Genomic DNA, 54493 nt, shown 5'->3' with positions numbered 1-54493 from the left:
AGGTATCGCGGGAGGGGGATGGCGTCAAGATGTGCTGCGCGCCCACGCTCACGTCGCCCGGTAGGGCTCCGATAAGCTATTGATATTGCTGTACCCGTCTACTGTGCATGGGGTTGTTTTCGCGGAAAAGCCTCCGCCTCAGCCCTCCAGCACCTCCACCTCCAGCGCGGCGATCCCTTCCGCATCGGCCAGCGCCTCGATCCCGGCAATGCGCTCGTCCTTGAACGTCACACGCAGCGCGATGCGCAGCCGTCCGCCGAGGATGACGGCAACGCCGATCTCGCCGTCAACCAGTGCCGTCCGCGCGGCCTGGGCGCGGCCCTTGTAGAGCTGTGCGACCGCATCCGCGCCCCGGATCTCTGGTAGCGTGCCGAGCCGCACCGCGGCCTGATCGGCGCGGAATACGACGTCTGGATCGAGCACGGCGAGCAGCCCCTCGAAATTGCCCTCGCGCGACGCCTTGAGGAAAGCATCGACGATTCCGCGCTGGCGCGACAGGTCGGTCTCGGGCACCGGTGCCCCCTGCACGCGCCGCCGGGCTCGGCTCGCAAGCTGTCGCGACGCGTCGACCGAGCGGCCGACGATCGGCGCGATCTCCTCGAAGGGCACCGCGAACATATCGTGCAGCACGAAGGCGAGCCGCTCCGCCGGCTGCAAAGTCTCGAGCACGACGAGCAGCGCCGCGCCGACGGAATCGGCCATCTCCACCTCGCGCTCCCGCGTTTCGTCGACCGGCTCCGGCACATGCGGGCCCATCGGCTCTTCCTTGCGCGACTTCCGCGCGCGCAGCATGTCGAGGCAGATGCGCGCGACCACGGTCGTCAGCCAGCCGCGCAAATTCGCGAGGTCGGACATGTCGTAGCGGCTGGCCCGCAGCCAGGCTTCCTGCACGGCATCGTCGACCTCTGCGCCGGAGCCCAGCATCCGGTAGGCGACCGTGCGCAGATGGTCCCTGCTGGCCTCGAACTGGTGGCTGAGAAAATCGTCTTCGAAGTTTTTTTCGGTCATCGGTCACATTCCCTCGTCGCGATCCGTCATGCCCATGACGAAGCCAATCCGGCCGATGTGACCGGAACCTTCGAAATTCGAGCGATGGAGACGAAAAAGATGCACGCCCGCATGAATCACCCTGTCATGGTCCTCCCCGAGGCCCCGAATGTCCTGCAGTCCCTCGGTAATCTGACCAAGCAGGGTTTGCCGGAAAAGCTCCTGGAACTGGTGCACCTGCGCGCCAGCCAGATCAACGGTTGCAGCGTCTGCGTCGACATGCATCCCAAGATCGCCCGCAAGCTCGGTGAGACCGACGAGCGTCTGTTCGCCGTGTCCGCCTGGCGCGATGCGCCCTATTTCACTGACGCCGAGCGCGCCGCGCTGGCGCTGACCGAGGCCGTCACGCGCCTCGCCGATCGCGAGGACCCGGTGCCGGATGCGATCTGGAACGAGGCCGCCAAGCATTTCGACGAGCGCGAGCTCGCAACGCTGATCCTCTCGATTGCCACCATCAATGTCTGGAACCGGCTGAATGCAACGATCAAGATGCCGGTGGGTGTTTGGAAGGTGTGAGGTCTCCATCTCTCCCCGCTTGCGGGGAGAGGGGGCACTTACTCCGCCAGGAACTTGCTCACCACCTCGCCGAACTCCAGTGGGGCCTGCTCGAACATCCAGTGGCCGGCGTTCGGAATCACTGCCGTCCGGCTGCCCGTGATGTGCTCGGCCAGCACGCGCCACATCACGGAGAGGCTGCCCGTGGTGGCTCCGCCGCCGATCAGCAGCGTCGGCGTCCGGATCGCCTGCGCATCGCTGAGCGTGTAGGGCTTGCGCTGCTCGTTGATCTGGCCGAGGAACGTCAGCGCATTGTCGCGCAGCTGCTGCTTTGCCGCTGCCGGCACGCGCCGCCACGAGCCGTCACCCTCGATGCCCTCGTAGAAATTCTGCAGCGCGCTCTCGATATCGCCGGCACGGATCATCTCGACCGAGCGCGCCGTGCGCGCGGCCAGCGGCGGATGCGCGGGCGTGCCTTCCGGCAACGGTAGGGATGCGTCGAGATCGCCGCCCGGCTCGGCCAGCACCAATTTTCGCAGCAGATCAGGCCGCGCCTGCGCCACGCGAAAGGCGATGTGTCCGCCGCGCGAATGGCCCATGAGATCGACGGGGCCGGGCTGCACCTGCTCGATGAAGGCAATCGTGTCGGCAACGTGCTGCGCCATCTTGTAGTCGTCTCCGGCCGCGTCCCAATGCTCGGGGAAGAAATACCGCAGGCTGACTGAGATCACCCGATGCGCCTTCGACAGCGGGCCGAGCACCGAATACCAGGTGCGGAAGTCGCCGAGCGTGCCGTGCACGCAGACCAGCGGATGGCCCTCTCCGACTTCGAGATAGGCCATGTCGTAACCGTTGACGCGAAATGTCTGCATGATCAGCTCGCCAGGAAGTCGAGAACCACTTCGGAGTATTTTTGCGGCGCCTGCTCGAACATCGGATGCGTCGCGTTCGGGATGATCGCGGTCTTGGAACAGGGCACATGCGCGGCGAGCGCATGCAGCACCTTCGGCAGCAGGCCCTTGGTCCGTGCGCCCAGGATGAACAGCGTCGGCATCTTGATCGCCTCCGCATCCGCCTTGGAGAACGGCGGACGGTTGTCGCGGACCTGGCCGATCAGCGTATAGGCATTATCGCGCAAATTCTGCTTCACCAGGGCCGGCAGCCGCGGCCAGGTGCCGGCGCCTTCCAGCGTGTCGACGAACACGGCGAGGCCGCCATCGACATCGCCCGCGGCGATCTTTTCGGCCGAGGCCATGAAGCGCGCCAGCAGCGGCGAGGGCCCGCCGGCATAATTGGGGTCGAGGCTCGCATCGAGTTCGCCGCCGGGCTCGGCCAGGATCAGCCGCCGCAGCAGATCCGGCCGCCGCTGCGCCACGCGGAAACAGATGTGCCCGCCGCGGGAATGGCCCATCAAGTCGACCGGGCCGAGATCGAGCTTCTCGATGAAGGCGATGACATCGTCGACATGCTGGGCGATCGAGTAGGTGTCGCCGATGCCGTCCCATCGCGCCGGGAAGAAGTGCCGCAGGCTGACAGCGATCACCCGGTGCCGCTGGGTCAGCGGGCCGAGCACGCAGCCCCAGACCCGGAAATCGTTGAGCGAACCGTGCACGCAGACCAGCGGCGTCCGGCCGCTGTCCTCGCCCACGTCGAGATAGGGCATGTTGTATCCGTTGACGTGGAGGCTTTGCATTCAGGGCTCGCGAAGGGATTGGAACTCCTGTGCAAGATTCCCGGAAACCGGGTGGATCGCAACTATTTCCAAGCCTAGATTTGGCCCGAGATCACATTGGGGGCATGCGACGGCAACGCAAGCCAGGAACCAAGCCATGACCGACCAGCATTTCGCCCTGTTCGACACCAGGATCGGCCTCTGCGCCATCGCCTGGGGCGCGCGCGGCATCAATGGCACGCAATTGCCGATGGGCGGCGAGCAGAAGATCCGCACCCGCATCAGCCAGCGCCACGGTGATGCCGTTGAGGCCGAGCCGACCGCCGAGGTGCAACAGGCGATCGACCGCATCGTCAAGCTGCTCGCGGGCGAGCCTGACGACCTCACCGATATCGAGCTCGATCTCGACGGCGTGCCCGACTTCAACCGCGGCGTCTACGAGATCGCCCGTGCCATCCCGCCCGGCAAGACCCTCACCTATGGCGACATCGCCAAGCAGCTCGGCGGCGTCCAGCTCTCGCGCGACGTCGGCCAGGCGCTCGGCCACAATCCGTGCCCGATCGTGGTGCCATGCCACCGCGTGCTGGCTGCCGGCAACAGGCCCGGCGGTTTCTCGGCCAACGGGGGCGTCGTGACGAAGCTGAAGATGCTCGAGATCGAAGGCGCGCTGGTGAACCACACGCCGAGTTTGTTTGATTGAGGCGGCTTGCGCTGACTTCGTAGGATGGGCAAAGCGGAAGCGTGCCCACCATCTCGTCGTAACATGGAAAGGTCGTGGGCACGGCGCTTCGCGCCTTTGCCCACCCTACGAGACCTCCGCTAAATCTTCGCCGCCGTCTTCGGCCAATACTTATCGCGCAGGTGCCGCTTCACCAGTTTGCCTGTGGGCGTACGCGGCAGCTCGGGCTCGAAATCGATCGAGCGCGGGCACTTGAGGGCGGAGAGGCGGCCCTTGCAGTAGGCGATCAAATCGGCCTCGAGCGCCTTGCCGGCACGCTTCATGTCGTGCGGCTGCACCACCGCCTTCACCTCTTCGCCCATCTCCTCGTTCGGCACGCCGAACACCGCAACGTCGGCGACGTCGGGGTGGGTGATCAGCACGTCCTCGGTCTCCTGCGGGTAGATGTTCACGCCGCCCGAGATGATCATGTAGGACTTGCGGTCGGTGAGATAGAGGAAGCCCTCCTTGTCGAGATAGCCGACATCGCCGAGCGTCGACCATCCTTTCGCGTTGTAGGCCTTCTTCGTCTTCTCGGGGTCGTTGTGATAGGTGAACGCGGGCGCGTCGGCGAAATAGACCGTGCCGATCTCGCCGAGCGGTTGCTCCTCGTCGTTCTCGTCGAGGATCTTGATCTTGCCGACCACGGCGCGGCCAACGCTGCCGCGATGCTCCAGCCATTCTTTCGAGCTGCAGACGGTGACGCCATTGCCTTCCGAGCCAGCGTAGTATTCGATCAGGATCGGCCCCCACCATTCGATCATCTTCGCTTTCACGTCGACGGGGCAGGGGGCAGCGGCGTGGATCGCACCCTTGAGCGTGGCGACGTTGTACTTCGCGCGGACCTCGTCCGGCAGCTTCAGCATGCGCACGAACATGGTCGGCACCAGCTGCGACTGCGTCACCTTGTATGTCTCGACCAGCTTCAGGAATTCCTCGGCATCGAAATGCTCCATGATGATGGAGGTGCCGCCGAGTACGATCGCCATCATGTTGAAGCGCAACGGAGCTGCGTGATAGAGCGGCGCCGGTGACAGGTAAGTGCTTTCGGTGTTCATGCCGCACATGTCGGCGCAGAGCACCTTCAGAAGCGGATTCGGCATATCGATGGTCTTGCCTTCAAACGCCTTCTTGACGCCCTTGGGCCGGCCGGTGGTGCCGGACGAATAGAGCATGTCGTAGCCGGCGACCTCGTCGGCGATCGGCGTGATCGGCTGCGCGGCGGCCCCCTTGTCGTAGGAGCGGAAGCCGGGCAGCGGGTTGTCCATCATGTAGAAGATCGGCTCGCCGGCGGCGCCCTTGATCAGGCCCTTGATCTGGTCGGCGCATTTCGGCGTCGTGATCACGACCTTGGCGCCGCAATCGGCGATAATGTAGTCGATCTCGTCCTGCTTCAAATAGCGGCTGATCGCTGTGTAATAGAGCCCGCTCCGCTGCGCGGCCCAGCAGAGCTCCATGAAGGCGAGGCGGTTCTCCATGAGAAGCGCGATGTGGTCGCCGGCCTTGAGGCCGAGCGAGCGGAACAAATGCGCGCCCTGGTTCGAAAGCTCGTCGAGCTCGCGATAGGTGATCGCCTTGCCGGTCCCGGCCATCTGGTAGGCGATCTTGTCGGGCGTGGTGCGGGCGTGGACGGAGGGGTGGGTCATGGCGTTTCCTCAAGACGCGAATGGCGAGTAGCGAGTGGCGAATAGGGGAGAAGGGTAACCGCTCTTCGCCTACTCACCATTCGCTACTCGCCACTCACTACTCCCTTTTGTTCTTCTTACAGCCGCTCCACGATCGTCACGTTGGCCATGCCGCCGCCTTCGCACATGGTCTGCAGGCCGTAGCGCTTGCCGCGTTGATGCAGAGCGTGAACCAGCGTCGTCATCAGCTTGGTGCCGGAGCCGCCGAGCGGATGGCCGAGCGCGATGGCGCCGCCGTTGACGTTGAGGCGGTCAGGATCGGCCCCGGTGGTCTTGAGCCAGCCGGTCGGCACCGAGGCAAAGGCCTCGTTGACCTCGAACAGGTCGATGTCGCCGATCTTCATGCCGGCCTTCTCCAGCGCGCGCTTGGTGGCGTGCAGCGGTGCGTCCAGCATGATCACGGGATCGCCGCCCGTCATGGTCATGTGATGGATGCGCGCCAGCGGTGTGACGCCGAGCTGCTTGAGGCCACGCTCGTTCACCACCATGACGCCGGAGGCGCCGTCGCAGATCTGGCTGGCGCTGGCCGCGGTCAGCTTGCCATTCTCGGCGATCAGCTTGACGCCCTTGATACCCTCGAGCGTCGCATCGAAGCGGATGCCTTCGTCGATGTGGTGGGTGTCCTTGCTGCCGTCGGCGCGGGTGATCTCGAGCGGCACGATCTCCTTCTTAAAGTGGCCGGCTTGAGTTGCAGCGATCGCGCGCTGATGGCTGTTGAAGGAGTATTCGTCGAGATCATTCTTCGACAGGCCGTACTTCTCGGCCATCATCTCGGCGCCGGTGAACTGGCTGAACACGATGTTCGGATAGCGCTGCTCGATGCCCGGGCTCTTGTAATTGCCAAAGCCATTCTTGGCGGGAAGCTGCGAGGACAGCCCCATCGGCACGCGCGTCATCGATTCCACGCCGGCGGCAATCACGACGTCCATGGTGCCGGACATCACCGCTTGCGCGGCAAAGTGCAGCGCCTGCTGCGAGGAGCCGCACTGGCGGTCGATCGAGGTGCCCGGCACGCTCTCCGGCAGCTTCGAGGCCATGATCGCGTTGCGCGCGACATTGTTGGACTGCTCGCCGACCTGCATCACGCAGCCCATGATCACGTCCTCGACCAGCGCAGGATCGACCTTGGTGCGGTCGACCAGCTCGTCCAGCACCTTTGCGGCGAGGTCGGCCGGATGCCAGCCGGCGAGACGGCCCCCCTTGCGCCCGCCCGCGGTACGCGCAGCGGCGACGATGTAAGCCTCGGCCATGTCGGTTTCTCCCTGAATTTCTTGATTGGGTCGGTTGTCGGGGCGGATTTAAGGGACGCAAGATGAATTAGTCAATCGATCAATTAATTCTTGTGATGAGCCGCTGCTTGGGCTTATCTGCGCCCCGTCTCGACGCGCATTCAGGGAACTCCGTGACTACCAGCGTACCGAACAGGCTCCCCAGCGGAAAAAATTCCACGGCAGAGAAATTGCTCGTGGCCGCGAGCGAGCTGATGATCGAACGCTCCTCGATCGAGATTTCGCTCAGCGACATCGCCCAGAAGTCGGGCGCCAACGCCGCGTTGGTCAAATATCACTTCGGCAACAAGGACGGCCTGTTGCTGGCACTGCTCGCGCGGGATGCCGCGACCGAGATGTCCAATCTCGAATATCTGCTGGCACAGCCGATTACGGCAACCGCGAAGCTCAAGCTGCATATCGGCGGCATCATCCGCGCCTACTACCGGTTCCCCTATATGAACCGGCTGATCCACTATCTCCTGCACGAGACCAACACGGCCTCCGCTGACGAAGTGTCGAAATTCTTCGTGGCGCCGCTGCTCGACTTTCACCGCCGCCTGCTCGCCGAAGGCGTCAGCCAGGGCGAGTTCCGCGCCACCGATCCGGTGCTGTTCTACACCAGCCTGATCGGAGCCTGCGATCATCTGTTCTTTGGCCGGCACGCGATGTCTCGCGCGACCGGCGTCGGCCCGGTCACCGACGACGTCTGCCGGCAATATATCAAGCACATGGAAACGCTGATCTGCGGGGGCATCCTCACGCAAGTCGAGGAAGCTGCCGCGGCCGGATGATCCGGCCGCAACTCTCGAGTCTAGAGAAGAAACGTCCAAGGAAAGGTAGCCTGTCATGGAATTGAAAGACGTAGCCGTTCTCATCACCGGCGGTGGTTCGGGCCTCGGCGAGGCGACCGCCCGCGCTATGGCGGCCAAGGGCGCCAAGGTCGGCGTGATCGACCAGAACAAAGAGAATGCCGAGAAGGTCGCGGCCGAGGTGAAGGGCGTCGCGCTCCATGCCGACGTCACCAGCGAAGAGCAGATCAAGGCCGCGATCGCCAAGGCGGAAGCCGCGCATGGCGTTGCCCGCGTGCTGATGAACTGCGCCGGCATCGGCGGCTCGCAGCGCATCGTCGGCCGCGACGGCGTCTATCCGCTGGAAAAGTTCGCGCGCATCATCAACGTCAATCTGATCGGCACCTTCAACTGCCTGCGGCTGTTCGCCGAGCGCCTTGTCACGATCGAGCCAGTCGGTGAAGAGCGCGGCGTCATCATCAATACGGCCTCGGTTGCCGCTTACGAAGGCCAGATCGGCCAGATCGCCTATTCGGCCTCGAAGGGCGGCGTCGTCGGTTTGACTTTGCCGGCCGCGCGCGATCTCGCCAGCCAGAAGATCCGCGTCAACACCATCGCGCCCGGCCTGTTCTTCACGCCGCTGCTGATGGGGCTGAACGAGGAGGCTCGCAAGAGCCTGGGCGCGCAGGTGCCGCATCCCTCTCGTCTCGGCGATGCCAAGGAATACGGCTCGCTCGCCGTGCACATCGTCGAGAATCCGATGCTCAACGGCGAGACCATCCGCCTCGACGGTGCCATCCGCATGGCGCCGAGGTAGCTCTCTTCCCTTCTCCCCTTGCGGGAGAAGGTGGCGCGAAGCGCCGGATGAGGGGTCTCTATTCGCGGAGACAGACCCCTCACCCAAACGAATTCCGGGCTAGCGACGTACATGCCCTCTCCCACAAGGGGAGAGGGCGCAATAACCGCCACTCAAAGAGCGGATCCAGGAGCGCCCCCATGTCCCAACCGCTGCTGATCGAGCATGACGACGGCGTCGACCGGGTGACGCTCAATCGGCCCGAGCACCTCAACGCGCTCGATCCCGCGCTGATCGATGCGCTCAACGTTTATTTCCAGGGCCTCCAGCGTAACCGCGACACGCGCGTCGTCGTGCTCCGGGGCGCTGGTAAGAATTTTTGTGCGGGCCTTGATCTCAAGGCTGCGATGGCCCGCCGTGCCGGCCAGCAGGAGCCGCCTGGCGTCACGGAGTCGCTGGACTCGCAGCGGCGTATCGCCGACATCGTGATGCTGATGCGGCGTTGCCCGCAACCGATCCTGTCGCTGGTGCAGGGCGCGGCGGCCGGCGGCGGCTTTGCGCTGGCGCTCGCCTCCGACATTCGCATCGCGACGAAGTCGGCGCGGATGAACTGCGCCTTCATCAAGCTCGGCCTCGGCGGCTGTGACATCGGCACCAGCTATTTCCTGCCGCGGCTGGTCGGCGTGTCCGTGGCGTCGGAGCTGATCCTCACCGGCCGGTTCATCGGCGCCGAGCGCGCGCTGGCGGTCGGGCTGGTCTCGGAGGTCGTCGACGAGGACAAGCTCGACGCCGCGGCTGAGCCTTATGTCGACGCAATGATGACGGCTTCGCCCGTCGGCCTGCGTCTGTCCAAGGAATGCCTCAACATGAGTGTCGACGCGGGATCGCTGGAGGCCGTTATCGCCATGGAAGATCGCAACCAGGTCCTGTGCAGCCGTTCCGAGGAATTTTCGGAAGGCATCAGGGCCTTCCTTGAGAAGCGAAAGCCTGTCTATATCAAGCGCTGAACGAGAACGATCCGCAAAGGACGATAATTCCGGGAGACGCAAAATGAGTGGAAGCGCGGCGGCTGTGATGACGAAGCCCGCCTTTCGCAAGATCGAGTGGCTCGCGCGCGACATCGACGTCGAGCGCCGCGACGACGGCACGGTAGTGCTGAAGTCGCGCATTCCGCTGCAAGCTTACGAGACGCACATCCCGGCGTCGCTGGCCAAATGGGCGAAGGAAGCGCCCGAGCGCATCTGGCTCGCCCAGCGCGGTGGCGCGAACCGCGCATGGCGCAAGGTATCCTATGGCGAAGCCAAGCGCACCGTGGATGCGCTGACCCAAGGCCTGCTCAATCTCGGACTCGATGGTCGCCCCGTTGCGATCCTCTCCGGCAATTCGATCGAGCATGCGCTGATGACGCAGGCCGCGATGCAGGCGCGTGCGCCCGCGGCGCCGGTGTCGCCGGCCTACTCGCTGATGAGCCACGATCACGTCAAGCTGAAGTACCTATTCGACCTGATCAAGCCGGCCGTGGTGATGGTGCAGGACGGGCCGACGTTCGAGAAGGCGCTCAAGGCGATCGATCTCACCGGCGTCACGGTGGTTCACGTCGCGCGTCCCTGTGACGGCATCAAGAGCGTCAGCTTTGCCGAGCTTGCGGCAACGCCGGTAACCGCCGATGTCGATGCGTCGATCGCGAAGATCACGCCGCAGACGGTCGGAAAACTGCTTTTCACCTCCGGCTCGACCGGCATGCCCAAGGCCGTCATCAATACGCAGGAGATGATGTGCGCCAATGCGGCGATGATGATGCAGGTGCGGCCGCGCTCGGCTGATGGCCCTGTTGCGACCATGCTGGACTGGATGCCGTGGAATCACACCATGGGCGGCAACGCGGCGTTCCACCCGATCCTGGTCGATGGCGGCACGCTCTATATCGACGACGGCCGGCCGATGCCGGGCCAATTCGAGGAGACGCTGCGAAACCTGCGCGAGATTTCGCCGACCTATTACGCCAACGTGCCGGCCGGCTATGCGGCGCTCGCCGCCGCCATGGAGAAGGACGATGCGCTCTGTCGCTCCTTCTTCAAGAACCTCTCGATCATGGCCTATGGCGGCGCGCGCCTGCCCGACGATCTCTACGACCGCATGCAGGCCCTCGCGGTGAAGACCACCGGCGAGCGCATCGTGTTCTACACCGGCTGGGGTTCGACCGAGACCGCGCCGACCTCGACCGGCACCTATTGGGACACCGAGCGCGTCGGCCTGATCGGCCTGCCATTCCCCGGTGTCGAGCTGAAGATGGTGCCGTGCGGTTCGAAATACGAATTACGCCTGCGCGGCGTCAACGTCACGCCGGGCTATTTCGGCCAGCCTGATCTCACCAAGAAGATGTTCGACGAGGAGGGCTATTACTGCATCGGCGATGCCGGCGTTTTCGTCGACGATGCCGATCCGGTGAAGGGCATCATCTTTGCCGGCCGTGTGGTCGAGGATTTCAAGCTCACCACCGGCACCTTCGTGCATGTCGGCTCACTCCGCACCGATGCCATCGCCGCAGCGACGCCTGTCGTGCACGACGCGCTGGTCGCGGGGCAGGACCGGGCCTTCATCGGCCTGCTCGCCTGGCCAAACCTGCACGCCTGCCGGCAACTTGTCGGCAACGCCGATCTCAGCTTCGAGGACGCAGTGAAGCATCCCGAGGTGATCGCCTGCTTCAGGCGTGGGTTGGAGGCTCACAACCGGGACTGTGAAGGCGCCAGCAGCCGCATCATCGCGCGGGCCATGTTGATGGTCGAGCCGCCCTCGATCGACGGCAACGAGCTCACCGACAAGGGTTACATCAACCAGCGCGCCGGCCTCGAACGCCGCGCCGCGCTGGTCGAGCGGCTCTATGCCGAGAAGCCGGATGAAGGTGTGATCGTGTTGCGATGAAGACGGTAGGATGGGTCGAGCGCAGCGAAACCCATCATTCTTGCTCAGACAATCGATGGGTATCGCTTCGCTCCACCCATCCTACAAAACAGCAATAATAGGGTAGCCCGCCATGAACTTCGACTTCTCCGACGACCAGAAGCAGCTCCGCGATCAGGCGCGCAAATTCCTCACCGAAAAATGCTCGCCGAAGGCGGTGCGTGTGGTGCTCGACGGCAAGGCTCCCTACGACAAGGAGCTGTGGAAGGGCCTCGCCGAGATGGGTTTCCTCGGCGTCGCGATCCCCGAGGAGTTCGGCGGTGCCGGCGCCGGCGCCGGCCATCTCGAACTCTGCGTGATCGCGGAGGAGATGGGCCGCGCGAACGCGCCGGTGCCGTTCTCCTCCACCGTCTATCTTGCCGCCGAAGCGCTGCTGATCGCCGGCAGCGACGCGCAGAAGAAGAAATGGCTGCCAGCGATTGCCTCGGGCGAGGCGATCGGCACGCTGGCGCTGTTCGAGGGCAAGGGCAATCCGGCGCCGAAGAACATCAAGCTGACGGTCACCAATGGCGTGCTCAACGGCGTCAAGAAGCCGGTTGCCGACGGCGCGATCGCCGATTTCGCGGTGGTCGCCGCGCGGACGGGAACGAGCGGACGTGATGGTGACATCTCGCTGTTCCTGGTCGATCTCAAGGCCGGTGGTATCGAGGTCAAGAGCCTCACCAATCTCGATCCGACCCGCGGGCAGGCCGAGATCTCGTTCAAAGACTGCAAGGCCGAGCCGCTTGGCGCGGCTGGCGAAGGCTGGAGCATTTTAACCCAGGTGCTCGATCGCGCCGCGGTGCTCTGTGCGTTCGAGCAGGTCGGCGGCTCCGACCGCGCGCTGGAGATGGGCCGCGACTACGCGCTCGACCGTATCGCCTTCGGCCGCCAGATCGGTTCGTTCCAGGCGGTCAAGCACATGCTCGCCGACATGTATGTGTCGGCGACTCTGGCGCGCTCCAACAGCTATTACGGCGCCTGGGCACTCTCGACCAACGCGGCTGAATTGCCGGAAGCCGCTGCTGCCGCGCGCATCAGCGCGACGCAGGCGTTCCAGCACTGTGCCAAGAACAACATCCAGGTTCACGGCGGCATGGGCTTCACCTGGGAGTTCGACTGCCACATGTACTACCGCCGCGCCAACGCGATGGCGCTCGGGCTCGGCAGCCTCAGCTATTGGGAAGACCAGTTGATCGACCGCATGCGGAAGAAGAATGCGGCGTGATGATGGATGCGTAGGATGGGTAGAGCGCAGCGAAACCCATCACCATACGAAGATTGAAAGAGATGGGTTTCGCTGCGCTCTACCCACCCTACGAGATGAACGGCGCGGCCGAGGACTGAGACCATGAACTTCGACGACACCCCGCAGGAAGCCGAATTTCGCGCCACCGCCCGTGCCTGGATCGGTGCCAACGCGCCAAAGCAATACGAGGACGAGCTGCGCAAATCCTCGCTCGGCCGCACTGCGCTCAAGAGCGCTGACATTCTCGAGGTCGCGAAAGCCTGGCAGAAAAAGAAGGCGGATGCCGGCTGGGCCTGCCTGCACTGGCCGAAGGAGTATGGCGGGCGCGGCTCATCGCCGATCGAGCGCGTGATCTGGCAGCAGGAAGAAGGGCCCTTTGGCCAACTCTCCCGCATGTTCATCATCGGCCACGGCATGTGCGGGCCGACCATGATGGCATTCGCGCGCGAGGAGCATAAGCGCACTTATCTGCCGCCGCTGGCCTCGGGCGAAAAGGTCTGGTGTCAGCTGTTCTCCGAGCCCGCCGGCGGTTCCGATGTCGCAGGCCTGCGCACGCGCGCCGAGAAGGACGGCGACGACTGGGTCATCAACGGCCAGAAGATTTGGACCTCGGGCGCGCATTATTCCGACTACGGCATCTTGCTGACCCGTACCGATCCCACCGTGCCCAAGCACAAGGGCCTCACCATGTTCTTCCTGGACATGAAGAGCCCCGGCGTCGAGGTGCGGCCGATCAAGCAGGCCAGCGGCGCCTCCGACTTCAACGAGGTCTATTTCACTAATGTCCGCATTCCCGATCATCAGCGCCTCGGCGAGGTCGGCGATGGCTGGAACGTTTCGCTGACCACGCTGATGAATGAGCGCAGCGCGATCGGCGCGGCCGTCTCGACCGGTTTCCCGGAGCTGTTCGAGTATTGCTCCAGCTTGATGCTCGACGACGGCCCCGCGATTGAGGATCGCGCGGTGCGCTCGAAATTGGCGAACTGGGCGGTGAAGGCGAGCGGGCTGAAATACACCAGCATGCGCGCGATCTCGGCGCTGTCGAAAGGCGAGCGGCCGGGGCCGGAGAATTCCATCGGCAAGCTGGTGGCGGGCTCGATGATCCAGGACGTCGCGACCTACGCGCTCGATTTGCAAGGCGCGAGCGGGGTGATCAGCGGCGAGGATGCCGAGCTCGCCGGCCGTTTCCAGGCGATGCTGCTGCGTGCGCCCGGCACCCGCGTCGAAGGCGGCACCGACGAGATCATGCGCAACATCATCGCGGAGCGGGTGCTGGGCCTGCCCGGCGATATCAGGGTCGACAAGGACGTGCCGTTCAACAAGATCCCGACGAAGGGAAGAGGCTGATCGTGTCCCGGACGCGGTGCGGCACGAAGGGCCGCTCCGCAGAGCCGGGACCCAGAAGGCTACAATGGGCCCCGGCTCTGCAGCGCACCGCTTCGCGCTGCGCCGCGTCCGGGGCACGAGAGAGGAGAGCTCGAAGATGAATTTCGATGACACCCCGCAGGAAGCCGCATTCCGCGCTACCGCGCGCCAATGGGTCGACGCCAATGCGCCGAAAGAGCTGCACGTCGAGCTGTCAAAATCCTCGCTCGGCCGCATTCGGCTTGCCAAGCAAGATATCGTCGAGGTCGGCAAGGCCTGGCAGAAGAAGAAGTTCGAAGGCAATTGGGCCTGCCTGCACTGGCCGAAGGAATATGGCGGCCGTGGCGCGACGCCGATCGAGAAGGTGATCTGGCAGCAGGAAGAGGGCGTCTACGGCAAGCTGACGCAGCCGTTCCAGATCGGCGAGGGCATGTGCGGTCCGACCGTGATGGCCTTCGGCAGCGAGGATGCCAAGCGCCGCTATTTGCCGAAGCTGGCCTCGGGCGAGGAGATCTGGTGCCAGCTGTTCTCCGAGCCGTCGGCAGGTTCGGACGTCGCAGGCTTGCGCACCCGCGCGGAGAAGAAAGGCGACAATTGGGTCGTCAACGGCCAGAAGATCTGGACCTCGGGCGCGCATTACTCCGACTACGGTCTCCTGATCGCGCGGACCGATCCGAACGTGCCGAAGCACAAGGGCCTCACCATGTTCTTCCTGGACATGAAGAGCCCCGGCGTCGAGGTGCGTCCGATCAGGCAGGCCAATGGCATGCAGGAGTTCAACGAGGTCTATTTCACCGACGTCGTGATCCCAGACAGCCAGCGGCTAGGGGCCGTCGGCGAAGGCTGGAGCGTGTCGCTGACCACGCTGATGAACGAGCGCATGTCGATCGGCTCGCGCCTTGCGACCGGCGTGCCTGAGATGTTCGAGTTTTGCTCCAATCTGATGCTGGAGGATGGCCTCGCGATCGACGATCCCGCGGTGCGTTCCAGGCTCGCGAGCTGGGCGGCGAAGTCGAGCGGGCTGAAATACACCAGCTATCGCACGATCTCGGCGCTGTCGAAGGGCGAGCGGCCGGGTCCGGAGAATTCGATCGGCAAGCTGGTGTCGGGCATGATGCTGCAGGACATCGCGACCTATGCCATGGACCTGCAAGGCGCGGCCGGTGCTCTCACGGGCAGCGACGAGGAGACGGTGCAGGGCCAGTTCCAGCAGATGCTGCTATCCTCGCCCTCGATGCGCATCGCCGGCGGCACCGACGAGATCCTGCGCAACATCATCGCCGAGCGCGTGCTGGGACTGCCCGGCGACATCCGCGTCGACAAGGACGTGCCGTACAACAAGATTCCGACCAAGGGGCGGTAGACGTGACTTGTAGGGTGGATTAGCGGAGCGTAATCCACCACGTCTGTAGACGCGGAAACAAGAGAGGTGGGTTGCGCCGGGCGGTTTGCGCTTCGCGCAATCCGCGAGGCTAACCCACCCTACGAAGAAAGCGACGCGAGCTGAATCATGGACGCTACCGTCAAACAAAACGACCGCATCGGCGTGCTCGAAGAGCTGCTCAACGAGCGCTACTCCGTCCGCGCCTTCCATCCCAAAGAGGTCGACCGCGCGACGATCGAGCATGTGCTGACCACCGCGCAGCGCACTGCGTCCTGGTGCAACAGTCAGCCCTGGCAGGTCATCATCGCCAGCGGCGAGGCCAAGGAGCGCTTCCGCCAGCTGATCTACACGGAGGCTTCCGGCGGTCTCGGCGACGATTACGATTTCACGCCGCCGCGCGAATATGTCGGTGTCTATCTGGAACGCCGCCGCGAGAGCGGCTTTCAGCTCTACAACACGCTCGGCATCGCCCGCGGCGACAGAAGCGCCTACGCCAGGCAGGCGCTGGAGAACTACAATTTCTTCGGCGCGCCACATGTCGCCATCATTCACACCAACGAGCCGCTCGGCGTCTACGGTGCGATCGATTGCGGCGCCTATGTCTCCAATTTCATGCTGGCCGCGCAGGCGCTCGGGCTCGGCACGATTCCGCAGGCGGCACTCGCGCGGCATTCCGGACTGATCCGCCGTCACTTCAATCTGCTCGACGATCGCCGCGTCGTCTGCGGCATTTCGTTCGGCTATGCCGACGACGCTCACAAGGTCAACAGCTACCGCACCTCGCGCGCCAGCGTGGCCGAGACAGTGACCTTCGCGGACGAGTGATCAAGCGGCGTAGCTCTGCGCCATCGTTATCGGACGCGCGCGAAGGCGGCCGCGGAAGCGGCCGCCTTCATCTTCATCTTCATCTAAGTCCTTGAGGACGCCGGCCGTCAGCCGCCGCTGCCGCCGATCACGGCCCGCACGGTCTCGTCCGGGCCAAAATCCTCGGCGCCATCGACATAGAGCAGCGCGGCGAGCTTCGAGCGCGCGCGGTTGACGCGGCTCTTGATCGTGCCGACTGCACAGCCGCAGATCGAGGCCGCGTCTTCGTAGGAGAAGCCGGAGGCGCCGACCAGAATCAGCGCTTCACGCTGGTCCTGCGGAAGCTTGTCGAGCGCCGTGCGAAACTCCTCGAACTCGAGATGCGCGTTCTGCGACGGCTGTGTCTTCAGCGTCTTGGCGTAGTTGCCTTCAGCATCCTCGACCTCGCGCCGCCGCTTGCGATAGTCGGAGCGGAAAAGGTTGCGCAGGATCGTGAACAGCCATGCCGGCAGATTGGAGCCAGGCTGGAACGAGTCGATGTTGGCCAGCGCGCGGAGCAGCGTCTCCTGGACCAAATCATCGGCGCGGTCCGCATTGCCGCTGAGCGAAATGGCGAACGCGCGCAGACTGGGCACGGCCGCCAGGATGTCGTTACGCAGGGAGTCCGTGAGAGGCATTAATCCCTCCCATTGTTGTCGTTGGATCCGCCTTCATGTCCCACGTGGGGTGTCGCTCCTGGCGCATCAAGCTTCTTGATCAGTTCTGCGAACCGATCTGGAACCCCTTGTCGCACCACATCATCATACATGGCGCGCAACTGGTGCCCGATCCGGGATTGTATCTCCGGAGTGAGGCCTCCCTTGCCGGGGGTCGTGCTTCTGCTGGCTTGAGACTTGAGATCTTTCATGACCTGTTCCACGTTTCCCCGAGTTAAGTGACTGTAAAATCGAGAGGTTTTCTCAACCGGGAGCCGTTCCCTGGATAGGCTCAATTCCAGGTTCGAGAAAAAGTTCCCGCTCGGACGGAACTTTTCTTGGCCTGAGGCGTAATCAGCCGAGCAGGGGAACCCGGGCCCCCCTCGGATTGCCTGGACGTCAAGGTTGGCCCGAAGATGAATGGAGTGGGGATGTCCCGTTCACAGCTTGTTGCTGAACACTTGCCCTTATTGCGCCGGTACGCACGCGCCCTGACGGGCAGCCAGGCCTCCGGTGACGCCTATGTCGCAGCCATGTTGGAAGCCATGCTGGGGGATCCCTCGGTGCTCGACGAGAGCCATGGGCCGCGCGCGGGCCTGTTCCGGCTGTTCACCCAGATCTGGAATTCGGTCTCCGTCAATGATGATTCCGAGGTGACGACCTTGCCGATGCCGCCCGAGCGTCGGTTGTCGAACATCACGCCGCTGCCGCGCCAGGCCTTCCTGCTGCTCTCGCTGGAGGGATTCTCGGAAGAGGAAGTCGGCTACATCCTTGGCACCGACGTCGCCGAGACGCGGCGGCTTGCGGATGCCGCCGGACGCGAGATGGCCGCCGAGATCGCCACCGATGTGCTGATCATCGAGGACGAGACCTTCATCGCCATGGACCTCGAGAGCCTGGTGAAGAATCTCGGCCACAACGTCGTCGGCGTTGCCCGCACGCATGCCGATGCGGTGGCGCTGGCCAAGAACAGGCGGCCCGGCCTGATCCTCGCCGACATCCAGCTTGCCGATGGCTCGTCGGGCCTCGACGCCGTCAACGAGCTGCTGCGCACCTTCGAGGTGCCGGTGGTGTTCATCACCGCGTATCCGGAGCGCTTCCTCACCGGCGAGCGGCCCGAGCCGGCGTTCCTGATCTCAAAACCGTTCCAGCCCGCGATGGTGTCGGCGGTGGCGAGCCAGGCGCTATTCTTCCAGCGCAACTCGCGCAACCGCGCGCCGAAGGCGCCAGCGGCTTAGGGAACGCTTGCATCGAAAAGAGGACGGCGCGCTGCAAGGCGCGCCGTTTTTTGCGTTCGCCAGCGCTTGGTTTCAGCAGCCTCGGCAGACGCTGTTGAGCTTGGTCTTCAACTTGGCTTCGTCCTCGATCCATGACGATGTACTGGACTGTCCCTTGGGCAAGGTCCCATCCAACGTCATGAGGACGGTGACGCTCTGGAGGTCGTCGTTCGCCTCGGGGGGCGTCTTCGGAAATGGTGCGGCCCGCTCGACCATTGCAAGAGCTGCTGCATCGAGTAGTCGGGAGCCTGTGCTCTCGATCAGTGCGTTCGAGATCAACTTGCCTGCGCGGTCGACCACGAATGTGACGCCGGCGTCGCCTCTCTGACCCATCGCCTCCGGAGGAAATGCCCTGTTGCGCCAGACGTGCTCGGTCACCGCTTTGCGCCAGGCAGCCATGGCGTCGGGTACCGTGGAAGCGGGCATCGGTGCGACGGTCACTAACCCCACGGGCGGCACCTGAAATCGACGTCCACTGAAGATGATCGGCACGGTGAAAGAGAACGACGTCTCTACCAATTCCGCAGGCGCCTCCGGGAACGGTTGAGCGCGCTCGACGATCGCAAGCGCGGCAGCATCGAGCGGTGGAGAGCCGGTGCTTTCCACCAAGGTTCGCGAGATCAGTTTACCGGACCGGTCCATGACCAATGCAACCTTGGCCTCACCGGTCTGACCCATTGCAGCGGGTGGAAATTGCGTTCTGCTCGCGATGTGCGCCGTCAGCCGCATCTTCCAGGCCTTGACGTTGTCGCTTGGCCTGTCGGCCAGCGCATGCGCGGGGAAAGCCGCCACCAATCCAAGAAGCGCGGCCATTAAAAGGAATCTCATCTGCATCGATCCGGATATTAATCGCCATCAGGTTGATTGCAAGGATCGCTGCTCGTATCGCGTTTGCGTAGGTGTGAGCAATTCGAAGGGCTGGGAAGCCCGCTTGACGGCGACTGAATTGCCCCGTTGATACGTGGGACCGATGACGCCTGTCGCGACGCCAAACCGTCTGGAGAATTCGCATGTTGGACCAGCAACTCCTCGATCGCCTCGCCATCCGCGACCTCGTCGAGAACTGGGCGGTCTGGCGCGATGCCGGTGACTGGGAGCGGTTTGCCACGGTCTGGCACGAAGAGGGCTGGATGTCCGCCACCTGGTTTCAGGGGCCGGCGCGGGATTTCATGCGCGTCAGCCAGGAGGGGTTCGCCAGGGGCGTGCGCATCCTGCATTTCCTTGGCGGCACCAGCATTGATCTCGCAGGCGAGCGGGCCATCGCGCAGACCAAGATGACGATCTCGCAGCGTGCCCCGGTGCACGACGTCGTTTGCGACGTTGTCTGCACCGGGCGCTTCTACGATTTCCTGGAAAAGCGGCAGGGAAAATGGGGCATCGTCCGCCGCCAGCCGATCTATGAGAAGGACCGGATCGACCCGGTCGATCCCGCCGCGACGCTTCAGCTCGACCAGAAGGCGCTGGCCGCGCTCCCGGAAGGCTATCGCCACCTCGCCTACATGCAGGAGCTGATCGGTTACAAGGTCAAGCGCGACATGCCGGGCCTGATCGGACCCGAGGTCGAGAAGCTCTATGGCGAAGGGCGCGACTGGCTGGCGGGGAAGTGAACCCCAGAAAAAAGTAAGGCGCGACTGGCATCACCACAGTCGCGCCCTACGTCACCGGCTTATGGGGCAGGGGGGAATAGCCGGCTGTTGAGACGACTCCAGTCTGCGAAAGTCGTTCCACCCCTCGCGAAATATTTTGCGCACGCTGTCGTATTTGTCGCACACGGTTAAGTGATCGTAACCGCTGAGAACCCCTGATCCTTCCCCGGCGTTGTTCCCGTGATCGCCATGGGGCGAGGGATCGACAGCCATGTCACAGATTCATAAGGTATTTTTGAGCGTCGTCGCCGCTGCTGCGACGCTCGGTGCCGTGCAACTGGCCTCGGGTCATGATCTGGCAGACCGCTGGCAGGCGGTCGCCGACAAGGCCGACAAGCCCGGCCACAATGTCAATCGGACCGGCAAGGCCGACCGGCTCGCCGAGATCAAGCAGGCAGCTGTTCCGACCCGCACCGTTTCGATGCGGCTGAATGACCTCGCCGACACCTCGGTGCTGCTGCGGGTCCCCGCGGTGATCGAGACCGGCAATGCCAAGCCGCCGGTGCTGCTCCAGAACCAGAAGAAGGTGCGCAACAGGCCGACGATCGCCTGCGAGCCGATGGTCAGCTCCCTGACCGAGGTCGCAAAGCTGCTCCAGCCCGGCCGCTGCGTGACCTGATCCGCCCGGGCGCCGGATAGATCGTTCTCCCGCCTGGAGGACGATTCTTCACGTCCACTTGATCCTCTCCACGCTGGCGTTATATCCCGGGTTTCTTCCCTTTCGTTTTGACCGGGTAAACGCATGACGACGTCAGACACGGCTGTGCATACGCAGCCCTTCCAGGCCGAGGTTTCCGAGCTTTTGCACCTGATGGTGCACTCCGTCTATTCGGAGACCGACATCTTTCTGCGCGAGCTCGTCTCCAACGCCTCGGACGCCTGCGACAAGCTGCGCTATGAGGCGATCGCAACCCCTTCGCTGCTCGGCGAGGGCGATGCGCTCAAGATCCGGATCATCCCGAACAAGGCGGCCGGGACGCTCACGATCGCCGACAACGGAATCGGCATGGAGCGGCAGGAGCTGATCGACCATCTCGGCACCATCGCCCGCTCCGGCACCAAGGCATTCGTGTCGAAGCTGAAGGAGGCCAAGGACGGCCTTGGCCTGATCGGCCAGTTCGGAGTCGGCTTCTATTCCGCCTTCATGGTCGCCGACAAGATCGTCGTGATCAGCCGCCGCGCCGGCGAGAGCGACGTCTGGACCTGGACGTCCTCCGGCGGCTCCGGCTTCGAGATCGCCCGTGCCAGCGACGAGGAGGCGGCGCGCCTGGCGCGCGGCACCGAGATCGTCCTGCACCTGAAGGACGACGCAAAGAAATATCTTGAGAGCTTTGAGATCGAGCGCATCGTCGGTGCCTATTCCGACAACATCCTGTTCCCGATCGAGCTGGTGCCGGAAGAGGGCGAGCCCCGTCAGATCAATTCGGCTAGTGCGCTGTGGCAACGCTCGAAATCCGAGCTGACGCCGGAGGACTACAAGAAGGCCTATCAGCAGATCGCCTCCGCCTTTGACGATTCCGCGATGACGCTGCATTACCGCGCCGAAGGCCGCTACTCCTACGCCGTGCTGCTGTTCGCGCCCTCGACCAAGCCGTTCGACCTGTTCGAGCCGAACCGCAAGGGCCGGGTGAAGCTTTACGTCCGCCGCGTCTTCATCACCGATGATGCCGATCTGCTCCCGGGCTATCTGCGCTTCATCCGCGGTGTCGTCGACAGCGAGGATCTCCCGCTCAACATCTCCCGCGAGATGCTGCAGAACAATCCGCAGCTGGCGCAGATCCGGAAAGCCGTGGCGACCCGGGTCGTGTCCGAGCTCGAAAGCCTGGCCGAGAAGGATCCGGAGAACTTCGCCAAGATCTGGGACGCCTTCGGAGCGGTGATCAAGGAAGGCATTTACGAGGATTTCGAGCGGCGCGAAAAGCTGCTGGCACTGTCGCGCTTCACGACGACGTCGGGCGAGACGCGCTCGCTGAAGCAGGTCATCGCCGATTTCAAGCCGAACCAGACCGAGATCTATTATCTCGTCGGCGACAGCATCGAGCGGCTGAAATCCAATCCGCGGCTGGAGGCCGCAACCGCGCGCGGCATCGAGGTGCTGCTGCTGTCCGATCCCGTCGATGCGTTCTGGACCTCGATGCCGTCGGAGTTCGACGGCAAGCCGCTGAAGTCACTGAGCCAAGGCGATCTCAATCTCGACCTGATTCCGCGCGTCGATGACAAGGACGAGGCAAAGAAGGACGAGCCCGAGGCGGATGAAGCGGCCACCATCGCCGTGATCAAGGCCGCGCTCGGCGAGCGTGTCAGCGACGTCAAGGCCTCGACGCGCCTCACCAGCTCGGCCTCCTGCCTCGTCGCCGACAGCCAGGGCCCGAGCCGCGAGCTCGAACGCATCCTGTCGCAGCAGAACCGCGGCATGAAGACCAAGCCGATCCTGGAGATCAATCTGCGCCATCCGATGGTGGGCGCGATCACCAAGGCGCAAGCCGGCTCGAAGGCGGTCGACGATCTCAGCCTGCTCCTGCTCGAGCAGGCGCAGATCCTGGACGGCGAGTTGCCGGAAGACCCGGCTGCGTTTGCCGCAAGGCTGAACCGGCTCGTGCTGCAGGGGCTCGGCGCCTAGCGCCGCAGCCCGCAGCGCTCACCTTGCCGTCATCTGTCCCTAGGAACAGTCGCCTCCGGCCTGGTGTTATGCCATACGAGGCTGCCGGCATCAGATCCGCCGATGCCGTCGATTCGAGGATTAAGTCCATGCGCCTGTCGATTTTGACCCTCACCGCGATTGCCGCGCTGTTCGTCGCGGCAGATGCCAGCGCCCAGACCTATGATCCGCGCTACCCGGTGTGCATGCACGTTTACACGCCCGGCGGCGGCTTCGGCGGTGGCGGAGGCGATTATTTCGACTGCTCCTTCACCTCGCTGCCGCAGTGCCGCGCGACCGCGTCGGGCCGCTCGGCGAGCTGCGACGTCAACCCCTACTACGCCTTCGACCAGCCGCCGCCGCAGCCGCGCCGGCGTCACAAGAAGGTGCACTAGCGAATCCGCGATGCCTCGTACCGGAACACAGTTCATGCGCTTCTCGTTCGGAATGGTCGTGACCGTGGGCGCGGTGCTCGCAGCCGCGCCGTCGCATGCGCAGACTTTTGATCCGCGCTATCCCGTCTGCATGCACGTTTATTCAGGTGCGAACGGGGGAGGTGGGGAGTGGTACGACTGCTCCTTCACCTCGTTGCCCCAGTGCCGCGCCACGGCCTATGGCCGATCCGCGATCTGCGATCTCAATCCGTATTATCCGGTTCACGCGCCGCCGCCGCACTTGCGCTACAGGCGTAGCGGCTAGCGTCGGCAGGTGCTGCGCGCTACTCCTTCCTGCCCCCACAGCTCGACCACCTTGCGCCAGCGCGATCGGTCTCGGCCGTCACCATGCCGCGAACTCACCGGCCTTGCCGTGGCAGCGGTAGAGGATGGCTAGAGTTAACCGCGCCCTAACAGAGTTTTACCTTGTCTCTTAACACCTGGGCAGGGCGCGGGGGCTAGATTGCCTGATGTCAGCAGGCGGCCCGAAAGAATCAACGGCATGACCACCGGTGTCATCGAACGACAAAACGTCGCGCGCGCGCCTTCGGCTTCAAAGATATGGCTGAAGGCCATCGAGCTTACGGCCCGGATCGAGACGCTGCCGGGGCGTCTGTTCGCCGACGTCATCGACGATTGGGCGCAGCGCCAGCCCGACCGCGTCGCGCTGATCACCGACGACGCAAGCCTCGACTATGAAGGCCTGTCGAAGCGCATCAACCGCTACGCGCGCTGGGCGCGCTCGGCCGGCGTGGCCAAGGGTGATACAGTTGCCTTGATCATGCCGAACGGCATCGATTATGTCGCGGCCTGGCTCGGCATCAGCCGGATCGGCGGTGTGGCGGCGCTGCTCAACACCAAGCTGGTGGGACCCTCGCTCGCGCATTGCCTCGATGTCGCAAAGCCCCTGCATATCATCGTTGCGCATGAGCTGACGGAGATGCTGGAGAGCGCAACGCCGCATCTGAAGACGCAGGCCAAGGTCTGGACGCATGGCGATGCCCGCAGCGAGCGCGCCATCGACGTCGCCCTCGCGGCGCTGGACGACGCTTCCCTTTCGCCGGAGGAGCGCGGTGAGGTCACCGTCGATGACCGTGCGCTGCTGATCTACACATCAGGCACCACCGGCCTGCCGAAGGCTGCCAGCATCAGCCACCGCCGCATTCTCAATTGGGGCTTTTGGTTCGCCGGCCTCACCGGCGCGAGCCCGCAAGACCGGCTCTACGATTGCCTGCCGCTGTTCCACTCGGTCGGCGGCATCGTCGCGCCCTGCAGCATGCTCGCTGCCGGCGGCTCGGTGGTGATCGCGGAGAAATTCTCGGCCTCGCATTTCTGGTCCGACATCGTGCGCCAAGACTGCACGCTGTTTCAATATATCGGCGAGCTCTGCCGTTATCTGCTCAAGGCGGCGCCGTCGGAATATGAGAACCGGCATCGTCTCCGCCTCGTCTGCGGCAACGGCCTGCGCGGCGACATCTGGGAAGACTTTCAGTCGCGTTTTGCCATTCCCCGCATCCTCGAATTCTATGCGGCCACGGAAGGCAATTTCTCGCTGTTCAACGTCGAGGGGCAGCCGGGCGCGATCGGTCGCATCCCGCCGCTGCTGGCGCATCGCTTCCCTGCCAATCTCGTCAAGCTCGACCCCGACAGCGGCGCGCCGCTGCGCAACGAAGAGGGGTTTTGCCTCGCCTGCGCCCGCGGCGAGGCCGGCGAAGCCATCGGCCGCATCGGCACCGCCGATGAAGGCGGCGGCCGGTTCGAGGGCTACACCGACACCGGCGAGACCGAGAAGAAGGTTCTACGCGACGTCTTTGCCAAAGGCGATGCCTGGTTTCGCACCGGCGACCTGATGCGGATCGACGACAAGGGTTTCTTCCATTTCGTCGATCGGATCGGGGACACTTTCCGCTGGAAGGGCGAGAACGTCGCGACCTCGGAGGTGAACGACGCGATGCGCGATTTCACCGGCGTCGTCGATGCCACCACTTACGGCGTCAGCCTCCCCGGCGCCGACGGCCGCGCCGGCATGAGCGCGATCGTCGTCAACGAGGGTTTTGACATTGCGGCGTTGCCCGCACATCTCGCGCAGCGCCTGCCGGCCTATGCGCGCCCCGTCTTCATTCGCATCTCCAGCGAGATCGATGCGACCGAGACATTCAAGCAGAAGAAGGGCGATCTCGCACGGGAAGGGTTCGATCCCGCCGCGATCTCCGATCCGCTGTTCATGGCAGACCCGAAGTCGGGCGCCTATGGGGCGCTCGATACGGTGGCCTATGGGCGAATCGTGGACGGCTCGATCCGGCTGTAAATCCCGCCAAAATTCGCAGATAGGTCCAATTTTATCTGAATTGTCCAAGAAGCCATTTACTTCTGTCGGGTAAACAAGCGGCCATGGGGAGGCGGCCAGCAAGAGCCGCCGCAACACCAACGATAACAAAGCGAGCCAGCCATGTCGGTAAGGTCTAAGGTCATTGACGCGATCCAGCAGATCGCCAAAGAGCAGCACGTCACGCTTCCCGCGCTCTCGGACGATCTGTCGCTGCACGAGACGGGTTTCGACTCGCTCGCCTTCGCCATCCTGGTTGCGCGCCTCGAGGACGAGACCGGCGTCGACCCCTTCACCATCTCCGAGGACGCAGCGTTTCCCGCCACGGTCGGCGATTTCGTGCGGGCCTACGAAAATGTCCCCGCGTGAGATCTTTGCGCTTCGCGACCATCTCGGCGCGGAGCTGACCGGCCGTACGCTGTCGGACGCGCACACCTGCGTGTCGCTGACCGATATCCTGTCGCAGACGGTTCTGGGTGGCCGCTTGCGCGAATTGTCCGGCCGCTCCGTGCTGCTCAAATTGTCCGACCAGCTCCGGTCGGGCCTCGCCATGATCGAGCTCGACGGCATCGCGCGTCGCATGCTGCTGTGCCCGCCCGATCTCAACCCGGCGCATCTCGACGCACTGATCGCGGATGCCGGGATCGATGCCGTCGTGACGGACGAGCCTGATCGTTGGGCCGGCTCAGGCATCGCGCTCATCGTCACCGCGCAATTGCCGCTTGTATCCACCGCGCCCGCCAAGACCGAACGCGCGACGGAATGGCTGATGCTCACCTCGGGCACCTCAGGCGTGCCGAAGATCGCTGGTCACACGCTGGAAGCGCTGACGGGTGCGATTGTTGCCGAAGGGCCCGCGCGCGGCCCGGCGCCGGTCTGGGCGACCTTCTACGACATCCGCCGCTATGGCGGCCTGCAAATCTTCCTTCGCGCCGTCCTTTCCGGCGGCTCGATGGTGCTGTCCGATCCCCATGAGGCGCTCGGCGATCACGTCGCGCGGCTGAAGGCGCGCGGCGTCTCGCACATCTCCGGCACGCCCTCGCACTGGCGCAAGCTCCTGATGAGCGGTTCGGCCGCGCAGTTCACACCGGCTTACGTCCGCCTCTCCGGTGAAATCGCCGACCAGGCGGTGCTCGACGGGCTGAAGGCGGCATTCCCCAAGTCCTCCGTCGGTCATGCCTATGCCTCGACCGAAGCCGGCGTCGGCTTTGCCGTCAATGACGGGCTGGAAGGTTTTCCGGCCGACTATCTCGGCAATCGCAATGGCGTCGAGATGAAAGTGGTCCAAGGGTCGCTGCGTATCCGTTCGACGCGCACCGCGCATGCCTATGTCGGCCGCAATGCCGCCGCGCTCACCGATGACGACGGATTTGTCGACAGCGGCGACATCGTCGAGCTGCGCGGCGAGCGCTACTATTTCGTCGGCCGCCGCGGCGGCATCATCAATATCGGCGGACTCAAGGTCCACCCCGAAGAGATCGAGGCGGTCATCAACCGCCATCCCGACGTGCGGATGTCGCGGGCCAAATCGCGCAAGAGCCCGATCACCGGCGGCATCGTGGTCGCCGACGTGATCCTCACCGAGGGCACCGATCCCGCGCGCGCGAAAGAGATCCGCGACCAGATCCTGGAGCGGTGCCGCGCGCAGCTCGCGTCCCACAAGGTGCCGGCGGTGATCCGCTTCGTCGAGGCGCTCGACGTCACCCCGGCCGGAAAACTGGCGCGCACCGATGCATAATGTCCTCGTCACCGGCGGCAGCCGCGGCATCGGCCTTGCGATCGGCAAGCGCCTCGCCGGCGCCGGCTACAACGTGGTCGCTGCAGCCCGGCGCGAGAGCGAGGAGCTCAAGGCCGCGATTGCGGAGTCCGAAGGGCGCCTGCATTTCCGCGCCTGCGACCTTGCCGTGATCGACGCCATTCCGGCTTTTGCAAAACTCGTGCGCGACGAGTTCGGCCCCACCTACGGCCTTGTCAACAATGCCGGCCTCGGCACCGAAGGCCTGCTCGCCACCATGCATAATTCCGAGATCGAGGCGCTGGTTCAGCTCAACGTGCTGTCGCCGATCATCCTCACCAAATATGTCGCGCGGCAGATGATGGCCGACGGCACTGGGCGCATCATCAACATCTCCTCGATCATCGCGACCACCGGCTACAACGGCCTGTCGGTCTATGGCGCGACCAAGGCGGCTGCCACAGGCTTCACCCGCTCGCTGGCGCGCGAGGTCGGCAAGCTCGGCATCACCGTGAATGCGATTGCGCCGGGTTTCATCGACACCGAGCTCACGCACAATCTGTCCGACGAGGCCCGCAAGCGCATCACCAGCCGCAGCGCGCTGCGCCGCCTGCCGGAAACGGACGACGTCGCGCGCATGGTGGAATATCTGCTCGGCGAGGGTGGTCGCAACGTGACAGGGACGGTGTTCACCATCGATGCGGGAAACACGGCGTAAGCGGAACTCCGCCGTCACAATTGAATTGATCCGGCACAATGACATTCAGCCGGATTTGGTCGTAAGATGCTCCGCAATCGATTGGGTTACGTCAATCGATCTGCCCTAATCGACAGGGAGCAGTCCATGACCATGCCCAACATGACCGCTTCAAATCAGGGCCGGACCGAGCAATCCCGCGCGAAGCAGGACGATGCCCGTTGCCCGCCGATGACGCACCAGAATTCCGGCGGTCATGGCCACGAAATGTATCCGCAGCAATTCGTACGCCTGGTCGGCTGCCATGATGCGTCTCTCGATAGCTTGCGCAAGCGTCAGGACGAGAAGCTGCATTAGCAGCTCACGTCCGGTGCTTCGGCAAGTCTTTCGGCAGGTCAATTCGTTCGTGTGAAAATTCCGGCGGCCCTTCGGTGAGGCGGCGGATGCGGCGGTCGCGCTCGTCCACGGGCAATGCCGGATCGAGCAGCGTCTCGATCTCGTGGATCGCGATCTCTTCGATCCTGGTGGCGTCCGATGCGATCGGATGCGCCGAGGAGTGGACCGGGGGCGCGATCTTCAGGCCCAGCTCGATCAGCTTGCAGATCGCATCCGAGCGGGTCAGCTGATGGGCTTCAGCCCAGGCATCGACGGCTGCAGTCAGTCTTTCGGGCATCTTCACCGCGCTGATCGGGTCGATGCCCGTGCGCCGGCGGACCGGAGAGGTGGATTCCTTGCTGCCGAAGTCTGACACCTCGATCATCCCATGCAACCCTTGGAGCTGGCCAACGATAGCCGTTCTCCCCGGCCGGCCGCTTGATCCCGATCAATGACCCGCTGCGGTATTGCAACGCGGCCTCGCCTTGTTGCTGCCGTATCTTGTTGTCCTGGCCCGTTTCGGCCAATGATTGAAAGGGGCCGCCGGCCGGCGAACCCGGATCGATCCTGCCACGTATTTGTTTCGTATTCCAACCATCCGGCATCCCCGATGACCTCAGGCGAATCCTTCTATGGCGGCATTCCCGTCTTCCGCGGCTTCACCAGCCTGATGGACCCTGCGCTCTATGCGCCGCTGCCGGACGATTGGAGCATCGGCGTTGCCGATATCGTCGATTCCACCAAGGCGATCGCGGCGCAGCGCTACAAGGCGGTGAACATGGCCGGCGCCGCCGTGATCGCGGCGGTGACGAACGCATTGGAAGGACGCGAATTCCCCTTCGTGTTCGGCGGCGACGGCGCGAGCTTTGCGGTTGCGCCGGGCGATCTCGAACCTGCCCGAGAGGCGCTGGCGGCTACCGCGACCTGGGTGCGGGAAGATCTCGATCTGACGATGCGGGTCGCGCTGGTGCCGGTCAGCGCCATCCGCGCGCAGGGCCTCGACGTGCGCGTCGCGCGGTTCGGTCCGTCGGCCAACCTGTCCTATGCGATGTTCTCGGGCGGCGGGCTCGCCTTCGCCGATGCCGCGATGAAGCGCGGGGAGTTTGCCGTCCCGGCAGCGTCGGCGGGCACGCAGCCCGATCTCTCGGGCCTGTCCTGCCGCTTCGAGGTGATACCGGCCTCACGCGGGCTGATCCTGTCGATTCTGGTGATGCCGGCGCGCGGCGCCGACCCGCATGCTTTCCGCAAGGTGATCGAGGATATCATCCACCTCGTCGAGCGCAGCCCGGACGGCGCCCGTCCGGTACCGCCGCAGGGACCGCCGTTGAAATGGCCGCCGCAAGGGCTGGAATACGAAGCCCGCACCAGGCGCGGTGGTCCGCTGCTCGCGCGCCGCGCCAGCGTGCTGGCCTATACGCTGTTCGTCTATCTGATCATGCGCTTCGACCTCAACGTCGGCGGCTTTGTGCCCAAGCTCTACAGGCGCCAGGTCGTCGAGAACTCGGACTTCCGCAAATATGACGACGGCCTGCGCATGATCCTCGATTGCACGCCGCAGCTCGAGCGCGCGCTGAGCGACCGACTGGCGATTGCGGCCCGTGACGGCATCGTACGCTACGGCCTCTACCAGCAGGATGCCGCCATGATGACCTGCTTCACGCCGTCGGCGCTACGCAGCGATCACGTCCATTTCATCGATGGCGCACGGGGCGGCTACGCCTCGGCGGCGACGGCGCTGAAGGCGATGATGGCGTGAAGCGTCAGTGCCCCGCGCGCGTCCAGGTCTCTCCGCCGCAGAGCGCGCCGACGCAGCCTTCGACCCGCAGCGAATCCGCTCCCGTCACGGAGATGCTGCTGGCATAAGTGCTGCCGTCGTCTGCATTGTAGATCTGGCCGGACCATTTGTTCGGACCGGAGGGCTGCATGCCGCTGAACAACGGCAAACCGATCATCGGGCGCCTGGCGAGCGCGGGATTGGGGTTCTTGCTGTCGCTGGCGGGCTGGCCGGTCGCGGTGTCGTAGGGCTCGCGCAGCCAGGCGACGACGCCGCAGATGCCGCCGCCGCACTTGCTGATCTTGACGCGCGCATCGCCCGCCTGGGTGAGCCACGTCCCATCGGCGCTCTGCGCATGCGCGGCCGGCGCGCCGAGCAGCGCAGCGAGGAGGACGATGAGAGCAGTGAATCTGGAAGTCATGGAAGAGGCCCCGAAAATGGAGCGCCTCCATAGCAGCCCGGCGGGATAGTGCAACGCAGGCTGGAATCACATTCCTGCGTTCAGTGCCTTCGTTCATTGTCCTGCGATCATTTGTCCCAGCGCGCGAAGGCGACCGCGGCCGCAGTCGACAGGCCGAACACCGCCATGGCACCGCCGACCAGCGCGAACAAGGTCCAGGCCGGCGCCTGCGTCATCATGAGGCCGACGCCGCCGACCGCGACGATCAGAAGCCGCGCGGTGGAAGCGAGCACGGGGCCGCCGACGCGCGCCGCGCCTTGCGAGGAGAAGTAGAGCGACACGCCGATGCCGAAGAACACGAAGGTCGGGCCGGCCCAGTGGAAATAGCTGTGTGCGGCGGCGGTGACGCCGGGATCCCGCGTGAAGAGTGCGACCCACATCGATGGAGCGAGCGCCACAGCGAGCCCGATCAGGCCGACCGTCAATCCGGAAGCTGCAGCGGCGGTCCAGGCCACACGTCGCGCGCGCTTCACCTGTCCGGCGCCCATCGCCATGCCGACCATCGGCACCGAGGCGATGCCGAAGGCGAACGTGATCGGGATCAACAAGAATTCCAGCCGCGAGCCGATGCCGTAGCCGGCCAGCATCTCGGTGCCGAACGTGGCCAGGATCTTGGTGAAGATCAAAATGGTGAGCACGGTCTGGAGCGGCGACAGGCAGGCCACCGCACCAACCTTGAGGATGTCCAGGAACATCGCGCGCTCGAAATGAAACGCGCGAATATTCAGCGGCAGCCGGCTGCGGCCGGACGCGAGATACCAGAGGAAGAAGATCGCGGCGCAGGTGAACGCGATCAGCTGGCCGCTGGCGACGCCTGGCATGCCGAAGGGCCTCACGCCGAACAGGCCGAGCCCCAACGTGCCGCCGAGCGCGATCTGCAAGACGCTGGCTCCGATCAGCGTCATCGAGGGCAGGCGCATGTCGCCGGTGCCGCGGATCACCGAGGCCAGCGTGTTGACGAGCCAGATCGCGACCGCGCCGGAGAACAGCACCTGCGAATAGCCGCTGGCCTCCTCGAGCACGCGATCGCGTCCGCCGAGCAGCGTGAAGAACGAGCGGCCGAAGACGAGCATCATCACCGTGAAGAACAGCCCGCCGCAGAGGCCGATGATGGCGGCATGCAGCGCCAGCGTCGCGGCGCGGTCACGATCCCCGGCGCCGAGTGCGCGGCTGATCGCGGACGAAACACCGCCGCCCATCGCGCCCGCGCTCATCATCTGCGTCAGCATCGCGAACGGAAACACCAGCGCGATCGCGGCGAGCGGAATGGTGCCGAGCCGGCCGATATAGGAGGTTTCGGCGATCGCAACCAAAGTGCTGCCGACCATCGCGATCATGTTGGGGATCGCGAGCCGCAGCAGCGTCGGCAGGATCGGCGCCGTCAGCAGGCTGGCGATCGGAGAGGCGACCGGCGCAAGCGGCGGGACGGCGTCTGCAGGGGCGTCGATCGTCATGTTCACCGGGCGGAATTTAGATGATGATCGACATATTATAGGATGGCCAAGCCCCTGCGGCAGCCCTCACGCCACGCAGGGGTCACCACGGCAGACCGCATAGGTCGATGGTGCCCAGCGTCGGCGCGCGGACGATGTTGAAGACGTAGGGCGCCATCTCGGTGAAGCGGATCCGCCCCTCCGGCTGTTCGCAATAGACCTCGCCCTTGAAGGGCAGCCAGCTCCGGGTCTCGTAGAACGAAAAATTGTGTGGCTCGCAAAACAGCAGCGCGAACCGGGCCGCTTCGTTGGCCCTGATGGTGTGCACGGCCGCGTCGATCGCCACGGTCGCATAGCCGCGACCGCGCCGGTCCTCGCGGGTGCAGACCCCGCCGATGCCGCCGATATGGACCTTCTGTCCGTTCCAGATGACGGTGCGGAAGTAGATGCCGACATGACAGACGAGACCGTCCTCGGGCGTCTCGATCAGCACGCGCAGGTCCGCATTGGCCCATTTGATGTGAGCCCAGGGCTTGTCCGCGACCAAGTGCGGTCCCCAGACCGCCTGATGCAGCGGCTCCGCGATCGGCCACGAGGCGTCGCCGTTCAAAATGTCGATCTCGATGCTCATGGTTTTGTCTCTCGCAACACGCTGCGCGGTCCATTCGTTCTGTCATAACCGGTTCAAAGGCAATGATATTTTGCGGCGGGCGACCGGCCCGGGTTGAATGTCACTCGGTGCGGCGATTTTGTGCAATCCGGCCAAGCCGTGGCATCGCGCCTTTTCGCAAATTGGCGGTATTTAACGGCGGTGGAACCTTCTATAAGAGTCCCCGTTAAGCCAGTTCCCCATCAGTCGCGGACAACATCTCATGACCTTTACGCTGCCCCCCCTCCCTTACGCCTATGACGCCCTCGGCCAGTTCATGTCGAAGGAGACGCTGGAATTTCACCACGACAAGCATCATCAGGCCTACGTCACCAACGGCAACAACGCGCTCAAGGGGACCGAATGGGAAGGCAAGTCCCTTGAAGAGATCGTCAAGGGCTCGTTCGGCAAGAACCCCGCGGTGTTCAACAATGCCGGCCAGCACTACAATCACATCCACTTCTGGAGCTGGATGAAGCCCAATGGCGGCGGCACCAAGCTGCCCGGCAAGATCGAGAAGAAGATCAACGAGGACCTCGGCGGCTTCGAGAAGTTCAAGACCGACTTCCAGGCAGCCGGCGTCGGCCAGTTCGGCTCCGGCTGGTGCTGGCTCCAGGTCAAGAACGGCAAGCTCGAGATCTCCAAGACCCCGAACGGCGAGAATCCGCTGGTGCATGGCGCCACCCCGATCCTCGGCTGCGACGTCTGGGAGCACTCCTACTACATCGACTACCGCAACCGCCGCCCCGATTATCTCAAGGCGTTCGTCGAGAACCTCGTGAACTGGGAATACGTCGAGTCCCTGTTCGACAAGGCGTAAGCTCTACTCGGTCATTCCGGGTTCGCACTTCGTGCGCCCCGGAATGACAGAAACAAAAGGCGGTCGCTCACGCGGCCGCCTTTTTGCTGTGCGGAATTGCCCTGCGTGGCGCGCGCACCGGCCTGTCATCCTACTGTTTGCATCGCGTGGGCGGCGCCCTTAATCAGGACGGGCATCACCCTCGAGCCAACCGAGCCCGTTGTCAGAACCTTCCCCGAAGAACCCGGCGCCTGCCGAGGACGCGGAGTCCGAGCCGCGGCCGGGGCGAGTGCGCAAGCCGATCGGCTGGTCGACGATCATCATCGCAGCGCTGGTCGCGGTGAGTGCGACCTTGGTCTGGCGCCGTGACGGCACCGACGGCGTTCTCGATATTCTCACCCACGATCTCTCGCTGTTCTCGGGCATCCTGCCGCGCGTGCTCGCCGGCTGCCTGCTCGGCGCCTTCATCTCGGAGATCCTGCCGCACGAAAAGGTCTCGCGCTCGCTCGGGCCGAAATCCGGCCTGACGGGCCTTCTGATCGGCACCGCCTTCGGCGCGATCCTGCCCGGCGGTCCGTTCACCGCCTATCCCGTGGCGAGTGCGCTGCTCGCGGTCGGCGCCGATTTCGGCGCCACCATCGCCATGGTCGTGAGCTGGACCCTGATCGGCTATGGCCGGGCGGTGGCCTGGGAAATCCCGATCATGGGCACCGACTTCACGCTGTGGCGGATTCTCATTTCGCTGCCGCTGCCGGTGCTCGCAGGGGCCCTCGGCCGCTTCGTCTATGTCCGGCTCTATCCGAAGCGCGAAAGCGACGAGGACGCGGCATGAGCGCCGCGCTTTTCATCGACATCCTGTTGTGGGGCTCGGTGTTCGGCGTCGGGCTGATCGCCTTTCGCCGCGGCCCTCCGGTGTTCAAGGCCTCGCTGCGCGAAGGCTCGATGGACTTCATCAACATCGTGCCGCGCATCGCGCTGGGCGTGATCGGCTCCGGCTACATCGCCGCCATCATCCCGCAGGAGGTGATCACCGGCTGGCTCGGCCCGGACAGCGGCTGGCTCGGGGTTGCGACCGCCGTGGTCGCCGGCGCCGCCACGCCCGGCGGGCCCGTGATCGGCTTCTCCATCGGCACGGTGGCGCTGAAGTCGGGCGGCGGGGTGCCGCAGGTGGTGGCCTATGTCGTCGCCTGGGCTTTGTTCGCCTTCCAGCGGGTGATCTTGTGGGAAATCCCGTTCATGCCGGCCCGTTTCGTCTGGTTCCGCTGCGCCGTGTCGGTGCCGTTTCCCTTCGTGGCAGCGGCGATTGCAATGGTGATCGGCAAGCCCTGAGGCCCGGCGTGACTGCTAGGGACGTCATCCGGGGCGATGCAAAGCATCGAACTACGGTGCGCAGTTGCGCACCTGGGAATCTCGAGATTCCGGGTTCGGCTCTTCGAGCCGCCCCGGAATGACACCGGGGTCGTGGACAGGGGTAATGTTATAATATAACGTCTCTGCATGGTTCCCGCCGCGTCCCACGCCCATCATCACGATCATGCTCACGGTCATTCCCATGACCATTCGCCTGCTCATGACCATTCGCACGGGCACGACCACACCCACGCCCATGTCCACGACGCGGCCTCGCCGCATCCCGCCCAGGCCGCGCCCTGGTCGATCCTGCGCATGACCATGGCCGCGCGCCTTCTGGCCGCGCTCGCCGTCTGTGCCGTGCTCTGGGGCGTGGTCTTCCTGGCGATGAGGTGACCATGGCGGCGCTGCACTTTCACAATGTCACGCTCGGTTATGACCGGCACCCGGCCGTGCACCATCTCAACGGCGAGGTCGCGCGGGGCGCGCTGGTCGCCGTGATCGGCCCGAATGGCGCGGGCAAGTCGACCCTGCTGCGTGGCATCGTCGGCATCCTCCGGCCGCTCGACGGCAGCATCCATCTCGGCGGGCTCGACTCTCGCGATATCGCCTATCTGCCGCAGAGCGCGGAGATCGACCGCAGCTTCCCGATCTCGGTGTTCGACTTCGTCGGCACCGGGCTGTGGCGCGGGACCGGCCTGTTCGGCGGCATCGACAAGGCCGCGCGCGGGAAGATCTTGCGCGCGATCGCCTCCGTCGGCCTCAACGGTTTCGAGAACCGCCCGATCGGCACGCTCTCGGGCGGCCAGATGCAGCGTGTGCTGTTTGCGCGCGTGCTGCTCCAGGACGCTTCGCTCATCGTGCTGGACGAGCCCTTCAACGCCATCGACAGCAAGACCACCGCCGACCTGCTCGCGCTGGTGAAGCACTGGCACGGCGAGGGCCGCACCGTGCTCGCCGCGCTGCACGACATGGAGATGGTGCGCAACCATTTCAGCGAGACGCTGGTGCTGGCGCGCGGCCCCGTGGCGTGGGGACCGACGGCGGAGGTGTTGACGCCGGAAAACCTGATGGCGGCGATGCGCATGTGCGAGGCCTTCGACGACAGCGCCACAGCCTGCGAGGCCGACGATATCAGTTCGCGGGCCGCGTGATTGCCGATGCTCTATGACGCGCTGATCGGCCCGTTCACCGAATTCGAATTCATGCGGCGGGCGCTGGCCGCCGTGATCGCATTGTCGCTGGCCGGCGCGCCGATCGGTGTCTTCCTGATGCTGCGGCGGATGAGCCTCGTCGGCGATGCCATGGCGCACGCGATCCTGCCCGGCGCGGCGGTCGGCTTCCTGCTCTCCGGCCTCAATCTGTTCGCGATGACGGCGGGTGGACTCTTCGCCGGCTTTGCCGTCGCCATCCTCGCCGGCGTGGTCGCGCGCTCGACCGGGCTGAAGGAGGACGCCTCGCTCGCGACCTTCTACCTGGCCTCGCTGGCGCTTGGCGTGACCATCGTCTCGATCAAGGGCACCAATATCGACCTGCTCCATGTCTTGTTCGGCAACATCCTCGCGATGGACGACCAGACCCTGCTGGTGGTGGCCTTCAACGCCACCGTGACGCTGCTGGTGCTCGCCGTGATCTACCGCCCACTGGTGATCGAGAGCGTCGATCCCTTGTTCTTGCGCACCGTGAGCCGCGCCGGCGGTCCCGCGCATCTCGCCTTCCTCGCGCTGGTCGTCATCAACCTCGTCAACGGATTTCAGGCGCTCGGCACGTTGCTGGCGGTCGGTCTGATGATCCTGCCGGCTGGCATCGCGCGGTTCTGGTCACGCGATCTCACCGTCATGATCTGCATCGCCGTGGTCGCCGCCGCGGCTTCCGGCTATGCCGGCCTCGTGCTGTCGTTCCAGACCCGCGTGCCGTCGGGCCCTGCGGTCATTCTCGTGGCGACGGTGCTCTACATCATCTCCGTGCTGTTCGGCCGCGTCGGCGGCATCGTCCGGCAGCTGTTTCCCGGCCGGCATCTGGAAGCGTGACGGCGATGCGGCTCATCTTGCTTTGTATGGCGTTGCTGGCTGCCTCGCCGCTGCGCGCCGCGGAACGGCTCAACGTCGTTGCGAGCTTCTCGATCCTCGGCGACTTCGTCCGTAACGTCGGGGGAGATCGGGTCAACGTTACGACGTTGGTCGGCGCCGACAGCGACGTCCACGTCTACACGCCGGCGCCAGCCGATGCGAAGCGGGTCGCGGAGGCGAAGCTCGTCATCGTCAATGGGCTCGGGCTGGAGGGCTGGTTGCCGCGTCTCGTGCAGTCCGCAGGTAGCAAGGCCGTGATGGTCACCGCGAGCGCCGGCATCACGCCGCTGAAGCTCGGTTCGGCCGCCGATCCCCACGCCTGGCAGTCCGTCCCCAACGCCAAGGTCTACGCGACCGATATCGCCAATGCGCTGGCCGCGGCCGCCCCGGATGATGCGGAGTTCTTCCGGGCCCAGGCAAAAGCCTATCTGGAAAAGCTCGAAACGCTCGACCGTGAGGTCCGCGACGCCGTGGCGAAAATCCCGCCGGAGCGGCGCAAGGTGATCTCCACCCATGACGCCTTCGGCTATTTTTCCGCCGAATACGGTATCCAGTTCATTGCCCCCCTGGGGGTCTCCACCGAAACCGAGCCGAGCGCCCGGGACATCGCGGCCATCATCGGCCAGATCAAGGCCCAAAAAATACCGGCCGTGTTCCTGGAAAATATCAGCGACGACCGGCTGATCCGGCGGATCGCGGCCGAGACCGGCTCAAAAGTCGGCGGGACCCTGATTTCGGACGGTTTGACCGGCGAAAAGGGGCCGGCACCCACTTACATTGATATGGTCAGGCACAATATAAAGGCCCTGACCAGCGCGCTTGACCACTAGGGCAGGGGCCACCCCGCCTCGCGTCGCGCGAAAAAGCCTGATGTCGGAGTTCTTATGTCTGAAGCGACCTCGCACAAAATCCCTGTGACCGTCCTGACCGGCTATCTCGGCGCCGGCAAGACCACGCTCTTGAACCGCATCCTGTCGGAGAACCACGGCAAGAAATACGCCGTCATCGTCAACGAATTCGGCGAGATCGGCATCGACAACGACCTCATCATCGGCGCCGATGAGGAAGTGTTCGAGATGAACAATGGCTGCATCTGCTGCACCGTGCGCGGTGACCTCGTGCGCATCATGGACGGCCTGATGAAGCGCAAGGGCAAGTTCGACGCCATCATCGTCGAGACCACCGGCCTTGCCGATCCGGCCCCGGTCGCCCAGACTTTCTTCGTCGACGAGGACGTGCAGAAAAATGCGCGGCTCGACGCCGTGGTCACGGTGGCCGACGCCAAATGGCTGTCCGACCGGCTCAAGGACGCGCCCGAGGCCAAGAACCAGATCGCCTTTGCCGACGTCATCGTGCTGAACAAGACCGATCTCGTCAGCAAGGGTGAGCTTGCCGAGGTCGAGGCCCGCATCCGCGGCATCAATCCCTATGCGAAACTCCACCGCACCGAGCGCTGCTCGGTGGCGCTGGCCGACGTGCTCGACCGCGGCGCCTTCGATCTCGACCGTATCCTCGATATCGAGCCGGACTTCCTGGAGGCCGAAGATCATGACCACGACCATGATCACCACCATCACGGCCACGATCATCACCACCATGATCACGGTCACGGCCTGAAGCACTATCACGACGAGGACATGCAGTCGCTGTCGCTCAAGACTGACAAGCCGCTCGATCCGAACGTGTTCATGCCCTGGCTGCAGAATTTGGTGCAGGTCGAGGGCGGCAAGATCCTGCGCTCCAAGGGCATCCTCGCCTTCCACGACGACGACGACCGCTACGTCTTCCAGGGCGTCCACATGATGCTGGAGGGTGACCACCAGCGGAAGTGGAAGGAGGGCGAGCCGCGCGAGAGCCGCCTCGTCTTCATCGGCCGCGAACTGCCGGAAGAAGCCATCCGCAAGGGTTTTGAGAGCTGCATCGTCTCGTGATGAAAGAGTTTTCGCCGGCCCCCGATTCCGCCTCGATCGTCTCCGTCACCGATCGCGTCAAGCCCGTTACGCTCGGCATGGGCGTGACCTCGGTGCATTTCCTCAGGGATCGCGCCGCCTTCGTCGGCGGCGAGGAGAATGTTGCGTTCGTCGATGACAAGGGCGAGATCAGCACGGTCACTGTTCACAGCGGCGGCATTCTCTCCACCGCCTGCGATGGCAAGCGCCTGGTGATGGGCGGCGACGACGGCAAGGTCGTCTCGCTCGACGCCAAGGGCGAGGTGACGCTGCTCGCCACCGATCCCAAGCGACGCTGGATAGATGCGGTGGCGCTGCATGCGGACGGCTCCTACGCCTGGTCGGCCGGCAAGACGGCTTTCGTCAAGAGCGGCAAGACCGAGGAGAAGTCGCTCGAGGTGCCCTCGACCGTTGGCGGCCTTGCCTTCGCGCCGAAGGGACTGCGGCTCGCGATCGCCCATTACAACGGCGCGACGCTGTGGTTTCCGAACATGGCGGGATCAGCCGAATTCCTGCCCTGGGCCGGCTCGCATCTCGGCGTCACCTTCAGCCCCGACAACAAATTCCTGGTCACCACGATGCACGAAGCGGCGCTGCATGGCTGGCGACTTGCCGACAACAGGCATATGCGCATGACCGGCTATCCCGGCCGCGTCCGCTCGATGTCCTGGAGCGCGGGCGGCAAGGCGCTGGCGACCTCGGGCGCCGACACCATCATCCTGTGGCCGTTCGCCAGCAAGGACGGCCCGATGGGCAAGGAGCCCGCAATGCTCGCGCCGCTGCAGGCGCGGGTGTCGGTGGTCGCCTGCCATCCGAAGAACGACATCCTCGCCGCCGGCTACAGCGACGGCACCGTGCTGATGGTGCGGCTGGAGGACGGCGCCGAGATCCTGGTCCGCCGCAATGGCACGCCCCCTGTCGCCGCGATCGCCTGGAATGCGAAGGGCACGCTGCTGGCTTTCGCCGACGAAAATGGGGACGGCGGAATGCTGGAGCTTTAATCTGTCATCCTTTAGGCCGTAGGGTGGGCAAAGGCGCTCTTGCGCCGTGCCCACGATCTTTTTGCGTTGACGGAAGCCGTGGGCACGCTTCGCTTTGCCCACCCTACGGCAGCTGACATTCATGCGATTTCTGACGACCTTCCAGCTTGCTGATTTCCTCGACACGCTGGTCAGCCTGACCACGGCCTTCGTGCTGGGCACGCTGATCGGCGCCGAGCGGCAATATCGCCAACGCACCGCGGGCCTGCGCACCAATGTGCTGGTTGCGGTCGGCGCCGCCGCCTTCGTCGATCTCGCCATGCAGCTGGACGGCGCCGACGGCGCGGTGCGGGTCATCGCCTATGTCGTCTCCGGCATCGGCTTCTTAGGGGCCGGCGTCATCATGAAGCAGGGCATGGACGTCCGCGGGCTCAACACCGCCGCGACGCTGTGGGCCTCGGCCGCGGTCGGCTCCTGTGCCGGTGCCGATATGATCGCGCAGGCTGCAGCGCTGACCGTGTTCGTGATCGCCGGCAACACCATGCTGCGCCCGCTGGTCAACGCCATCAACCGCATCCCGCTGAACGAGAAGGCGCTGGAGGCGACCTATTATTTCAAGCTCGCGGTTACCGCCGACGCCCTGCCCGACATGCGTGATCGCCTCGTCGACAAGCTCGAAGCCGCGAAATATCCGGTGGCCGGTATCGAGGTCGTCGAGATCGGCGAGGATATGCTGGAGATCGTCGCCAAGCTCGTCGCGAGCGCGGTCGACCCGAACGAGCTGAACACCGTGGCGACCGATCTCCAGCATCTGCCGGGCATCCGCCACGCGACCTGGGAAGTCAGCACGACGGAGTAAGCTCGGCGTTTTGGCGCGCAGGCGTGCAGTTCCGCCTTGCCGGGAACGGAACCCTGGTCGGGCAATTTCGTTGATCCCGCGGACAAAGGCGGATGATCGACATGACAGTCAATGACAAGCGCAGACTGAAACTCGACCTGGTGATCGCCTGTTCGCTGTTCGCAGCAGGTGTCGCGATATCAGGCCTATCGATCGCGCAGATCCGCGCCGAGAGCCGGCTGCAGATGGCGCAGGCAACGCCGCCGTTGCAGGGCACGCCCTCTGACGAGCAGAGCAAGGTGCCCGCGGAAGCCAAGCCCGGCGGCGACCGGCCGACCACGCCGGCCCCCGAGCCCGCACGCCCCGAGCCGCAGACACAAGGCGCGGCGACCAAGCCGGCACTGCCGCCGGCACCGGCGGAGAAGATCGCGCCGCCGATCGAGAAGAAGTAGCTGTCTGATAGACCAACGGTGTCATCGTCCGCGAAGGCGGACGATCCAGTATTCCAGAGAGCGTAGTGATTGAACCGAGACGCCGCGGCGTACTGGATGCCCCGCCTTCGCGGGGCATGACAGCTGTGGTGAGGCCGAAGACTCGCGTCCCTCACCGCACCAGAATATTCCGGAACTGCCAGGGATCGCTGGTGTCGATATCTTCCGGGAACAGTCCCGGACGGTCCGTCAGCGGCGTCCAGTCGGTGTAGAACCCCTTCACCGGGCCGAGATAGGGCAGTTGGATTTCCAGCAGGCGATCGAAATCCATCTCGTCGGCTTCGACGATGCCTTCGTTCGGGTTTTCCAGCGCCCACACCATGCCGCCGAGCACGGCGGAGGTCACCTGCAGGCCGGTGGCGTTCTGGTAGGGCGCGAGCTTGCGGGTCTCCTCGATGGAGAGCTGCGAGCCGTACCAGTAGGCATTGTTGTCGTGGCCGAACAGCAGCACGCCGAGTTCGTCGATGCCGTCGACGATCTCGTTCTCGTCGAGGATGTGGTGCTTCTCCTGCATCTTCGCGGCGCGGCCGAACATCTCGTGCAGCGACAGCACGGCATCGTCGGCGGGATGATAGGCGTAGTGGCAGGTCGGCCGGTAGACCGCCTTGCCCGATGCGTCGCGCACCGTGAAATAGTCGGAGATCGAGATCGACTCGTTGTGGGTGACGAGGAAGCCATATTGCGCACCGCGGGTTGGGCACCAGGTGCGCACGCGGGTGTTGGCGCCGGGCTGCATCAGGTAGATGGCAGCGCCGCAGCCGGCTTCGTGGGTCCGCGCGTTCTCGGGCATCCATTTTTCATGGGTGCCCCAGCCGAGTTCGGACGGCTGCACGCCTTCCGACAGGAAGCCTTCCACCGACCAGGTGTTGACGAAAACGTCAGGCTCTTTCGGCTTCTTCGAGCGCTGGGTGTCGCGTTCGGCGATGTGGATGCCCTTGATGCCGGCCTGCCGCATCAGATCCGCCCATTCGGCCTTGGTCTTCGGCTTGGGGGCATTGAGCTTCAGATCGGCGGCGACATTGAGCAGCGCCTGCTTGACGAAAAAGGAGACCATGCCTGGATTGGCGCCGCAGCAGGAGACGGCCGTCGTCGATCCCGCGGGGCGCGCGCGCTTGGCGGCCAGCGTGGCTTCGCGCAGGGCGTAGTTGGAGCGCGCTTCCGGGCCCTTCGAGGAATCGAAATAGAAGCCGAGCCAGGGCTCGTTGACGGTGTCGATGTAGAGCGCGCCGAGCTCGTTGCAGAGCTCCATGATGTCGGTGGAGCCGGTATCGACCGAGAGATTGACGCAAAAGCCCTGGCCGCCGCCTTCGGTGAGCAGTGGGGTCAGCAACTCGCGATAATTGTCTTTTGTCACGGCCTTCTGGATGAAGCGCACATTCTGCTTCTCGCAATGCGCCTTGCGGCCCTCGTCCTTGGGATCGATCACGGTGACGCGGGACTTGTCGTAGTCGAGATGCCGCTCGATCAGCGGCAGCGTGCCTTTGCCGATGGAGCCGAAGCCGACCATGACGATGGGACCGGTGATCTTCGCGTAGATCTGCGAGGCGGGGCTCATGGGATGGTTTCTCCGGAACGTGCTGGCAAACAAATGGTGAGGGGTGGATCAGGCGCTGCGGCGCTGGTCAGATGCTGCGGCGCTTGGCGGTGACTTCGATCTCGACCTTCATCTCGGGCTTGGCGAGGGCGCTGACGACCAGCAACGTCGCCGCCGGCCTGATATCACCGAGGACATCGCCACAGACGGCGAAGTGGGCATCGATGTAGCTGGCGTCGGTGACGTAATAGGTCGCACGGACGATATCGGCCATCGCGAATCCGCCCTCTTTCAGGGCGGCTTCGATGGTCTTGAAGCAGTTGCGTGACTGGCTCGTGACATCGGCCGGCATCGTCATCGTGGTGTAGTCATAGCCGGTGGTTCCCGCGACGAAGGCGAACTCGCCGTCGATCACGGCGCGGCTGTAGCCGACGGTCTTCTCGAGGGGAGAGCCGGTGGAGATGAGGCGACGGGACATGTTTCGGACCTCGACTGAAAGGCGTGTTTCGCGGGGTTAAAGGGCGTTTCTCGGGCCTGCGCAACCCCGAAAGAACAGGCGTCAGGACGGCGCAGCCGAGCGTTGCCGCTTTACGCGGCTTCGGTCGTCGCCATCATGGCAATCCCTCAGGCCGCGTGCGCATGGAGGGCGCGAAGGACCCTCCGTTTGGACAGGGGCGCGCCGGTCGGGACGATCATCCCCTCGGCGCCATCGAGCGCACCCTCCTGGAATTCGATCGCGAGCAGGCGGTCGCGTTCGAACGGGCCAGGCAGCGCCAGCGCGCCGGTCTTCTCGCCCGAGAAGCCGAACCGGGCATAATAGGGGGCATCGCCGAGCAGGATCACGGCGGCATGCCCGCGCGCCCGGGCGGCGGCCAGCGCTTGATGCATCAGCGCGGCGCCGATCCCGAGCTCGCGGCAGGCAGGGTCTACCGCCAGCGGTCCAAGGACCAAAGCGGGCCTGCCTCCGGCGCTGACGTGCCACAGCCGCACGGTTCCCACGAGCTTGCCCTCGCGCACCGCCGACAGGGCAAGGCCTGCGGCAGGCGCGCGTCCGTCGCGCAAGCGCTGGCAGGTGCGGCCGTGGCGGTTTTCGCCAAAGCAGGCATCGAGCAGCGTTTCACGCACAGCGACGTCGGCAGCACGCTCCGCGCGGATCACGAACGGAGCGGCTTTCGAGGTGAGGGCGATCTGTGGCTTCCGAAAAGCGGTCATGGCGCATCAGTTCCCGCTCGAACCGGCGTGCGCGCAGCACGCCTGTCCAAGACGTCGTCAGATCGAAATGTCAGGGAGGAGCCGGCAAGCCGGCTCCCGGGTTCGTCAGGCCTCAGAGAAAGAGGCGGATCAGATGTGGTACGTCCTCAGCGGCGGGATGCCGTTGAAGGCCACCGACGAGTAGGTCGACGTATAGGCCCCGGTGCCTTCGATCAGCACCTTGTCGCCGATCTCGAGCGTGACGGGAAGCGGATACGGGTTCTTCTCGTACAGCACGTCGGCGCTGTCGCAGGTCGGACCCGCGAGCACGCACGGCGTCATGTCCGCGCCGTCATGGGCGGTGCGGATGGCGTAGCGGATCGACTCGTCCATCGTCTCGGCGAGACCGCCGAACTTGCCGATGTCCAGATAGACCCAGCGCACCTCGTCCTCGTCGCTCTTCTTCGAGATGAGCACGACCTCGGATTCGATGATGCCGGCGTTGCCCACCATGCCGCGGCCCGGCTCGATGATGGTCTCCGGAATCTGGTTGCCGAAGTGCTTGCGCAGCGCACGGAAGATCGAGCGGCCGTAGGTCACGACCGGCGGCACGTCCTTCAGGTACTTGGTCGGAAAGCCGCCGCCCATGTTGACCATGGACAGGTTGATGCCGCGCTCGGCGCAGTCGCGGAACACCTGCGAGGCCATCGCCAGCGCACGGTCCCACGCCTTCACCTTGCGCTGCTGCGAGCCGACATGGAACGAGATGCCGCACGGCTCCAGGCCCAGGCGCTTGGCAACGTCGAGCACCTCGACGGCCATTTCCGGGTCGCAGCCGAACTTGCGCGACAGCGGCCACTCGGCGCCGGCGCAATCATAGAGGATGCGGCAGAACACCTTCGCGCCGGGTGCGGCACGGGCGACCTTCTCGACTTCGGCGGCGCAATCCACGGCGAACAGCCGGATGCCGAGCGTGAAGGCGCGCGCGATGTCGCGCTCCTTCTTGATCGTGTTGCCGAAGGAGATGCGGTCGGGCGTCGCACCCGCGGCCAGCGCCATCTCGATCTCGGCGACCGTCGCGGTGTCGAAGCAGGAGCCCATGGATGCCAGCAGCGCCAGCACTTCCGGCGCCGGGTTCGCCTTGACGGCATAGAACACGCGGCTGTCGGGCAGCGCCTTGGCAAAGGTCTGGTAATTGTCGCGCACGACCTCGAGGTCGACGACGAGGCACGGCTCGGTGTCGAGGCCATCCTTGCGGCGGTTGCGCAGGAATTCCTGGATACGTTCGGTCATAGCACTCTCCAAAGCGGCCCCAGCGACGGAGCTCGTTCAAAGTGGTTCTCGGACGAGGGTGCTACGCCGCTGCCGCACGATGGAGACGCGACAGGGCAAAGACCCCTAGACCGAATTGTGCTGCCGTGGATTGGTTGGGAATTTCCCGCCCGCACACCTGGCAATGAAGGACAAGCCTTTTCAGTAGCCCGCGCCGGCGTTGGAATGCCGGTAGAGACCAAAAAAGCCCGATCCGTCGTTGCTTTAAGTCGCGTCCCCCGTTGAGAGCGGGGTGCGCCGGTTCGCCTCCGGCTGCCAGTCACGGTTGCAAAGAGCGAAGTCACCTTCGACAAGGCATCTCTTTGAGAGAGATGCTGGACGCTCCGGGTTTGCTTCCTCGTCCGACCTTCAGGCCTTGCGACCTTCAGTCTTCCGACTTCCGCACTTCCGAAGAGCCCCTCGGCTTCTTCACCCCTTGGCGGCTGTCCGGCCTCTTGTCCGGATACCTACCGACTGACACACGACCACAGGCACGTGCGAAATTGGGCAAGAGCGCACATAAGCGTTTTGAATCAGCTTCGCAAGAATTTTTTTAGGCTGAGAACAGAATTGCCTAACATCTGCTTGCGCGGTGTTGCGCGAGCGACGCGGAAGATGAACACGCGTTAAGTTTTCTGTGGCAGCGCGCGCGTCTCTCGCGCGCGAGAAGCGTCAGCGGCGCTTCGTGAAGGGCTCGACACGCTGGGCCGCGCGGATGAACGCGGTCATCACGAGCACACCGAGCGCGAACAGCACGGCCTGCAGGATGTGCGTGCCCTGGTCGCCGAGCCCGAACAGGATCGCGAGCGCCCAGCCGCCGGCGAACGCCGCGCCGAACACCTCCGCGCCGATCAGGATGGCGGCGCTGATGACGGTGATGACGCTTGGCCAGGCGATCTGGCGGGACGAGGAGGAAGGCGCGTTCATGGGCTCAGGGATCCCTAGTCTTCGAGGGCCGCAATCTCCCCGAAAAGGCGGCCGGGAGCAAGGCCAAATGGCCCAAAAAAGCCCTATCGCGTGCTATAGCTGGCCGCAACAATTGAGCCACGAAATCGGGACTTGTGATGTCAGAACCCCGCCAAATTACGGACTCCGAGACCAACCCGCTGCTGAAGGCCTGGGTGACGCCGTTTGCGACCCCGCCCTTCGACGAGATCAAGCCGGAGCATTTCCTCCCGGCCTTCGAGCAGGCCTTCGCCGACCACTCCGCCGAGATCGCGGCGATCACCAACGATCCGGCCGCGCCCGACTTCGCCAACACCATCACGGCGCTGGAGCGCTCGGGCAAGCTGCTGAGCAAGGTGGCGGCCGTGTTCTACGACCTCGTTTCGGCGCATTCCAACCCGGCCATCCTGGAGATCGACAAGGAGGTCTCTCTGCGGATGGCACGGCACTGGAATCCGATCATGATGAACGCCGTGCTGTTCGGCCGCATCGCCCAGCTGCACGAGAACCGCACCAATCCGGATCTGGCTCCGGAGCAGCTTCGCCTCTTGGAGCGCACCTACACCCGCTTCCACCGCGCCGGTGCCGGGCTCTCCGACGAGGCCAAGATGCGGATGGCCGAGATCAACGAGCGGCTCGCCCAACTCGGCACCAGCTTCAGCCATCATTTGCTCGGCGACGAGCAGGACTGGGTCATGGAGCTGGGAGAGGCCGACCGCCAGGGCCTGCCGGAGAGCTTCGTCGCCAGCGCCAAGGCTGCGGCAGAAGAGCGCGGCATGGAAGGCAAGGCCATCGTCACGCTGTCGCGCTCCTCGGTCGAACAGTTCCTGAAGAGCTCCGCCCGGCGTGATCTGCGCGAGAAGGTCTACAAGGCTTTCACCGCGCGGGGCGACAACGGCAATGCCAACGACAACAATGGAACCATCGTCGAGGTCCTGAAGCTACGGGAAGAGAGCGCCAAGCTGTTGGGCTATCCGACCTTCGCCGCTTATCGGCTGGAGGACTCCATGGCCAAGACGCCGGACGCGGTGCGGAGCCTTTTGGAGCGGGTCTGGAAGCCGGCGCGGGCGCGGGCGCTCGGCGACCGCGACGATATGCAGGCGCTGATCACGGAAGAGGGCGGCAATTTCAAGCTCGCTCCCTGGGACTGGCGCTTCTACGCCGAGAAGCTGCGCCTTCAGCGCGCCAATTTCGACGACGCCGCGATCAAGCCGTATCTTTCGCTCGACCACATGATCGCCGCCGCCTTCGACTGCGCCACGCGCCTGTTCGGCATCACCTTCGAGGAGCGCAAGGACGTTCCGGTCTGGCACCCCGACGTCCGGGTCTGGGAGGTCAAGGGCCCCGACGGCAAGCACAAGGCGCTGTTCTATGGCGACTACTTCGCCCGGCCGTCGAAGCGCTCCGGCGCCTGGATGACCTCGCTGCGCGACCAGCAGAAGCTCGACGGCGATGTTGCGCCGCTGGTTCTCAATATCTGCAATTTCGCCAAGGGCGCCGGCGGCGAGCCTTCGCTGCTGTCGCCCGACGATGCCCGCACCCTGTTCCACGAGTTCGGCCATGGCCTGCACGGCATGCTCTCAAACGTGACCTATCCGTCGCTGTCGGGCACTTCCGTCTTCACCGATTTCGTCGAGCTGCCGTCGCAGCTCTATGAGCACTGGCAGGAGCGGCCCGAGGTGCTCCAGAAGTTCGCCCGCCATTACCAGACCGGCGAGCCGCTGCCGGACGAGCTGTTGCAGCGGTTCCTGGCCGCACGAAAATTCAACCAGGGCTTTGCCACGGTCGAATTCGTCTCCTCGGCCCTGGTCGATCTCGAATTCCACACCCAGCCGGCCGAAGCGGCCAGCGACGTGCGCGCCTTCGAGAGACGCGAGCTGGAGAAGATCGGCATGCCCGAGGAGATCGCGCTGCGCCACCGTCCGACCCAGTTCGGTCACATCTTCACTGGCGATCATTATGCCGCCGGCTATTACAGCTACATGTGGTCGGAGGTGATGGACGCCGACGCCTTCGGCGCGTTCGAGGAGGCTGGCGACATCTTCGATCCCGCCGTCGCCAAGCGCCTGCACGACGACATCTATTCGAGCGGCGGATCGATCGATCCCGAGGCCGCCTATGAGGCCTTCCGCGGCCGCCCACCCGAACCCGACGCGCTTCTCCGCCGCCGCGGGCTGCTCCACGACGCGAAGGCGGCCTGATGGGCATGCGCGCCCTTCTCGGCCTGTTGCTCGCCGCCGGCCTGTCACTCGCCGCGGGTGCGGCGAGCGCACACCCGCATGTCTGGATCACCGCGACCAGCGAATTGCTCTACGCTGAGGACGGCTCGATCACCGGCGTCCGCCACGCCTGGACGTTTGATGACATGTTCTCGTCCTATGCGGTGCAGGGGCTCGAGAGCAAGACCAAGGGCGCCTATACGCGCGAGGAGCTCGGGCCGCTGGCGCAGACCAACGTCGAGTCGCTCAAGGAATACGCTTACTTCACCTTTGCGCGAGCCGACGGCAAGAAGGAGCGATTCCAGGAGCCCGTCGACTATTTCCTCGACTACAAGGATACGGTGCTGACCCTGCACTTCACGCTGCCGCTAAAGAACCCGGTCAAGTCCAAGCAGCTGGTGCTCGAAGTGTTCGACCGCTCTTTCTTCATCGACTTCCAGATGGCCAAGGAAAGCCCGGTGAAACTGGTGGGCGCGCCCGCTGGCTGCCAGATGAAGCTGGAGCGCCCGAGCGATGGCACCGCGAGCGCGCAGAAGCTCAACGAGCAGACCTTCATGAACGGCGAGAATTCGAATTTCGGCATGATGTTCGCCAACAAGATCACGGTGGATTGCCCTTGATCGGCCGTCTTCATTCTCGGCTTGTAGGCGGCCTGCTTGCCTGCGCGGCTGTTTTCCTCGTCGTGAGCGTGGCGGATGCTGCGCTTCACGATGTCTTCGCGCAAAACCCGTTCGGCGCGCCGCGGCCGGCGCAGGCGGCCCAGCCCGAGGCTGGCGGCCTCATCGGCTGGCTATTGGCAAAACAGTCGGAATTCTATCGCCAGATGTCGGCGACCATTCGCGCCGCCAAGTCCGACGGCTCGGCGGTGTGGACGCTGCTCTTCATCTCGTTTGCCTACGGCATCTTCCACGCCGCCGGCCCCGGCCATGGTAAGGCAGTGATCGCCTCCTATCTCGTCGCCAACCGCGAGACCGCGCGGCGCGGCATCGCGCTGTCTTTCGCCTCGGCTCTGATGCAGTCGCTGGTCGCGATCCTCATCGTCGGCATCTCGGCCTGGGTGCTGAACGCGACCGCCAAGACCATGTGCAAGGCGGAAGGGGCGATCGAGATCGCGAGTTACGCCCTGATCGCGTTGTTCGGGCTGCGTCTCGTCTGGGTCAAGGGCCGCATTTTCATCCGGGCGCTGCAGGCGGCCCAGCCGGTGCCGGCGATCGCCGGCGTGCCGCACGATCATGATCACGGTCATCACCATCATCACGATGCCCACGATCATCACGATCACGGTCATGATCACCATCACCACGATCATGGTCATGCGCACGCCCATGCCCACCACGGGCATGACCACGTTCATGACGAACATTGCGGCCATTCCCACGGCCCAACGCCGAGCGAGCTCGCCGGCCCCGGTGGCTGGCGGCGCGGCTTTGCGGCGATCCTGACCGTCGGCATCCGCCCCTGCTCGGGCGCGATCCTGGTGCTGGTGTTCGCGCTCGCCCAGGGCCTCTTCTGGGCCGGCATCGCCGCCACCTTCCTGATGGGATTGGGTACCGCGATCACGGTCGCGGCCATCGCGGTCGTCGCCGTTTCTGCCAAGGACATCGCCGCCCGCCTCAGCGCCGGCCGCGACGGCGGCGGCGCGCTGTTCATGCGCGGCATCGAATTCGCCGCCGCGGGCGTCGTGCTGCTGTTCGGCGCAGGCCTCTTGTTCGGCTACATCGCGGCCGAGCGGACGACGTGTTTTTGAGTTCTTCCCCTCTCCCCCTTGTGGGAGTGGCTCGCCGCGGAGCGGCGAGACGGGTGAGGGGTGTCTCTCCGCGATCGAGCCTCTGGCAGGTTAATACGCGGAGGGAGACCCCTCATCCGGCGCTTCGCGCCACCTTCTCCCACAAGGGGAGAAGGGAAGAAAACCTCACACCGGCAGAAACCGCTTCAGCGCCGGCATGAAGAAGATCCCGAGATTGATCGCAAAGCCGATGCTCCAGAGAATCGAGCGCAGCGTCGGGCGGTTGCCGAGATAGGTCAGCACATAGGCGAGGCGGACGATGAGGAAGAGGGCCGCGAGCTCGTCGATCAGCCGCTGCGGCGAATCCCTGAATTCGGCGAGCAGCACCGCGAAGGCGAAGAACGGGAAGGTCTCGATGCCGTTCTGGTGCGCGCCGAGCGCGCGTTGCGAGAGCGCGTCCTCGTAGAAGGCGGGGTCGCGTGGCCGAGAATTGTCGAAGCGGCGAAACCTGATCCATTTGATCGAGCCGATCGTCGACAGATAGAGCAGCAGCGCTCCAAAGACGCACCATTCCGCGAGTGTCATCTTTGCCTCCCCCGCCTGGGTGCGACCCTAGCGAAAACGGGCTCATCTTGACAAGTTCGGACCAACGCGCGACCCACAGAGCCATGACCAGTGTCGTCCCGATCGAGGCCGCGAGACCGGCCGCCCAATCCGCCCTGCCGCGCGCTGGCGTGCTCCTGATCAATCTCGGAACGCCCGACACGGCCGATGCGCCCGGCGTGCGGGTCTATCTCAAGGAGTTCCTCTCGGACGCCCGCGTCATCGAGGACCAGGGCCTGGTCTGGAAGTTCGTGTTGAACGGGATCATCCTGCGCAGCCGCCCCCGTACCAAGGCGCTCGACTACCAGAAGATCTGGAACACCGAGAAGAACGAGTCGCCGCTGAAGACCATCACACGGTCGCAGAGCGACAAGCTCGCCGCCGCCCTGTCGGACCGTGCCCACGTCGTGGTCGACTGGGCGATGCGCTACGGCAATCCCTCGATCAAGTCGGGCATCGACGCCCTGATCGCGAAAGGCTGCGAGCGCATCCTGGCGGTCCCGCTCTATCCGCAATATTCCGCCTCGACCTCGGCGACCGTGTGTGACGAAGTGTTCCGCGTGCTCGCCCGTTTGCGTAACCAGCCGACGCTGCGGGTGACGCCGCCTTATTACGAGGACGCGGCCTATATCGAGGCGCTTGCCGTCTCGATCGAGACGCATCTGGCAACGCTGTCCTTCAAGCCGGAGCTGATCGTGGCGTCGTTCCACGGCATGCCGAAATCCTATGTCGACAAGGGCGATCCCTATCAGCAGCACTGCATCGCCACCACGGCGGCACTGCGCCGCCGGCTCGGCATGGACGAGACCAAACTGCTGCTGACCTTCCAGTCGCGCTTCGGCAATGCCGAGTGGCTCCAGCCTTATACCGACAAGACCATGGAGCGGCTCGCGAAGGAAGGCGTGCGCCGCCTCGCGGTGGTGACGCCGGGCTTTTCCGCCGACTGCCTGGAGACGCTCGAGGAGATCGCGCAGGAGAACGCCGAGATCTTCAAGCACAATGGCGGCGAGCAGTTTTCCGCGATCCCCTGCCTCAACGACAGTAACCCGGGCATGGACGTGATCCGCACCCTGGTGCTGCGCGAGCTCCAGGGCTGGATCTGATGGGCGCCCCATGAACCGCCGTGAGTGTCTGGCGCTTCTTGGGACCGTCGTCGCGCTGCCGCTCCCGGCGCTGGCGCAGCAGCCGAACGCGGCGCGCCGGCTCGGCGTGCTCTCGGTCACGGCTGCCGATGATGCGATCGGCCAGACCCGCAGCATGGTCCTGATCGAGGCACTCGCCGGACATGGCCTGAAAGAGCGCGACAACCTCAAGATCGACTGGCGCAGCGGCGGCGGCGACCGCGCGCGCATCGCGCAGCTCGCCGACGAGCTGATCGCGCTCAAGCCCGACGTCCTGCTGGCGGTCGGCACACCCTCGGTCGAGGAGCTGCGCCAGCGCACCACGACGATCCCGATCGTGTTCGCCGTCGTCACAGATCCCGTCAGCCAGGGCTTTGTCGATAACCTCGCGCATCCCGGCGGCAACGTCACCGGCTTCACCGATTACGACGGCCCGTTGGCCGGCAAATGGCTGGAGATGCTGACGCAAGTCACGCCAAAGGTGTCTCGCGTCTTCGTCGTCTACAATCCTGCCACCGCGCCGTTCGCGCCGCTGATGCTGCGCACCATCGAGGACGCGGCACGGGCCCTTCAGGTGACGGTCGAGCCCGCGCCGGTGCATGACGCGGCCTCGATCGCGGCGCTGGGCTTGCGGAAAGACGGTGGGTTGCTGGTGTTGCCGGACTTCTTCACCATGGCCAATCGCGGCCAGCTTCTGGCGGCGATCGCGCAGGCGCGCGTGCCCGCGGTGTTCTGGAGCCGCACCTTCGTCGAGGAGGGCGGGCTGATGTCCTACAGCACCGACAGCGCCGAGCAGCTCCGCCGCGCCGCGGACTATATCGACCGCATTCTGAAGGGCGCGCGGCCAGCCGACCTGCCAGTGCAGAACCCCACCAAGTTCGAGCTTGCGGTCAACCTCAAGGCCGCCAGGGAGTGTGGCGTCACACTTCACCCGGGCCTCATCGCCCTAGCGAATGACGTTATCGAATGAAGTCGTCCAATGCGCGCCTTCGGATTCGTTAATTTTTGCCGCTGGGTTTCCGCTGCACGCTTTCAAGGGCCCGCTACAAATACATATCTTGATCGTTCCCCGTTTGGATGTCTTGTGCAGAATTGGATCGATACCGACGTGAATTGCGACCGCTGAACCGGTAGGGTCGCGCTCCCGACCAATGACAGCGCGGGAAAGGGCTTTTTCCCGCCTTGGAGGAAATATGAGCGGTTTCGACATTTTCGCGATTGTTCTGGTCTTGCTCGTCATCGTCACGCTGGTCGCCGGCGTGAAGACGGTGCCGCAGGGCTATGACTGGACCATCGAGCGGTTCGGCAAATACACCCAGACGCTGAGCCCCGGGCTCAATCTGATCGTGCCCTATTTCGATCGCGTCGGCCGCAAGATCAACATGATGGAGCAGGTGATCGACATCCCCGAGCAGGAAGTCATCACCAAGGACAACGCTACGGTGACGGTGGACGGCGTTGCCTTCTACCAGGTGTTCGACGCCGCGAAGGCAAGCTACGAAGTTGCCAATCTGACCCAGGCGATCACGGTCCTGACCATGACCAACATCCGCTCGGTGATGGGGTCGATGGATCTCGACCAGGTGCTGTCGCACCGCGACGAGATCAACGAACGCTTGCTGCGCGTCGTCGACGCCGCAGTGTCGCCCTGGGGCGTCAAGGTCAACCGCATCGAGATCAAGGACATCGTGCCGCCCGCCGACCTCGTCGAAGCCATGGGCCGGCAGATGAAGGCCGAGCGCGTCAAGCGCGCCGACATTCTCGCCGCCGAAGGCCAGCGCCAGTCCGAGATTTTGCGCGCCGAGGGCGCCAAGCAGGGCCAGATCCTCCAGGCCGAAGGCCGCCGCGAGGCCGCCTTCCGCGACGCCGAGGCGCGCGAGCGTCTGGCCGAGGCCGAAGCCAAGGCGACGCTGGCGGTATCGGAAGCCATCGGCAAGGGCGACGTCGCCGCGTTGAACTATTTCATCGCCGACAAATATATCAAGGCGTTCGGCCAGTTCGCGGACGCACCGAACCAGAAGATCATCATGCTGCCGGTGGAAGCAACCTCCATGCTGGGCTCGCTCGCCGGCATCGGCGAGATCGCAAAGGCAACGTTCGGCGAAAGCGCAGCCTCTGCGGCCGCCGCCGCCCGTCGCACCGGCTCGGTGCCGACGACAGGCAGCACGCCGCCGGCGGTGCCGCCGCGGCAGGGATAGTCACCGGAGCACGACCCTTCGACGGGGGCGTGCACCATGATGGAAGGTCGTGTCATGACCGACATGTTCGTATCGCTCGGCAGCTGGAATTGGCTGATCTTCGGCTTCATCCTGATGGCGCTGGAGGTGCTGGCGCCGGGCATATTCCTGTTCTGGCTCGGGCTCGCCGCGCTGCTCGTCGGCCTGATCTCGTTCACCGTCGTCATATCGTGGCAGATCCAGCTCGTGATGTTCGCGGTGTTTGCCGCCGCCGCCGTGCCGATATGGCGCCGCCTTGCGCGGCCGAAGTCGGAAGCAAGCGCCAGCCCGTTCCTCAACAAGCGAACCGAGGCACTGCTCGGACGCGAGTTCACCTTGGAGAAGCCGATTATCGACGGCAGCGGCACCGTGCGCATCGGCGACACGGTGTGGCGCGTCGCCGGCCCGGATACGCCGGCCGGGACGCGGGTGAAGGTGGTGCAGGTGGACGGTGCCAATCTGACCGTGGCGGCGGCGTGAAGATTTCTTCCCTCTCCCCTTGTGGGCCTGTTGCGTAATCCGCCAGTTGTGATTCCCTAGGTCAAAGCCTTGGAGGTATCGATGGCGGTGAAGCGGACAGGACAGCCGAGCTTTGTGGAAGCGCTGATGCCGAAGGGCGCCGGCGCCAATGCGGCGCTGGATCGGTTGGCTGGCCTGGTCAAGTGGTACCGGTTCGAGAAGCTGATCGGCCATTTGCGGGATGAAGGGAGCCCCGGTCGTCCAGGCTATCCGGTGCTTGTGCTGTTTCGCGCGGTGCTGCTGCAGTCGCTCTACGGTCTTTCGGAGCGCGAACTGGAG

Annotated in this window: 59 protein-coding genes; 41 read left to right on the top strand and 18 right to left on the bottom strand. The window is 64.6% G+C overall.

Translation table 11 applies throughout. The annotated features are described in order from the left end of the window. Positions 1-138: 138 nt before the first annotated feature. On the bottom strand, positions 139-1008 hold the full coding sequence (locus CV770_RS13800; RefSeq protein ID WP_104462732.1) for a sigma-70 family RNA polymerase sigma factor: 870 nt from the start codon (positions 1006-1008) through the stop codon (positions 139-141). Positions 1009-1107: 99 nt separating this feature from the next. Here CV770_RS13800 and CV770_RS13795 point away from each other — a divergent pair, with 99 nt between their 5' ends. Next, positions 1108-1563, top strand: coding sequence for a carboxymuconolactone decarboxylase family protein (locus CV770_RS13795; RefSeq protein ID WP_104462755.1), 456 nt, complete (start codon positions 1108-1110; stop codon positions 1561-1563). Between the two features lie 38 nt (positions 1564-1601). Here CV770_RS13795 and CV770_RS13790 read toward each other — a convergent pair whose 3' ends face one another. Together CV770_RS13790 and CV770_RS13785 are read right to left on the bottom strand one after the other, a co-directional pair. Beyond that, complete coding sequence (locus CV770_RS13790; protein WP_104462731.1) at positions 1602-2414, bottom strand: alpha/beta fold hydrolase; 813 nt, start codon at positions 2412-2414, stop codon at positions 1602-1604. A gap of 2 nt (positions 2415-2416) precedes the next feature. Continuing rightward, positions 2417-3235, bottom strand: coding sequence for an alpha/beta fold hydrolase (locus CV770_RS13785; protein WP_104462730.1), 819 nt, complete (start codon positions 3233-3235; stop codon positions 2417-2419). A gap of 136 nt (positions 3236-3371) precedes the next feature. Here CV770_RS13785 and CV770_RS13780 point away from each other — a divergent pair, with 136 nt between their 5' ends. After that, positions 3372-3914 (top strand): methylated-DNA--[protein]-cysteine S-methyltransferase, encoded by a 543-nt coding sequence (locus CV770_RS13780; protein ID WP_104462729.1) that lies wholly within the window; start codon positions 3372-3374, stop codon positions 3912-3914. A gap of 119 nt (positions 3915-4033) precedes the next feature. On the opposite strand, the gene CV770_RS13775 is transcribed toward CV770_RS13780, so the two are convergent. Further along, on the bottom strand, positions 4034-5578 hold the full coding sequence (locus CV770_RS13775) for an acyl-CoA synthetase (RefSeq protein ID WP_104462728.1): 1545 nt from the start codon (positions 5576-5578) through the stop codon (positions 4034-4036). Between the two features lie 116 nt (positions 5579-5694). Continuing rightward, positions 5695-6867, bottom strand: coding sequence for an acetyl-CoA C-acetyltransferase (locus CV770_RS13770; RefSeq protein WP_091966721.1), 1173 nt, complete (start codon positions 6865-6867; stop codon positions 5695-5697). 233 nt (positions 6868-7100) lie between these two features. Between CV770_RS13770 and CV770_RS13765 the strand changes: the two genes are divergently transcribed. The 8 genes from CV770_RS13765 (at position 7101) to CV770_RS13730 (ending at position 16235) form a co-directional block, all read left to right on the top strand. Beyond that, positions 7101-7679 (top strand): TetR family transcriptional regulator, encoded by a 579-nt coding sequence (locus CV770_RS13765; RefSeq protein ID WP_245323899.1) that lies wholly within the window; start codon positions 7101-7103, stop codon positions 7677-7679. 55 nt (positions 7680-7734) lie between these two features. Beyond that, entirely contained in the window at positions 7735-8493 is a 759-nt protein-coding gene (locus CV770_RS13760) for an SDR family NAD(P)-dependent oxidoreductase (protein ID WP_091966724.1), read from the top strand. 179 nt (positions 8494-8672) lie between these two features. Beyond that, on the top strand, positions 8673-9479 hold the full coding sequence (locus CV770_RS13755) for an enoyl-CoA hydratase/isomerase family protein (protein ID WP_091966725.1): 807 nt from the start codon (positions 8673-8675) through the stop codon (positions 9477-9479). Between the two features lie 43 nt (positions 9480-9522). Beyond that, positions 9523-11394 (top strand): AMP-binding protein, encoded by a 1872-nt coding sequence (locus tag CV770_RS13750; protein ID WP_104462727.1) that lies wholly within the window; start codon positions 9523-9525, stop codon positions 11392-11394. A 112-nt stretch (positions 11395-11506) separates the two neighbouring features. Continuing rightward, positions 11507-12640, top strand: coding sequence for an acyl-CoA dehydrogenase family protein (locus CV770_RS13745; RefSeq protein WP_104462726.1), 1134 nt, complete (start codon positions 11507-11509; stop codon positions 12638-12640). A 123-nt stretch (positions 12641-12763) separates the two neighbouring features. After that, positions 12764-14008 carry an acyl-CoA dehydrogenase gene (locus tag CV770_RS13740; RefSeq protein ID WP_104462725.1) on the top strand — a complete coding sequence of 415 codons (1245 nt, stop codon included), beginning with the start codon at positions 12764-12766 and terminating at the stop codon, positions 14006-14008. A 136-nt stretch (positions 14009-14144) separates the two neighbouring features. After that, positions 14145-15389 (top strand): acyl-CoA dehydrogenase, encoded by a 1245-nt coding sequence (locus CV770_RS13735; RefSeq protein WP_104462754.1) that lies wholly within the window; start codon positions 14145-14147, stop codon positions 15387-15389. Between the two features lie 147 nt (positions 15390-15536). Continuing rightward, positions 15537-16235 carry a nitroreductase gene (locus CV770_RS13730; RefSeq protein ID WP_104462724.1) on the top strand — a complete coding sequence of 233 codons (699 nt, stop codon included), beginning with the start codon at positions 15537-15539 and terminating at the stop codon, positions 16233-16235. Between the two features lie 107 nt (positions 16236-16342). On the opposite strand, the gene CV770_RS13725 is transcribed toward CV770_RS13730, so the two are convergent. After that, complete coding sequence (locus CV770_RS13725) at positions 16343-16891, bottom strand: sigma-70 family RNA polymerase sigma factor (protein ID WP_018316216.1); 549 nt, start codon at positions 16889-16891, stop codon at positions 16343-16345. Continuing rightward, positions 16891-17121, bottom strand: a complete 231-nt coding sequence (locus tag CV770_RS13720) for a NepR family anti-sigma factor (RefSeq protein ID WP_026201628.1) — start codon at positions 17119-17121, stop codon at positions 16891-16893. The genes CV770_RS13725 and CV770_RS13720 overlap by 1 nt, the downstream gene beginning before the upstream one ends. 219 nt (positions 17122-17340) lie before the next feature. On the opposite strand from CV770_RS13720, the gene CV770_RS13715 reads away from it, so the two are divergent. Further along, positions 17341-18147 (top strand): response regulator, encoded by an 807-nt coding sequence (locus CV770_RS13715; protein WP_165637891.1) that lies wholly within the window; start codon positions 17341-17343, stop codon positions 18145-18147. Positions 18148-18219: 72 nt separating this feature from the next. On the opposite strand, the gene CV770_RS13710 is transcribed toward CV770_RS13715, so the two are convergent. After that, positions 18220-18999: an energy transducer TonB family protein gene (locus CV770_RS13710; RefSeq protein WP_245453758.1), complete on the bottom strand. Its 780-nt coding sequence runs from the start codon at positions 18997-18999 to the stop codon at positions 18220-18222. 200 nt (positions 19000-19199) lie between these two features. On the opposite strand from CV770_RS13710, the gene CV770_RS13705 reads away from it, so the two are divergent. The 10 genes from CV770_RS13705 (at position 19200) to CV770_RS43300 (ending at position 28019) form a co-directional block, all read left to right on the top strand. After that, positions 19200-19793: a nuclear transport factor 2 family protein gene (locus CV770_RS13705; RefSeq protein ID WP_201759843.1), complete on the top strand. Its 594-nt coding sequence runs from the start codon at positions 19200-19202 to the stop codon at positions 19791-19793. A gap of 250 nt (positions 19794-20043) precedes the next feature. Continuing rightward, positions 20044-20451, top strand: a complete 408-nt coding sequence (locus tag CV770_RS13700) for a hypothetical protein (protein ID WP_018316212.1) — start codon at positions 20044-20046, stop codon at positions 20449-20451. A 123-nt stretch (positions 20452-20574) separates the two neighbouring features. After that, positions 20575-22452, top strand: a complete 1878-nt coding sequence (htpG, locus tag CV770_RS13695; RefSeq protein ID WP_104462721.1) for a molecular chaperone HtpG — start codon at positions 20575-20577, stop codon at positions 22450-22452. Between the two features lie 128 nt (positions 22453-22580). Next, a complete protein-coding gene (locus CV770_RS13690) occupies positions 22581-22865 on the top strand; it encodes a DUF3551 domain-containing protein (protein WP_104462753.1) in 285 nt (94 codons plus the stop codon). Between the two features lie 34 nt (positions 22866-22899). After that, positions 22900-23169: a DUF3551 domain-containing protein gene (locus CV770_RS13685; RefSeq protein WP_104462720.1), complete on the top strand. Its 270-nt coding sequence runs from the start codon at positions 22900-22902 to the stop codon at positions 23167-23169. A 228-nt stretch (positions 23170-23397) separates the two neighbouring features. After that, the gene (locus CV770_RS13680) at positions 23398-25212 is read left to right on the top strand and encodes a long-chain-acyl-CoA synthetase (RefSeq protein WP_104462752.1); all 1815 of its coding nucleotides are present in this window, start codon (positions 23398-23400) and stop codon (positions 25210-25212) included. A 141-nt stretch (positions 25213-25353) separates the two neighbouring features. Next, positions 25354-25599, top strand: a complete 246-nt coding sequence (locus CV770_RS13675) for an acyl carrier protein (protein WP_008543699.1) — start codon at positions 25354-25356, stop codon at positions 25597-25599. Further along, positions 25586-26968: a class I adenylate-forming enzyme family protein gene (locus CV770_RS13670; RefSeq protein WP_201759840.1), complete on the top strand. Its 1383-nt coding sequence runs from the start codon at positions 25586-25588 to the stop codon at positions 26966-26968. Before CV770_RS13675 ends, CV770_RS13670 begins: the two co-directional genes overlap by 14 nt. Further along, positions 26961-27683 (top strand): SDR family NAD(P)-dependent oxidoreductase, encoded by a 723-nt coding sequence (locus tag CV770_RS13665; protein ID WP_104462718.1) that lies wholly within the window; start codon positions 26961-26963, stop codon positions 27681-27683. Before CV770_RS13670 ends, CV770_RS13665 begins: the two co-directional genes overlap by 8 nt. A 126-nt stretch (positions 27684-27809) precedes the next feature. Further along, the gene (locus CV770_RS43300) at positions 27810-28019 is read left to right on the top strand and encodes a hypothetical protein (protein WP_091966742.1); all 210 of its coding nucleotides are present in this window, start codon (positions 27810-27812) and stop codon (positions 28017-28019) included. A gap of 4 nt (positions 28020-28023) precedes the next feature. On the opposite strand, the gene CV770_RS13655 is transcribed toward CV770_RS43300, so the two are convergent. Then, the gene (locus CV770_RS13655; RefSeq protein ID WP_104462717.1) at positions 28024-28422 is read right to left on the bottom strand and encodes a hypothetical protein; all 399 of its coding nucleotides are present in this window, start codon (positions 28420-28422) and stop codon (positions 28024-28026) included. Positions 28423-28647: 225 nt separating this feature from the next. On the opposite strand from CV770_RS13655, the gene CV770_RS13645 reads away from it, so the two are divergent. Further along, positions 28648-29793 (top strand): DUF3095 domain-containing protein, encoded by a 1146-nt coding sequence (locus tag CV770_RS13645; RefSeq protein WP_104462716.1) that lies wholly within the window; start codon positions 28648-28650, stop codon positions 29791-29793. A 4-nt stretch (positions 29794-29797) separates the two neighbouring features. Here CV770_RS13645 and CV770_RS13640 read toward each other — a convergent pair whose 3' ends face one another. The 3 genes from CV770_RS13640 to CV770_RS13630 all read right to left on the bottom strand — a co-directional run bounded on the left by CV770_RS13640 (position 29798) and on the right by CV770_RS13630 (position 32335). Further along, positions 29798-30232, bottom strand: a complete 435-nt coding sequence (locus tag CV770_RS13640; protein ID WP_104462715.1) for a DUF2147 domain-containing protein — start codon at positions 30230-30232, stop codon at positions 29798-29800. Positions 30233-30339: 107 nt separating this feature from the next. Further along, positions 30340-31725 (bottom strand): MATE family efflux transporter, encoded by a 1386-nt coding sequence (locus tag CV770_RS13635; protein WP_201759838.1) that lies wholly within the window; start codon positions 31723-31725, stop codon positions 30340-30342. Positions 31726-31807: 82 nt separating this feature from the next. After that, positions 31808-32335, bottom strand: a complete 528-nt coding sequence (locus tag CV770_RS13630) for a GNAT family N-acetyltransferase (protein WP_104462713.1) — start codon at positions 32333-32335, stop codon at positions 31808-31810. 241 nt (positions 32336-32576) lie between these two features. On the opposite strand from CV770_RS13630, the gene CV770_RS13625 reads away from it, so the two are divergent. The 11 genes from CV770_RS13625 (at position 32577) to CV770_RS42570 (ending at position 40790) form a co-directional block, all read left to right on the top strand. After that, entirely contained in the window at positions 32577-33173 is a 597-nt protein-coding gene (locus tag CV770_RS13625) for a superoxide dismutase (RefSeq protein ID WP_007597204.1), read from the top strand. Positions 33174-33372: 199 nt separating this feature from the next. Further along, positions 33373-33984, top strand: a complete 612-nt coding sequence (locus tag CV770_RS13620; protein ID WP_104462712.1) for a permease — start codon at positions 33373-33375, stop codon at positions 33982-33984. Then, positions 33981-34481: a hypothetical protein gene (locus tag CV770_RS13615; protein ID WP_018316197.1), complete on the top strand. Its 501-nt coding sequence runs from the start codon at positions 33981-33983 to the stop codon at positions 34479-34481. Before CV770_RS13620 ends, CV770_RS13615 begins: the two co-directional genes overlap by 4 nt. A gap of 168 nt (positions 34482-34649) precedes the next feature. Next, entirely contained in the window at positions 34650-34898 is a 249-nt protein-coding gene (locus CV770_RS13605) for a hypothetical protein (protein ID WP_091966758.1), read from the top strand. Positions 34899-34900: 2 nt separating this feature from the next. Continuing rightward, a complete protein-coding gene (locus CV770_RS13600; RefSeq protein WP_201759837.1) occupies positions 34901-35656 on the top strand; it encodes a metal ABC transporter ATP-binding protein in 756 nt (251 codons plus the stop codon). A gap of 6 nt (positions 35657-35662) precedes the next feature. Then, positions 35663-36532 carry a metal ABC transporter permease gene (locus CV770_RS13595; RefSeq protein ID WP_104462710.1) on the top strand — a complete coding sequence of 290 codons (870 nt, stop codon included), beginning with the start codon at positions 35663-35665 and terminating at the stop codon, positions 36530-36532. A 5-nt stretch (positions 36533-36537) separates the two neighbouring features. Further along, on the top strand, positions 36538-37401 hold the full coding sequence (locus tag CV770_RS13590; protein WP_201759836.1) for a metal ABC transporter solute-binding protein, Zn/Mn family: 864 nt from the start codon (positions 36538-36540) through the stop codon (positions 37399-37401). A gap of 54 nt (positions 37402-37455) precedes the next feature. Continuing rightward, positions 37456-38502 carry a CobW family GTP-binding protein gene (locus tag CV770_RS13585; protein WP_104462708.1) on the top strand — a complete coding sequence of 349 codons (1047 nt, stop codon included), beginning with the start codon at positions 37456-37458 and terminating at the stop codon, positions 38500-38502. After that, on the top strand, positions 38502-39521 hold the full coding sequence (locus tag CV770_RS13580) for a WD40 repeat domain-containing protein (protein WP_201759835.1): 1020 nt from the start codon (positions 38502-38504) through the stop codon (positions 39519-39521). Before CV770_RS13585 ends, CV770_RS13580 begins: the two co-directional genes overlap by 1 nt. Positions 39522-39642: 121 nt before the next feature. Then, complete coding sequence (locus CV770_RS13575) at positions 39643-40359, top strand: MgtC/SapB family protein (protein WP_104462706.1); 717 nt, start codon at positions 39643-39645, stop codon at positions 40357-40359. Between the two features lie 101 nt (positions 40360-40460). Continuing rightward, positions 40461-40790, top strand: a complete 330-nt coding sequence (locus tag CV770_RS42570) for a hypothetical protein (RefSeq protein ID WP_165637897.1) — start codon at positions 40461-40463, stop codon at positions 40788-40790. A gap of 151 nt (positions 40791-40941) precedes the next feature. Here CV770_RS42570 and CV770_RS13565 read toward each other — a convergent pair whose 3' ends face one another. From CV770_RS13565 to CV770_RS13540, 5 genes are all read right to left on the bottom strand, one after another. Next, positions 40942-42384, bottom strand: a complete 1443-nt coding sequence (locus CV770_RS13565) for a homospermidine synthase (RefSeq protein WP_104462704.1) — start codon at positions 42382-42384, stop codon at positions 40942-40944. A 67-nt stretch (positions 42385-42451) separates the two neighbouring features. Continuing rightward, entirely contained in the window at positions 42452-42841 is a 390-nt protein-coding gene (locus CV770_RS13560) for a RidA family protein (RefSeq protein WP_104462703.1), read from the bottom strand. Between the two features lie 146 nt (positions 42842-42987). Then, positions 42988-43575, bottom strand: coding sequence for a GNAT family N-acetyltransferase (locus tag CV770_RS13555; RefSeq protein ID WP_104462702.1), 588 nt, complete (start codon positions 43573-43575; stop codon positions 42988-42990). Positions 43576-43704: 129 nt separating this feature from the next. Continuing rightward, positions 43705-44847 (bottom strand): type III PLP-dependent enzyme, encoded by a 1143-nt coding sequence (locus CV770_RS13550; protein WP_104462701.1) that lies wholly within the window; start codon positions 44845-44847, stop codon positions 43705-43707. Positions 44848-45537: 690 nt separating this feature from the next. Continuing rightward, positions 45538-45792, bottom strand: a complete 255-nt coding sequence (locus CV770_RS13540; RefSeq protein ID WP_018316184.1) for a hypothetical protein — start codon at positions 45790-45792, stop codon at positions 45538-45540. Positions 45793-45929: 137 nt separating this feature from the next. Here CV770_RS13540 and CV770_RS13535 point away from each other — a divergent pair, with 137 nt between their 5' ends. Genes CV770_RS13535 through CV770_RS13525 form a run of 3 tightly spaced genes read left to right on the top strand, consistent with a single transcriptional unit; the run spans position 45930 to position 49776 of the window. After that, positions 45930-48011, top strand: a complete 2082-nt coding sequence (locus CV770_RS13535; protein WP_104462700.1) for a M3 family metallopeptidase — start codon at positions 45930-45932, stop codon at positions 48009-48011. After that, a complete protein-coding gene (locus CV770_RS13530) occupies positions 48011-48649 on the top strand; it encodes a DUF1007 family protein (RefSeq protein ID WP_091966781.1) in 639 nt (212 codons plus the stop codon). Before CV770_RS13535 ends, CV770_RS13530 begins: the two co-directional genes overlap by 1 nt. Then, positions 48640-49776, top strand: a complete 1137-nt coding sequence (locus CV770_RS13525; RefSeq protein WP_091966783.1) for a nickel/cobalt transporter — start codon at positions 48640-48642, stop codon at positions 49774-49776. Before CV770_RS13530 ends, CV770_RS13525 begins: the two co-directional genes overlap by 10 nt. 165 nt (positions 49777-49941) lie before the next feature. Here CV770_RS13525 and CV770_RS13520 read toward each other — a convergent pair whose 3' ends face one another. After that, a complete protein-coding gene (locus CV770_RS13520) occupies positions 49942-50340 on the bottom strand; it encodes an MAPEG family protein (protein ID WP_018316180.1) in 399 nt (132 codons plus the stop codon). Between the two features lie 83 nt (positions 50341-50423). Between CV770_RS13520 and hemH the strand changes: the two genes are divergently transcribed. The 5 genes from hemH to CV770_RS13495 form a co-directional block, all read left to right on the top strand. After that, the gene (hemH, locus tag CV770_RS13515; RefSeq protein WP_091966785.1) at positions 50424-51461 is read left to right on the top strand and encodes a ferrochelatase; all 1038 of its coding nucleotides are present in this window, start codon (positions 50424-50426) and stop codon (positions 51459-51461) included. Positions 51462-51471: 10 nt separating this feature from the next. Continuing rightward, positions 51472-52449, top strand: a complete 978-nt coding sequence (locus tag CV770_RS13510) for an ABC transporter substrate-binding protein (RefSeq protein ID WP_104462699.1) — start codon at positions 51472-51474, stop codon at positions 52447-52449. 223 nt (positions 52450-52672) lie between these two features. Then, positions 52673-53677 (top strand): SPFH domain-containing protein, encoded by a 1005-nt coding sequence (locus tag CV770_RS13505; protein WP_091966789.1) that lies wholly within the window; start codon positions 52673-52675, stop codon positions 53675-53677. Positions 53678-53731: 54 nt separating this feature from the next. Next, on the top strand, positions 53732-54175 hold the full coding sequence (locus tag CV770_RS13500) for an NfeD family protein (RefSeq protein WP_091966792.1): 444 nt from the start codon (positions 53732-53734) through the stop codon (positions 54173-54175). Positions 54176-54256: 81 nt separating this feature from the next. Then, on the top strand, positions 54257-54493 hold a 237-nt coding region (locus tag CV770_RS13495; protein ID WP_146101285.1), incomplete at its 3' end, for a transposase.

Source organism: Bradyrhizobium sp. AC87j1 (genome assembly GCF_002936975.1).
GTDB lineage: Bacteria > Pseudomonadota > Alphaproteobacteria > Rhizobiales > Xanthobacteraceae > Bradyrhizobium > Bradyrhizobium shewense.
The sequence above is the reverse complement of the archived record's forward strand: the minus strand, read 5'-3'. Positions and strand labels throughout refer to the sequence as shown.

Bases quoted from the DNA above. Each gene is read 5' to 3' on its own strand.
- CV770_RS13800 (WP_104462732.1), bottom strand. From the start codon at position 1,008: ATGACCGAAAAAAACTTCGAAGACGATTTTCTCAGCCACCAGTTCGAG.
- CV770_RS13795 (WP_104462755.1), top strand. From the start codon at position 1,108: ATGCACGCCCGCATGAATCACCCTGTCATGGTCCTCCCCGAGGCCCCG.
- CV770_RS13790 (WP_104462731.1), bottom strand. From the start codon at position 2,414: ATGCAGACATTTCGCGTCAACGGTTACGACATGGCCTATCTCGAAGTC.
- CV770_RS13785 (WP_104462730.1), bottom strand. From the start codon at position 3,235: ATGCAAAGCCTCCACGTCAACGGATACAACATGCCCTATCTCGACGTG.
- CV770_RS13780 (WP_104462729.1), top strand. From the start codon at position 3,372: ATGACCGACCAGCATTTCGCCCTGTTCGACACCAGGATCGGCCTCTGC.
- CV770_RS13775 (WP_104462728.1), bottom strand. From the start codon at position 5,578: ATGACCCACCCCTCCGTCCACGCCCGCACCACGCCCGACAAGATCGCC.
- CV770_RS13770 (WP_091966721.1), bottom strand. From the start codon at position 6,867: ATGGCCGAGGCTTACATCGTCGCCGCTGCGCGTACCGCGGGCGGGCGC.
- CV770_RS13765 (WP_245323899.1), top strand. From the start codon at position 7,101: ATGATCGAACGCTCCTCGATCGAGATTTCGCTCAGCGACATCGCCCAG.
- CV770_RS13760 (WP_091966724.1), top strand. From the start codon at position 7,735: ATGGAATTGAAAGACGTAGCCGTTCTCATCACCGGCGGTGGTTCGGGC.
- CV770_RS13755 (WP_091966725.1), top strand. From the start codon at position 8,673: ATGTCCCAACCGCTGCTGATCGAGCATGACGACGGCGTCGACCGGGTG.
- CV770_RS13750 (WP_104462727.1), top strand. From the start codon at position 9,523: ATGAGTGGAAGCGCGGCGGCTGTGATGACGAAGCCCGCCTTTCGCAAG.
- CV770_RS13745 (WP_104462726.1), top strand. From the start codon at position 11,507: ATGAACTTCGACTTCTCCGACGACCAGAAGCAGCTCCGCGATCAGGCG.
- CV770_RS13740 (WP_104462725.1), top strand. From the start codon at position 12,764: ATGAACTTCGACGACACCCCGCAGGAAGCCGAATTTCGCGCCACCGCC.
- CV770_RS13735 (WP_104462754.1), top strand. From the start codon at position 14,145: ATGAATTTCGATGACACCCCGCAGGAAGCCGCATTCCGCGCTACCGCG.
- CV770_RS13730 (WP_104462724.1), top strand. From the start codon at position 15,537: ATGGACGCTACCGTCAAACAAAACGACCGCATCGGCGTGCTCGAAGAG.
- CV770_RS13725 (WP_018316216.1), bottom strand. From the start codon at position 16,891: ATGCCTCTCACGGACTCCCTGCGTAACGACATCCTGGCGGCCGTGCCC.
- CV770_RS13720 (WP_026201628.1), bottom strand. From the start codon at position 17,121: ATGAAAGATCTCAAGTCTCAAGCCAGCAGAAGCACGACCCCCGGCAAG.
- CV770_RS13715 (WP_165637891.1), top strand. From the start codon at position 17,341: ATGTCCCGTTCACAGCTTGTTGCTGAACACTTGCCCTTATTGCGCCGG.
- CV770_RS13710 (WP_245453758.1), bottom strand. From the start codon at position 18,999: ATGGCCGCGCTTCTTGGATTGGTGGCGGCTTTCCCCGCGCATGCGCTG.
- CV770_RS13700 (WP_018316212.1), top strand. From the start codon at position 20,044: ATGTCACAGATTCATAAGGTATTTTTGAGCGTCGTCGCCGCTGCTGCG.
- htpG (WP_104462721.1), top strand. From the start codon at position 20,575: ATGACGACGTCAGACACGGCTGTGCATACGCAGCCCTTCCAGGCCGAG.
- CV770_RS13690 (WP_104462753.1), top strand. From the start codon at position 22,581: ATGCGCCTGTCGATTTTGACCCTCACCGCGATTGCCGCGCTGTTCGTC.
- CV770_RS13685 (WP_104462720.1), top strand. From the start codon at position 22,900: ATGCGCTTCTCGTTCGGAATGGTCGTGACCGTGGGCGCGGTGCTCGCA.
- CV770_RS13675 (WP_008543699.1), top strand. From the start codon at position 25,354: ATGTCGGTAAGGTCTAAGGTCATTGACGCGATCCAGCAGATCGCCAAA.
- CV770_RS13670 (WP_201759840.1), top strand. From the start codon at position 25,586: ATGTCCCCGCGTGAGATCTTTGCGCTTCGCGACCATCTCGGCGCGGAG.
- CV770_RS13665 (WP_104462718.1), top strand. From the start codon at position 26,961: ATGCATAATGTCCTCGTCACCGGCGGCAGCCGCGGCATCGGCCTTGCG.
- CV770_RS43300 (WP_091966742.1), top strand. From the start codon at position 27,810: ATGACCATGCCCAACATGACCGCTTCAAATCAGGGCCGGACCGAGCAA.
- CV770_RS13655 (WP_104462717.1), bottom strand. From the start codon at position 28,422: ATGATCGAGGTGTCAGACTTCGGCAGCAAGGAATCCACCTCTCCGGTC.
- CV770_RS13645 (WP_104462716.1), top strand. From the start codon at position 28,648: ATGACCTCAGGCGAATCCTTCTATGGCGGCATTCCCGTCTTCCGCGGC.
- CV770_RS13640 (WP_104462715.1), bottom strand. From the start codon at position 30,232: ATGACTTCCAGATTCACTGCTCTCATCGTCCTCCTCGCTGCGCTGCTC.
- CV770_RS13635 (WP_201759838.1), bottom strand. From the start codon at position 31,725: ATGACGATCGACGCCCCTGCAGACGCCGTCCCGCCGCTTGCGCCGGTC.
- CV770_RS13630 (WP_104462713.1), bottom strand. From the start codon at position 32,335: ATGAGCATCGAGATCGACATTTTGAACGGCGACGCCTCGTGGCCGATC.
- CV770_RS13625 (WP_007597204.1), top strand. From the start codon at position 32,577: ATGACCTTTACGCTGCCCCCCCTCCCTTACGCCTATGACGCCCTCGGC.
- CV770_RS13615 (WP_018316197.1), top strand. From the start codon at position 33,981: ATGAGCGCCGCGCTTTTCATCGACATCCTGTTGTGGGGCTCGGTGTTC.
- CV770_RS13605 (WP_091966758.1), top strand. From the start codon at position 34,650: ATGGTTCCCGCCGCGTCCCACGCCCATCATCACGATCATGCTCACGGT.
- CV770_RS13600 (WP_201759837.1), top strand. From the start codon at position 34,901: ATGGCGGCGCTGCACTTTCACAATGTCACGCTCGGTTATGACCGGCAC.
- CV770_RS13595 (WP_104462710.1), top strand. From the start codon at position 35,663: ATGCTCTATGACGCGCTGATCGGCCCGTTCACCGAATTCGAATTCATG.
- CV770_RS13590 (WP_201759836.1), top strand. From the start codon at position 36,538: ATGCGGCTCATCTTGCTTTGTATGGCGTTGCTGGCTGCCTCGCCGCTG.
- CV770_RS13585 (WP_104462708.1), top strand. From the start codon at position 37,456: ATGTCTGAAGCGACCTCGCACAAAATCCCTGTGACCGTCCTGACCGGC.
- CV770_RS13580 (WP_201759835.1), top strand. From the start codon at position 38,502: ATGAAAGAGTTTTCGCCGGCCCCCGATTCCGCCTCGATCGTCTCCGTC.
- CV770_RS13575 (WP_104462706.1), top strand. From the start codon at position 39,643: ATGCGATTTCTGACGACCTTCCAGCTTGCTGATTTCCTCGACACGCTG.
- CV770_RS42570 (WP_165637897.1), top strand. From the start codon at position 40,461: ATGACAGTCAATGACAAGCGCAGACTGAAACTCGACCTGGTGATCGCC.
- CV770_RS13565 (WP_104462704.1), bottom strand. From the start codon at position 42,384: ATGAGCCCCGCCTCGCAGATCTACGCGAAGATCACCGGTCCCATCGTC.
- CV770_RS13560 (WP_104462703.1), bottom strand. From the start codon at position 42,841: ATGTCCCGTCGCCTCATCTCCACCGGCTCTCCCCTCGAGAAGACCGTC.
- CV770_RS13555 (WP_104462702.1), bottom strand. From the start codon at position 43,575: ATGACCGCTTTTCGGAAGCCACAGATCGCCCTCACCTCGAAAGCCGCT.
- CV770_RS13550 (WP_104462701.1), bottom strand. From the start codon at position 44,847: ATGACCGAACGTATCCAGGAATTCCTGCGCAACCGCCGCAAGGATGGC.
- CV770_RS13540 (WP_018316184.1), bottom strand. From the start codon at position 45,792: ATGAACGCGCCTTCCTCCTCGTCCCGCCAGATCGCCTGGCCAAGCGTC.
- CV770_RS13535 (WP_104462700.1), top strand. From the start codon at position 45,930: ATGTCAGAACCCCGCCAAATTACGGACTCCGAGACCAACCCGCTGCTG.
- CV770_RS13530 (WP_091966781.1), top strand. From the start codon at position 48,011: ATGGGCATGCGCGCCCTTCTCGGCCTGTTGCTCGCCGCCGGCCTGTCA.
- CV770_RS13520 (WP_018316180.1), bottom strand. From the start codon at position 50,340: ATGACACTCGCGGAATGGTGCGTCTTTGGAGCGCTGCTGCTCTATCTG.
- hemH (WP_091966785.1), top strand. From the start codon at position 50,424: ATGACCAGTGTCGTCCCGATCGAGGCCGCGAGACCGGCCGCCCAATCC.
- CV770_RS13510 (WP_104462699.1), top strand. From the start codon at position 51,472: ATGAACCGCCGTGAGTGTCTGGCGCTTCTTGGGACCGTCGTCGCGCTG.
- CV770_RS13505 (WP_091966789.1), top strand. From the start codon at position 52,673: ATGAGCGGTTTCGACATTTTCGCGATTGTTCTGGTCTTGCTCGTCATC.
- CV770_RS13500 (WP_091966792.1), top strand. From the start codon at position 53,732: ATGACCGACATGTTCGTATCGCTCGGCAGCTGGAATTGGCTGATCTTC.